Below are 55,536 nucleotides of genomic sequence, written 5' to 3'. Positions count from 1 at the left end.
GGGCGGTCTCCCGCCCGTCGAAGGCGGTCACCGCGCCCGCCCCGCCATCCCAGTGCAGCAGCAGCGCGCCGCCGCCGATCCCGCTGGACTGCGGTTCCACGAGTGTGAGCACCGCCTGGACCGCCACCGCCGCATCCACCGCGCCACCGCCGCGCCGCAGTACCTCCAGCCCCGCCTCCGCGGCCAGCGGGTGCGCCGCGGCCACCATCTGCCGCTTCGGAAGGGTCTGGGCGGCCGCGGGGAGGACGAGAAGGACGAGGAGGACGGCGATGAGGGGGCGCATGGCCGACTCCAGGGCTGGGCGGGCTATATCCGCCGGGATGGACCCGCAAGCCAAGCAGGAGGCCCGCCGCGCCGCCGAGCGTCGGGGCCTGGACGCCGAATCCCGCGCCGCCTCCGCCCTCGTCGAGCGCGGCTGGACGGTGCTGGCCCGCCGCGCGCGCACGTCGGCGGGAGAACTGGACTTGATTGTTGAGCGCGAGGGCCTTCTCGCCTTCGTGGAGGTGAAGGCGCGGCCCAGCCTGGCCGAGGCCGCCGCCGCCGTCTCACCCCGACAAAGGGCGAGGATCGTCGCTGCGGCCGAGGCGTGGCTGGCGACCAACCCAGGCCATGGCGCGGCGGGGATGCGTTTCGACGTGCTGCTCGTCGCGCCCGAGGGCGTGCGCCGCGTCGCGGACGCTTTCCGCCCCGGCGACTAGGCTCAGCGCGCCCCGAGGAGGCCGGCGCAGGAGGCCGGCAGCCGTGGCGGCGGACCGGGCGGACCAACCCGCGCCGGGCTGCGCGCGTCCGGCGTCAGCCACCAGTCCAGCCCCGCGTCGCACCCGTCCCCGGCTGGCACGGGGGGCTGGTCCCGGCATTCCGGGCTGCCGGGCGGGCAGCGCAGGCGGATGTGCATGTGGCTGTCATGCCCCCGCCAGGGCCGCACCAGCCGCAGCCAAGGCTCGCCCGCATGGGCGGCGCAGAGGCTGCGCTTGATGCCGTGGTTCACGAAGATCCGGTCCACCCCGGGTAGCTCCGCCGCCATGCGGATCAGCCGTGCATGGGCGGGGGTGAAGAGATGCGGGTCGGCCATCGACTGGTCGGCCAGGACGAGGGAGCGCTCCGGGATGTTCTCCCGCGCACGGGCCGGCACCAGCGGCTTCGGGGAGAGGTCCAGCCAGATGTCGGCATCCAGCCCGATCTGGTGGCTGGCATGTCCGAAGGGCATCGGCCCGCCCCGCGGCTGTCCGAGGTCGCCGATCCAGAGGTCGGGCAGACCCGCCGCCCGGGCCCGCCCCGCGAGCTGGCGCAGCGCCGCGATCAGCGAGGGATGCCCCCAGTTCCGGTTGCGGGAGAGCCGGACCACCTGCCAGCCCGGCCCCTCCGGCGGCAGCGCCTCCGCCCCCGCGATGCAGCCGAGGGAGGTGCCGCCGATGCTGCGGGCCGGGCCGGGCACGGGCCCATCCGCCGCCGCCCAGCGCGAGGCGGGCTGCGCGGCGGCCGTGCCGGACAGGAGGGCGAGAAGGCAGAGGAGGAGCGGGCGCGGCGGCATTCGCCATCCTGCGACGGCCGGGAACCCTAAGCCAGCCCCGCCGTCGGACCTCAGCCCTGGAAGCGGAAGGCTTCCGGCTGCGCCTCGGGGGTCGGCACGCTGGAGGAGGGCGCGGCGGGGGCCTGCTGCGGCGCGGCGGCCTCGCGGGCCTTGGCCTCCACCTCCCGCAGCAGCCGGGTCATGGCGCCGACGACCGCGGGCAGCTGGGTCAGCGGCACGACGAGCATCCCGGTGTTGGCGGGCTGCCCCTTGCCGTCCTGCACGGCCATGGTGAGGCGGGCCACGCCGTGGCGCACCGTCGCCTCGGTCACGCCGTCGGCGAAGAGGGTGGGGAGTTCGGGCATCTCGGTCCTACTGCTCGCGGAAGGCGCGGTGGAAGCTGTCGAGGAGGGGCTGGATCATGTAGCGCAGGAAGGAGCGCTCGCCGACCTGGATCTGCGCCTCCACCGGCATGCCGGCGCGCAGCTCCACGTTCTCCAGCCGGGCCAGCTGGTCCTCGTCGATGGTGACGCGGGCGCGGTAGTACTCCTGGCCGGTCCGCTCCTCGATCGTCACGTCGCCCGCCACCATGGTGACGGAGCCGTTCAGGAAGGGCACCAGCCGCTGCTTGAAGGCGGGCAGGCGGATCTCGGTGGTCAGGCCGGGATGGACCACGTCGATGTCGGTGGGCGCCACCCGCACCTCGGCGATCAGCCGGTCCCGGGCGGGAACCAGGTCCATCACCGGCTCGCCCGGGCGCACCACGGCGCCAGGGTTGAAGAAGCGGGCGTTCAGGACCGTGCCGTCCTCCGGCGCCAGGATCTCGCGCCGGGCTGAGACGTCCTGGGCCGCGCGGAGCTTCTCCTCCACCTCGTTCAGCTTGCCGCGCACGTCGCGCGCCTCGGTCGTGGTCTCCTGCATGCGCTGGTTCAGCGCCTGCCGGATCTGTGCCTGGGCCTCGGAGACCTGGGCCGCGGCCCGGTCCATCTGGGCGCGCAGATCGGCGATGGTGCCGTCGGCGGCGGCGAGCTGGCGTTGCAGGGCGAGCAGGCGCGGGAAGCGCTCCAGCCCCTGGCGCACCAGGCCCTGCACGTCGTTCTCCTCGCGCTGCAGCAGTTCCCGCTGGCGGCGCTGGCTGGCGATCTGCGCCTCGGCGGAGGCGCTGGCGGACTGGAACTGCAGGATCCGCTGCTCCAGCACCTGCAGCTGGCTGCGCAGGCTGGCCTGGCGGGAGGCGAAGAGGATGCGCTGGCCCGCCATGGCCTCCCGCGCCCGGGGCTCGTCGGAGCCGAGCAGCTCCGCCGGGAAGGCCACGTCGGTCGCGCCGGCGATCTCGGCGGCGACGCGGCTGTCCTGCGCCTGCAGCGCCCAGCGCTGGGCCTGGAGCGAGTCCTGCCCCGCCGTGGCCTGCACGTCGTCCAGCCGCAGCAGGGCCTGCCCCGCCCGGACGGTCTGGCCGTCATGGACGAGGATCTCGCGCACGATCCCGCCCTCCAGGTGGGCGATGGTGCGGCGGTTGCCCTCGGCCTTGATCAGCCCGGGCGCGATCGCGGCCTCGCTGAGCGGCACGAGAACGGAGAAGGCGGCGAAGCCGCCGACGAAAAGTGAGAGCGCCGCGAAGCCGAGCAGCAGCGGCCCCGCGGTGCGCGGCCTCGGCATGTCCAGCACGAGGGTGTGGCGGGAGGAGGTGGCGGCCGGCATGGATGCCGGCTCCCGGCCGGCGGGCAGGCCCGCGGGCGCGGTGGTCGCGATGCTCATGCGGCGACTCCGGGGGTTCCAGGGTTTTGGCCGGGCGGGCCGTCAGGCGCGGGAACGGCCGGCGCCGTCGGACCAGCGGGCAGGCGCTCGGGGGCGGGCGCCTTGGGCGCGGCGACGGCGCGGGCGGAGAGGCGGTTCAGCACCTCGGCGCGCGGCCCGAAGAGCTCGGCCGCGCCGTCCCGCATTACCAGCACCTTGTCCACGCCGCGGATGAGGGAGGGGCGGTGGCTGACGAGCACAACGGTGGCGCCGATCGCCTTCAGCCCTGCCAGCCCCTCCAGCAGCCGCGCCTCCGCGTCGCCGTCCAGGCTGGAATCCGGCTCGTCCAGGATGACCAGCCGGGGGTCGCCGTAGAGGGCGCGGGCAAGGCCGACCATCTGCCGCTGCCCGCCGGAGAGCGTGCCCTCGGCCACCTCGGTCTCGTACCCGCTCGGCAGGCGCAGGATCGCCTCGTGGCAGCCCGCCAGCCCGGCGGCGCGGTACACGGCGTCCGGCTCCGCGTCCGGCAGGAGGCGGGCGATGTTGCGGAACACCGTGCCCTCGAACAGCTCCACGTCCTGCGGCAGGTAGCCGATGTGCCGCCCCAGATCCTCGCGCGGCCAAGTCGAGAGGTCGGCGCCGTCCAGCCGAGCCGCGCCGCTCACCGGCGCCAGCGTTCCCACCAGCAGCCGCAGCAGCGTGGTCTTGCCCGAGCCCGAGGGGCCGATGATGCCGAGGCTCTCGCCCGGCTCGAGCGCGAAGGTCACGCCCTTGATCACCGCCGTGTTCTGGCCGGGCGGGGCCCAGGTCAGGCGCTCGGCGGTCAGCTGGCCCCGGGGGGCGGGCAGGGGCTCCGCCTCCGGCCGCAGCCGCGGCATGGCGAGGAAGGCGCGCAGCCGGCGATAGGCCTGGCGCGCCTGCACCAGCCCCTTCCAGCCGCCAATCAGCTGCTCCACCGGCGCCAGGGCGCGCCCCATGATGATGGAGCCGGCGATGGCCGCGCCCGAGGTCAGCTGCTGGTTCAGGGTGAGATAGGCGCCCACCCCCAGCACGGCGATCTGGACGGCGAGGCGCACGAACTTCGTCACGCCGGAGAGGAAGGCGGAGCGGTCCGTCGCCTTCTGCTGCAGGGGCAGCGCCTCCGACACCCCGCCCTGCCACAGGCGGAGCAGGGCCGGCAGCATGCCCATCGCGTCCGCCGCCTCCGCGTTGCGGGAGATGGCGTCGGCCCGCTTCTGGGAGGCCATGGCGGCCGTGTTGGCCTTGCGCAGCGGGGCGGCGGTGGAGAGCTCCGTCGCCAGCGCTAGGCCGAAGAGGATCACCGCGCCGATCGTGGCGATGAGGCAGAGCACGGGGTGGAGGAGGTAGATGACGAAGAGGTAAATCGGCACCCAGGGCACGTCGTAGACGGCCAGTGCCCCCGGCCCGGAGAGCCAAGCGCGGCAGGTGCCGAGGTCGCGCAGCACCTCCATCCGGTAGGGGCGGTTCCGCAGCGTCGCCTCCAGGGCGCGGGCGAAGCCCTCCGGCGCCGTGCGCGCCTCCAGCCAGAGCGCCAGGCGCTGCATGGTCATGGACCGCACGCCCTCCAGCAGGGCCATGAGGCCGATCGCGGCCACCGCGACCACCGTGAGCCAGAGCAGCGTATCCAGGCTGCGGGTGGCCAGGACCCGGTCGAAGACCTGCATCATGTAGAGGGAGACGGTGAGTTGCAGCAGGTTCACGACGAGGCTGAACACCCCTACCGCCCCGAACTGGGACCGGCAGGCGGACAGGGCCCGGGTCAGCGCATCAGGCCTCGGCGGCTGCAGCATGCAATTCTCCTCCCGGCAGCAGGTCGGACCACGATGGGGCCGGGCACCCATTTCGCGGAGCGGGTTAGCACGTGATCTCCGAACTTAAATCACAATTCCGTTTCAACTTTATGGTGCAAAGATTTCAACTTTGCGCGCGTCCTGTGAAGGTGCCCGCAGGGCGAGATAGGCCACCCGCTTCGCCTCGATCCGCCCGCGCGTCACCGTGTCCAGGATGAGGCCGCAGGCGCCAGAGAGGAAGGACAGCATCATGAGCATCGATGCTGCCACGAAGGTCGGCAGCCGGGGGACCAGCCCGGTCTCCAGATACGTCCTGGCCACCGGGGCAAACAGCCCGGCCGAGGCCAGGGCGAGGACCAGCGCCATGATCCCGAAGAACAGGAGGGGCCTCTCCCGCTGCACCAGGGCGAGGATGGTCCGTAGGATCCGGAACCCGTCCCGGTAGGTCCTCAGCTTGGATTCCGAGCCGGCTGGCCGCTCGCTGTAGGCAGTTCGGACCTCGCCCACGGGCAGGCGGAGCTCGAGCGCGTGGACGGTGAACTCGGTCTCCGTCTCAAAGCCGTGCGCCAGGGCAGGAAAAGACTTCACGAACCGTCGGGAGAAGCAGCGATAGCCGGAGAGCATGTCTGTCACGCCCCCGCCGAAGACCTGCCGCACCACCCCCGTCAGCACGCGGTTTCCCAGGCGGTGGCCGGGCCGGTAGGCGGCGCGGGCATCCGTGACGCGCACCCCCGTCACCATGTCCAGCCGGTCCTCGAACAGGGCGCGGACCATGGCCGGGGCGTCCGCGGGGTCGTAGGTGCCGTCCCCGTCCACCAGCAGGTAGGCCTCCGCCTCCAGGTCCGCGAACATGCGCCGGACCACGTGGCCCTTGCCCTGCCGGGTCTCGGTCCGGACCACGGCGCCGGTTGCCGCCGCCGCCTCACGCGTGCCGTCCGACGAGTTGTTGTCGTAGACGTAGATGGTCGCGTGCGGCAGCGCGGCGCGGAAGCCGGCCACCACGGCGCCGATCGCCACTGCCTCGTTGTGGCAGGGGATCAGCACGGCCACCGTTCCCGGCGCGGCTTCGCTCATTGGCTCTGTCCTCGAAACACGAAGCGGCGGGAAAGGAGGAAATTTCCCCCCATGCCCGCGAGGGAGCCCGCCGCCACGGCCAGAACCGGATGGGCCGCCGCCACGGGTAGGTTGGCGACGAGCAGGGCGTAGGTGCCGTAATTCACCGCGAACCCCACAAGGTTCACCGCCAGGAACAGCGCCCATTGCCGGCCGAGCGCGGCCCGCCCTGTCACCCGGCCTGCCTCCCGGAATGTCCAGGCCCGGTTCAGCGCCCAGTTTCCGCTCGCGGCCGCCACGTAGGAGAGGGCGCGCCCAGCATAGAGGCCAAGACCGGCCCCCAGCGCCGCGTAGAGCACGGCCGTGTCCACCAGGAAGCCGATCGTGCCGACGACGCCGAAACGGAGGAACTGCGCGGCCAGGTCGCGGCGCGGCGGCGGTAGGAACCGGTCCCAGGGAAGGGCAGGGGGCATCGGCGCCCCTTAGCCGCTGCCCGCCCCCGCGTGAAGGCCGACCGGAGCGCCAGGGCTTGCGCGCGCCGCCGGGCTGCGCTTGCCTGCGCCCGACCCCTCGCGCCAAGGACAGAGAGCCGAATGCCCACGGATCGTCGACGCTTCCTCGCCGGCGGCGCCGGCCTCGCCCTCTCGGGCGGCGGCACCGCCGGGCTGGTCACCGGCGGCCTCGCCCGCCCGGCCCTGGCCCAACCGGCGGGCAGCCGGGTGCTGAAGTTCATCCCGCAGTCGGACGTGGCGGTGACGGACCCCATCATCACCACCGCCTATGTCAGCCGCCACCACGGCTACATGCTGTGGGACACGCTCTACGGCTTCGACGAGGACTTCGCCCCGCAGCCCCAGATGGCCGCCGGCCACAAGGTGGAGGAGGACGGGAAGCGCGTCACCATCACCCTGCGCCCGGGCATGAAGTGGCACGACGGCGGCGCCGTGACGGCGAAGGACTGCGTGGCCTCGATCCGCCGCTGGGCCGCGCGGGATTCACTGGGCCAGGTGCTGATGGCGCGCACGGACGCGCTGGAGGCGCCGGACGACCTGAACATCGTCTTCCGGCTGAAGCAGCCCTTCCCGATGCTCTTCTCCGCGCTGGGGAAGCCGAGCACCCCGGTCTGCTTCATGATGCCGGAGCGGATCGCGCGGACCGACCCCGCGACCCCGATCCGGGAGCTGATCGGCAGCGGCCCCTTCCGCTGGAAGGCCGATGAGCGGGTTCCCGGCTCGCGCATCGTGTACGAGCGCTTCGCCGACTACGTGCCGCGCGCGGACGGCAACGTGAGCTGGACCGCGGGGCCGAAGCGCGTGAACCTGGACCGGGTGGAGTGGCACGTCATCCCCGACGCCTCCACCGCCTCCAACGCCTTGATCAACGGCGAGATGGACTGGTGGGAGCAGCCCACCGCCGACCTGCAGCCGGTGCTGCGCCGCAACCGGAACGTGGTGATGGAGATTCCCGACCCGACGGGGCTCTGCGCCGTCGCCCGGTTCAACTTCCTCCACCCGCCGTTCAACAACCCGGCCATCCGCCGCGCCCTCCTCGGCGGCGTGGTGCAGGGCGACTTCATGACGGCGGTGATCGGCACCGACCGCTCGCTCTGGAAGGACGGGAACGGCTACTTCCCGCCGGGCACCCCGCTGGCGAACGAGGTGGGGATGGAGGCGCTGACCAGCCCGCGCGACTACGAGAAGGTGAAGCGCGACCTCGCCGCCGCCGGCTACAAGGGCGAGAAGGTGGTGCTGCTGGCCGCCTCCGACTTTCCGTCCCTCAACGCGCTGGCGCAGGTCGGCAACGACATGCTGACGAAGTGCGGGATGAACGTGGAGTTCGTCTCGACCGACTGGGGCAGCGTGGTGCAGCGCCGCGCGAGCAAGGAGGCCGCGGACAAGGGCGGCTGGAGCATGTTCTTCACCTTCTGGGCGGGGCTGGACATGATCAACCCCGGCGTCAGCCAGTCGCTCCGCGGCAATGGCCAGTCCGCCTGGTTCGGCTGGCCGACCATGCCGCGACTGGAGGAGCTGCGAACCTCCTGGTTCGACGCGCCGGACCTGGACGGCCAGAAGAAGGTGGCCGAGGAGATCCAGAAGGTCGCCTTCGAGGAGGTGCCCTACCTCCCGCTCGGCCAGTATTTCCAGGCCACGGCCTATCGCCGCAACGTCTCGGCGGTGCCGAAGGGGTTCCCGATGTTCTGGAGCGTGCAGAAGACGGCCTGAACCGTCGCCGCCGGGCTTGCCCCGGCGGCCCCCATCCTGCTCACATGTCCGTAAGGACATGGAGCGGGATGGGATGATCGGGCGTCGTCACCTTCTGGGGGCTGCCGGTGCGGCCGCCAGCTTCGCGGGCAGCCGGCCCGCTCTCGCTCAGCCAGCCGGCCGGCGCGTGCTGAAGATGGTTCCCCAGGCCAACCTGACGAGCCTGGACCCGATCTGGACCACCGCAAACATCACCCGCAACCACGGGTACATGGTCTACGACAACCTCTACGGCATGGATTCGAGCTTCCGGCCGCAGCCGCAGCTCGCCGAAGGCCATGTGTTGGAGGATGACGGCAAGCGGGTCACCATCACCCTGCGCCAGGGGCCGCGCTTCCACGACGGCGAGCCGGTGCGCGCCGCGGATTGCGTGGCGAGCCTGAACCGCTGGATGAAGCGCTCCCCGGTCGCGCAGAAGCTGGCGGAGTTCGTGGACGAGCTCTCGGCGCCCGACGACCGGCGGATCGTGCTCCGCCTCAACAGGCCCTTTCCCTTCCTCTTCTCCGCGCTCGCCCAGGTCAGCAACAGCCCGGCTTTCATCATGCCGGAGCGGGTGGCGCGCACCGACCCCTTCCAGCAGATCCGCGAGACGATCGGCAGCGGCCCCTTCCGCTTCAAGCGGGACGAGTTCAACTCGGGCAGCCTCGTCGTCTATGAGCGGAACCCCGACTACAGCCCAACCCCGGCCGGCGCGCCGAGCCTGACCGCCGGCCCCAAGACGGTGCACTTCGACCGGGTGGAGTGGCAGATCATCACCGACGCCTCCACCGCCGCCGCCGCGCTGCAGGCCGGGGAGATCGACTGGTTCGAGCAGCCGCCGCCCGAGATCCAGCAGCTCCTGCGGCGCAACCGCGCCATCTCGATCGAGCCGGTGGACCCGCTGCCGTTGCTGGGCATCCTCCGGTTCAACCACCTCTTCGAGCCGTTCAGGGACAAGAGGATGCGGCAGTCCATCCTGCCGGCGGTGGACCAGGCCGACTTCATGCAGGCGATCGTCGGCACCGATCCCGGGCTATGGGAGCGCAGCGGCGTCTTCACCCCGGGCACGCCGCTGGCGAGCGACCTGGGCATGGAGCCGCTCTACGGGGCCCGAAGCGTGGACCGGGCCAAGGCGCTGATGAAGGAGGCGGGCTACACCAACCAGCCGATCCGGCTCGTCGGCCCGACCGACATCCTCGCCCCCTCCGCCATGACGCAGGTGGGCGCCGACCTCCTGCGCCGTCTCGGCTACAACGCCGATATCGTGCTGACGGATTGGGGCACGACCGTGCAGCGCCGCACGAGCAAGGAGCCGCTCGACCGGGGAGGGTGGAGCATGACCTTCACCTCCTTCTCCTCCTTCGACTTCGTCGACCCCTCCGCCCACTTCCCGCTCCGCGGCAACGGCGCGAACGCCTGGCCGGGCTGGCCGGACATCCCCGAGCTGGAGCGGCTGCGGAACGAGTGGTTCGTGGAGCCGAATCCGGAGGAGGCGAAGCGCATCGCCGGGCAGATGCAGCGCGTGGCGATGGATGAGGTGCCCTACGTTCCCGTGGGCGCCTACAAGTCGCTCACCAGCATCCGCCGCGACCTGCGGGACCGCGTGCCGGGCTTCGCGATCTTCTGGAACCTGAAGCGCGGCTGAGGGAACGGCTGGCACGGGGCGTGCAAGACCGCCCTTTGAAACCCGGCCGCGATGGCCGGGTCCTAGTGGCGGGGCCGCCTCTTTTCCGGCAGGCTCCTCAACGGGGATGCAACAGGCACGGCGAAGGCCGGCCGTTTGGGGGCTTTTCGATGGACCGTCGTTCGTTGCTGAAGTCCGGAGGCGGCGTCGCCGCCGGCCTCGCTTCCCTGGCGCTCCCGGCCGGGCTCTCTGCCCCCGCCCTGTCCCAGGGGGCCGCCGCGCGCACGCTGCGCTTCGTGCCCCAGGCCAACCTGGCGAATTTCGACCCGATCTGGGGCACGCAGTACGTCGTCCGCAACGCCGCCGCGATGGTCTGGGACACGCTCTACGGCCTGGACGACAAGCTGCAGCCGCAGCGCCAGATGGTGGAGAGCGAGGAGGTCTCCGCCGATGGCCTGACCTGGACCTTCAAGCTCCGTTCCGGCCTGAAGTTCCACGACGGCACGCCAGTCCTCTCGAAGGACGTGGTCGCCAGCCTCGCGCGCTGGTCCGCGCGCGACCCGATGGGCCAGATGATCAAGGCCCTGCAGAACGAGTTGGCGGCAGTGGACGACGCGACCTTCCGCTGGTCTCTGCGGGCGCCCTACCCAAAGATGCTCTACGCGCTGGGCAAGGTGAACAGCCCCTGCTCCTTCATCATGCCCGAGCGGATCGCCAGAACCGATCCCTTCACCCAGATCACGGAGTTCGTCGGCTCCGGCCCCTACCGCTTCGTCCGCAACGAGTGGGTGCCGGGCGCCAAGGCGGTGTTCGAGCGCTTCGCGGACTACCAGCCCCGCCCCGAGCCCGCCTCCTGGACCGCCGGCGGCAAGCGCGTGATGGTGGACCGTGTGGAGTGGGTCGTGATGCCCGACGCCGCGACGGCCGCGGCGGCCCTGCAGAACGGCGAGGTGGACTGGTGGGAGCAGCCCATCAGCGACCTGATGCCGCTGCTGAAGCGCAACCGGAACATCCAGTCCGACATCGGCGACCCCTTCGGCAACATCGGCACCCTGCGGATGAACCACCTGCTGCCGCCCTTCAACGACGTGCGCGCCCGCCGCGCCGTGCTGATGGCGGTGGACCAGGCCGACGTGATGCGCGCCGTGGCCGGCGACGACGAGGCGCTGTGGAAGCGCCTGCCGAGCTTCTTCACGCCCGGCACGCCGATCTACCCGGAGGAGGGCGGCGACATCATGAAGGGCCCGCGGCAGATCGACGCCGCGAAGCGCCTCCTGGCCGAGAGCGGCTACAGGGGCGAGCCGGTGGTGATGCTCGTCGCGCAGGACCAGCCCATCACCAAGGGGCAGGGCGACGTGACGAGCGAGCAGCTCCGCAAGATCGGCTTCAACATCGACTACGTCGCGACGGACTGGGGCACGGTGGGCAGCCGCCGCGCCGTGAAGAGCCCGACGAACCAGGGCGGCTGGAACATCTTCTTCTCCTGGCACGCGGGCGTGGATTGCATCAACCCGGCCGCCTACACGGCCATCCGCACCAATGGCGAGGGCGCCTGGTTCGGCTGGCCGAAGAGCGACGCGGTGGAGGCCCGGCGCGACGCCTGGTTCGCCGCCACCTCCGTGGAGCAGGAGAGGGCCGCCATGGCGGAGCTGAACAAGGCCGCCTTCAACGACGTGGTCTTCTGCCCGACCGGCTTCTTCTCCTCCTACACGGCCTGGCGTCGCAACGTCTCGGGCGTGGTGAAGGGTCCGCTCCCCTTCTTCTGGGGCGTGAGCAAGAGCTAAGGGGTAGCAATGTTCGCTTATGTGCTCCGCCGGGTCGTCGCCACCATCCCCGTGATGACGATCGTGGCGCTGTTCGTCTTCAGCCTCCTCTACATCTCGCCCGGCGACCCGGCGGCGGTGATCGCCGGCGACCAGGCCACGCCCGCGGACGTGGAGCGCATCCGGGCCAGCCTTGGCCTGGACCGCCCCTACCTCGTCCGCTTCGGCGAATGGGCCTGGAACATCATCCGGGGCGACCTCGGAACCTCGATCTTCACCAACCTGCCGGTCAGCACCATGATCGCGCAGCGGATCGAGCCCACCCTCTCGCTCATGATCATCACCCTCATCCTCGCGGTCGGGATCGCCGTGCCGATGGGCGTGGTGGCGGCGTGGAAGCAGGGCACGCTGATCGACCGCGCGGTGATGGGCTTCGCGGTGCTCGGCTTCTCCGTGCCCGTCTTCGTGGTGGGCTACCTTCTCGCCTACATCTTCGCGCTGGAGCTGGATTGGCTGCCGGTGCAGGGCTACACGCCGTTTGCCCGGGGGGTCTGGCCCTGGCTCCAGAACCTCATCCTGCCGGCCATCGCCCTCGGCGGCGTCTACATCGCCCTCATCGCCCGCATCACCCGCGCGACGATGCTGGAGGTGCTGCAGCAGGACTACATCCGCACCGCCCGCGCCAAGGGGGTGGGCCAGAGAGGGATCCTCTTCCTCCACGCCCTCAAGAACGCGGCCGTGCCCATCGTCACCGTGGTCGGCATCGGCGTCGCGCTGCTGATCGGCGGCGCGGTGGTGACGGAGAGCGTCTTCGCCATCCCCGGCCTGGGTCGCCTCACGGTGGATGCCATCCTCCGGCGCGACTACCCGGTGATCCAGGGCGTGATCCTGCTCTTCTCCTTCACCTACGTCCTGGTGAACCTGCTGATCGACCTCCTGTACACCCTCTTCGACCCGAGGATCCGGTATTGAGCACGACCACGCTTCAACCGGCGGACGTCGCGGTCGCGGCGCCCCTGCCGGACATCATGCCGCCCGTGCGCGCGCGGCGCGGCTTTCTCGGCTTCCTGCGCCGCAACCCCACCATCGCCTTCGGCGGCGGGCTGCTGCTGCTGATCGTGGCCATGGCGATCCTCGCGCCGCTGCTCTGGACGGTGGACCCGACCGCCCTGGCACCGGCCCGCCGCACGCGCGAGCCCTCGGCCATGTACTGGTTCGGCACGGACATGCTAGGGCGGGACGTCTACTCCCGCGTGGTCTATGGCGCGCGCGTCTCCCTCATCGTCGGCTTCTCGGTCGCCATCTGCGCCTCGGTCATCGGGCTGGCGATCGGCCTCTTCTCCGGCTTCATCCGCTGGGCGGACGCCATCATCATGCGGATCATGGACGGGCTGATGTCCATCCCCGCCATCCTGCTCGCCATCGCACTGATGGCGCTCACCCGCGGCAGCGTTGGGAACGTCATCCTGGCCATCACCGTCGCCGAGGTGCCGCGCGTGTCCCGCCTCGTCCGCGGCGTCGTGCTCTCCCTGCGTGAGCAGCCCTATGTCGATGCGGCGGTCGCCTCCGGCACCAGCACCTTCCGCATCGTCCTCCGCCACATCCTCCCCAACACCCTGGCCCCGATCATCGTGCAGGCCACCTACATCTGCGCCTCCGCCATGATCGCGGAGAGCATCCTCTCCTTCATCGGCGCGGGCACGCCGCCGATCATCCCCTCCTGGGGGAACATCATGGCGGAGGGGCGGGCGCTCTGGCAGGTGAAGCCCTACATCGTCTTCTTCCCCGCCATCTTCCTCTCCCTCACCGTGCTCGCCGTGAACCTGCTCGGCGACGGGCTGCGCGACTGGCTCGACCCGCGCATGGCGAAGAAGGTCTGACCCGGATGCCCGAAGCGCCCCTGCTCGAGGTCCGCGACCTCCAGACCCACTTCCGCACGCCGGACGGCATCAACCGCGCCGTCGACGGCCTCTCCTTCCACGTTAACGCCGGGGAGACGGTGGCGATCGTCGGGGAGTCCGGCTGCGGCAAGTCCGTCACCTCCATGTCCATCCTCCGCCTCCTGCCGGAGCCCCCTGGCAAGATCGCGGGCGAGGTCCGGTTCCAGGGCCGCGACCTGCTGAAGCTCTCGGACAAGGAGATGCGCGGCATCCGCGGCAACGACATCTCCATGATCTTCCAGGAGCCGATGACCTCGCTGAACCCCGTGCTGACGGTGGGCCGGCAGATCGGCGAGACGCTCCGCCTGCACCAGGGCCTGAACAAGGCCCAGGCCGAGGCGAAGGCGGTGGAGATGCTGAAGCTCGTCGGCATCCCCGCGCCGGAGCGGCGGGTGAGGGAGTACCCGCACCAGCTCTCGGGCGGCATGCGCCAGCGCGTGATGATCGCCATGGCCCTGGCCTGCAACCCGAAGCTCCTGATCGCGGACGAGCCGACCACGGCGCTGGACGTGACGATCCAGGCGCAGATCCTCGACCTGATGCGGGACCTGAAGCACCGCGTCGGCGCCGCGATCGTCCTCATCACCCACGACCTCGGCGTGGTGGCGGAGGTCGCGGAGCGCGTCATCGTCATGTATGCCGGCCGCAAGGTGGAGGAGGCGCCGGTCGCGGACCTCTTCGCCGCCCCCAAGCACCCCTACACCCAGGGCCTGCTCGGCGCCGTGCCGAAGCTCGGCTCCTCCCTGACGGGAGAGGAGACGAGGCTGGCAGAGATTCCCGGCCTCGTGCCCAGCCTGAAGCAGCGGATCGACTACTGCGTCTTCGCGAGCCGCTGCCCCAAGGCGACGGATCTCTGCCGCAGCGTCGCGCCCGCGCTGGAACCCAAGGCGCCCAACCACACCGCCGCCTGCCACTATGCCGAGAAGGAGCTGATGGTCGCATGAGCGCCACGCTCTCCACCACACCCACCACCGACAGCGCCGTCTCCCACGGCTCCGCACCCATGACCTCGGGCGGGGGACGGCCCCTTCTGCAGGTAGACGACCTGAAGAAGCACTTTCCCCTGCGCGGCGGGCTGCTCGGCGGCGTCACCGGCCATGTCTACGCCGTGGACGGCGTCTCCTTCGAGATCGCCAAGGGGGAGACCCTGTCGCTCGTCGGCGAGTCCGGCTGCGGCAAGTCCACCGTCGGCAAGGCCGTGCTGCGCCTTTTCGACGTCACCTCCGGCCAGGTGGTGCTGGACGGCACGCGGATCGACACCCTGCCGAACTCCTCCCTCAAGCCCATGCGCCGCCGCATGCAGGTGGTGTTCCAGGATCCCTTCTCCAGCCTCAACCCGCGAATGCGCGTGCGGGACATCCTGGCCGAGCCCATTCGGAACTTCGGGCTGGCCAGGGACAAGGCGGACCTCGACCGCCGGCTGAACGAGGTGATGGACACCGTCCGCCTCCCGCGCGATGCCATCACCCGCTGGCCGCATGAATTCTCCGGCGGGCAGCGCCAGCGCATCGGCATCGCGCGGGCGCTTGCCGCCGAGCCGGACCTGATCATCTGTGACGAGGCCGTCTCCGCGCTCGACGTCTCGGTCAAGGCGCAGATCGTAAACCTGCTGCAGGACCTGCAGCGCAAGCTCGGCCTCGCCCTGCTCTTCATCAGCCACGACCTGGCGATCGTGGAGCACATGACGCACCGCGTGGCCGTCATGTACCTCGGCAAGATTGTAGAGGTGGCGCCGCGCCGCTCCCTCTTCGCGGCGCCCCGCCACCCCTACACCCAGGCGCTGCTCTCCGCCGTGCCGGTGCCGCAGCCCGGCGCTGCCCGCAAGCGCATCGTGTTGCAGGGCGACGTGCCCAGCCCCATCAACCCGCCCAGCGGCTGCCGCTTCCACACCCGCTGCCCCTACGTCTTCGACCGCTGCCGGGTGGAGGAGCCCCTCCTCAAACCCACCGAGCCCGGCCACACCGCCGCCTGCCACCTCAACGACCTTCCGGCGGAGCGGAACCCGCTGCTACGGGACGCCGCGCCCCTGCACTGAGCCGGGCGCGTCCTGGCCAGGTCGCCTTACACCTGGGGCAGATCGCCTTGACGGACCCTGGGCGGCGCGCGACGTTCTGACCAGCGGTCGGCCGGTTCATGGCCGGCCCCAACGTCGCGGGGAGCCGAGCATGCCCAGTGTCAACCTGACGGTGAACGGCACCCCCCACACGCTGGACGTGGAGGGGCGGACTCTCCTGGTGGAGGTGCTGCGCGAGAGGCTGCGCCTGACCGGCACGCATGTCGGCTGCGACACCAGCCAGTGCGGTGCCTGCGTGGTGCACGTGGGCGGTGAGAGCGTGAAGTCCTGCACGGTCCTCGCCATGCAGGCGGATGGCGGTTCCGTGACGACGATCGAGGGCCTCGCCGCCGCCGACGGCGCGCTACATCCGATGCAGGAGGCCTTCCGCGAGTACCACGCCCTGCAATGCGGCTTCTGCACGCCGGGCATGGTGATGTCCGCGATCGACCTCGTGCAGAAGCACCCCGCGGGGCTGAGCGAGCACGAGATCCGGGAAGGGCTGGAGGGTAATCTCTGCCGCTGCACGGGCTACCACAACATCGTCCGCGCCATCGCCGCCGCGCAGGAGGTGATGCACGGCCGCGCCGCCTCCCTGGCGCCGGCGGAGGCCTGATCGCCATGTACGACTTCGCCTACCACAAGCCCGCCACCCTGGCCGAGGCCGTCGGCCTCCTCGCCGACCCCGAGGCGCGGCCCATCTCCGGCGGCCAGACCATCCTGCCCGCGCTGAAGCACCGGCTGGACCGGCCCGCCGCCCTCGTGGATCTCTCCGGCATCGCGGAGCTGCGCGGCATCCGGCGCGAGGGCGACCGGCTGGTGATCGGCGCCATGACGCGCCATCACGAAATCCAGACCAGCCCCGTCGTTCAGGCAGCGATCCCCGCCCTGGCCCGCATGGCCGGGATGCTCGGCGACACCCAGGTGCGGAACCGCGGCACCATGGGCGGCTCCCTCGCGAACAACGACCCGGCCGCCGACTACCCCGCCGCCGCGCTCGGGCTCGGCGCCACCCTCGTCACCAGCGGCTGCCGCCGGATCGGGGCGGACGAGTACTTCCTGGGCATGTTCACGACGGCGCTGGAGCCGGGCGAGCTGCTCGTCTCGATCGAGTTCCCGGTGCCGGAGAAGGCGGGCTACGCCAAGATGCGGAACCCGGCCTCGCGCTACGTCATGACGGGCGTGTTCCTCTCCCGCGGCCCTGCCGGCGTCCGGGTGGCGGTGAACGGCGCCGGGCCCGGCGTCTTCCGCCAGCCGGAGATGGAGGCGGCCCTCGCCGCGAACTGGTCGCCCGAAGCCCTGGCCGGCATCCGGCAGGACCCGGACGGGCTGAACGGCGACATCCACGGCAGCGCCGAGTACCGCGCCCACCTCGTCACCGTCATGGCCCGGCGCGCCGTTCTGGATGCCGGCTGAACCAGGCCCGGCCCCGGCGGAAGCCGGAGGCGGGGAGGGCAGGCACCTCGTCGTCATCGGCGCCGGCATCGTCGGCGCCTGCACGGCCCTGCACGCGCTGGACCGGGGCTTCGGGGTCACTCTCCTTGACCCGGGCGAGCCGGGCGGGGAGCAGGCGGCCTCTTACGGCAATGGTTGCTGGCTCTCCGTCATGTCCGTGCTGCCCCCGGCCGGGCCGGGGCTCTGGAAGAAGGTGCCGGGCTTCCTGGCGGACCCGCTCGGGCCGCTGGCCATCCGCTGGCGTTATCTTCCCCGCGTGCTGCCCTGGTTGCTGGCCTATCTCCGTTCCGGCTGGACCGAGGCGCGGGTGCTGGAGACGGCGCGGGCCCTCCGTATCCTGCTGGACGACGCCCCGGCCCTGCACGGGGCGCTGGCCGAGCGCGCCGGGGTGCGCGGCCTGATCCGGCGCGACGGGCTGATGTACGTCTATCCATCCCGCGCGGAGTACGAGGCCGAGGCGATGGGCTTCCGCATCCGCCGGCAGCTCGGCCTCAACTGGCAGGAGATCGGACCGGAGAGGATGCGGCAGCTTCAGCCCGACCTCGCGCCGCGCTACGGCTTCGGCGCCCTGTTCGAGGAGGGCGGCCACTGCACCGATCCCGGCGCCTACGTTGCCGCCCTGGTGCGGCAGGCCGTGGCGGAGGGCGCCACGATCCGCCGTGCCGGCGCCACCGGCCTTCGGATCGAAGGCGGGAAGTTGAAGGCCGTGACGACAGGAGGGGGCGAGATCCCCGCCGACCGCGCCGTGATCTGCGCCGGCGCCCGGTCCCGCCCGCTCGCCGCCGCGGCCGGCTCCCGCGTGCCGCTGGAGACGGAGCGGGGCTACCACGCCGTGGTGCTGGGCGCGGAGGCGGGGCCGCGCATCCCCGTCATGCCCTCGGACGGCAAGATGGGCATCACCATGACCGCGGCCGGGCTGCGCGCCTCCGGCCAGGTGGAGATCGCGGGCCTCGGGGCCGCGCCGGACTGGCGGCGGGCGGAGATCCTGCGCGACCACCTTCTGCGCACCTTCCCCGGCCTGCCGCGGGAGTTGCCGCCGGACCGCCTGCGCTTCTGGATGGGCCACCGCCCCTCCATGCCGGACGGGCTTCCCTGCCTCGGTCCGTCGGCCGCCACGCCGGACGTGGTGCTGGCCTTCGGGCACGGCCATGTCGGGCTGGTGGCCGGGGCGCGGAGCGGGGAGATGGCCGCTGCCCTGGCCGCCGGGAAGGCCCCGTCGATCGCGCCCGAACCTTTCGATCCCCGACGATTCGGCTAGCATTCCTGGTCGGCCCATGCCAGCATGACGATACCGGTCCTGCATCCCGTCGGGCCGATCTATGCGGATAGTGAGATACAGTGTTCCCCGAGAATGAATCCCAGGGTGGCACCGGGCCCGTTGAGGCTGAGGTGAAGTGGTACAACGGCCGCAAGGGTTTCGGCTTCGTGCTCGGGCCCGACGGACAGGACGTTTTCTTCCACGCATCGGCAATGGCTGAGGCCGGCATCCAGTCGGCCGACACGGGCGACAAGCTCGTCTGCGAGATCGGCACGGACCGTCAGGGGCGCCGCCTGGTGACCCGCATCGTGGAGCTGAAGCCCGGCCCGGGCGGCGGCGCCGGCGGTGGCGGTGGCTTCGGGGATCGTCCGCCGCGTCGTGATTTCGGTGGTGGCGGCGGTGGCTTCGGGGATCGCCCGCCGCGCCGTGACTTCGGCGGTGGCGGCTTCGGGGACCGTCCGCCGCGTCGTGACTTCGGTGGTGGCGGCGGCGGCTTCGGGGATCGTCCGCCGCGCCGCGAGTTCGGCGGTGGTGGCGGCTTCGGCGGTGGTGGCGGCGGCTTCGGCGCCCCGCGCCGCGAGTTCGGCGGTGGCGGCGGCGACCGCCCGCCGCGCCGCGACTTCGGCCGTGACGAGGGCGGCCCGACCTACGCCGTGAACGGCACCGTGAAGTGGTTCGACCAGGTCCGCGGCTTCGGCTTCGTGACCCCCGACGATGGCGGCCAGGACGTGTTCCTGCACTCCTCCGTCCTCCAGCGCGCCGGCGTGCAGGACGTGCAGCAGGGCCAGAAGGTGGCGCTGGACGTGCGGGACGGCCAGCGCGGCCGCCAGGCCGTGCAGTACAAGGGCGAGTGATCGGGGCACACCCGTCAATCGTCCGTTAAGGTGATGGAAGGCCCCGGCCCAGTGCCGGGGCCTTCTGATTCCGGGGCTCCCCTGTTCCGAGCCGCCAGGACGGGCCGGCCGCGGAATGAAGGGCCCGGGCCGTTAGCCCTTCCTTCACGCCTCCGAGTCACTCTTCTCCTGAGGGCGGATGACCCGCCAACGCGAAGGGAAGACCCCGATGGCGATGAACTCGGTCAACACGAACCTCGGCGCGCAGGTCGCGCTGCAGTCGATGAACCGCACCAACGACATGCTGAACGCGACGCAAAAGCGCATCTCAACGGGCTACCGCGTCTCCGACGCGAAGGATGACGGCGCGGCCTTCGCCGTGGCCCAGAGCGTGCGGGCGGACATCGCCGGCCTCACCTCCGCCAATGAGCAGATGGGCAGCGTCCAGGGCATCCTGGACACGACGCTGGCCGGCCTGAACAAGGTCTCGGAATCCATGACGGAGCTCCGCGGCGTGCTGGTGAAGCTCGCCGACGGTACCCTCTCGGACAGCCAGCGCTCCCAGTACCAGTCGCAGTACGAGTCCATCCGCACCCAGGTGCAGAACTTCGTCACGGACGCCACCTATAACGGCCGGACCCTGCTCACCACCTCCACGGCCGCGGGCGGGGGTGACATCGCCACGACCCGCAACGAGCGGGCGACGCTCTACACCCTGACGGCGGTCGAGGGCGCGAGCACCCTGGTGGTCGCCGCGGCGCCGACGGACGCGGCCGGCGCCGCCTCGGCCCTCGCGGCCACTGGAGATTTCACGACCACCATGTCGGCTGTGAACACGGCCCTGAACACCTTCGGCAACGCCTCGAACTATCTCGAGAACCAGATGAGCTACAACAAGGAGAAGCTCGACTCCCTGAACACCGGCCTCGGCTCCCTCATCGATGCCGACTTGGCGAAGGAGAGTGCGGCGCTCCAGGCCCTGCAGATCAAGCAGCAGCTCGGCACCCAGGCCCTGGGCATCGCCAACCAGTCGCCCCAGGGCCTGCTCAGCCTCTTCCGGGGCTGACCCCGATGGAAGCGGCCAGGCCGAATGCCTATCCTCTCTCCTGAAAAGGGAGGATGGGCAGGATGGCCGGGCTGGAACAGAACGGGGCGTGCATCGTCGGTTGGGCGCACACGCCCTTCGGCCGGCTGGAGGACTCGCCGGACGCGGAGGCGCTGATCGGGCGCGTCGCCCGTGCCGCGATCGAGGATGCCGGGATTTCGTCAACCGAGGTGGACGCGATCTACATTGGCCACTTCAACGGCGGGTTCCAGAAGCAGGACTTCCCCTCCTCCCTGGTGCTGCAATCCTTGCCGGAGCTGCGCTTCAGGCCCGCGACCCGGCTCGAGAACGCCTGCGCCACCGGTTCCGCCGCGATCCACGGCGCGAAGGACTTCCTGGCCGCCGGCCGGGGCCGCTTCGCCCTGGTGATCGGGGTTGAGAAGATGACGGCCATCCCCGGCGCCGCGGTCGGGGACGTGCTGCTGGGCTGCGCCTACCGCAAGGAGGAGGGCGAGATCCCCGCGGGCTTCGCCGGCGTCTTCGCCCGGATCGCGGAAGCCTATTTCCAGCGCCACGGCGACCAATCCGATGCCCTGGCGGCGATCGCGGCCAAGAACCATCGCAACGGGGTGGACAATCCCTACGCCCAGATGCGGAAGGACCTCGGCTACGAGTTCTGCCGCCAGGAGAGCGAGCGCAACCCGATCGTCGCCGGCCCGCTGAAGCGCACGGATTGCAGCCTCGTCTCGGACGGCGCGGCGGCCCTGGTGCTGACGGACGCGGAAACGGCCGCGACGCTGGGCAAGGCGATCCGCTTCCGCGCGGCGGTGCAGGTGAACGACCTGATGCCGATCTCCGCCCGCGACGTGATCCGCTTCGAGGGCGCGCGAGAGGCTTGGAGCCGCGCCTACGAGGCCGCCGGGATCGGCGTCTCCGACCTCTCCTTCGCCGAGGTGCACGACTGCTTCACCATCGCCGAGCTCATCGACTACGAGGCGATGGGGCTGGTGCCGGAAGGGCAGGGGGCCCGCGCCGTGCTGGAGGGCATGGTGGCGAAAGACGGAAAGCTGCCCGTGAACGCCTCCGGCGGCCTGAAGTCGAAGGGCCACCCGATCGGGGCCACGGGCGTCTCCATGCACGTGCTCTCCGCCATGCAGCTGGCGGGGGAGGCGGGGGCGATGCAGGTGCCCGGGGCCACGATCGGCGGCGTCTTCAACATGGGCGGCGCCGCCGTGGCGAACTACGTCTCCATCCTGGAGAGGCTTCGCTGAGAGCTTCAGCCCTCGGTGTGCTCGCGCCCCTCGCCACCCCGGAACAGCGCCTCGATCTCCTCCAGCGTCAGCTGGGACATGACCTTGTCGTCGTCGATGGAGGAAATGTCGGCCAGCGGGATGTAGTGATGGGGCCCGTCGGCGCTGCCGGCGCGGGTCAGCTTGATCCGGCCGGCATCCAGGTCGTCCACGGTGCCCACGTGGCGGCCGCCGCAGTCCACCACCGGCATGTGCTCCCGGATCAGCGTCGTATCGACCATGGGGGCGTCCTCTTCCTTCCCGTGCCGGCGGATAACGGCGGCACCTGGCCGGGGATGCGCCGGTGAGCGGCGGGCGGCAGCCTCTCCTCATCGGGTCGGAGATTTATCGCGGGTCCACCTATGGCCCGAAACACCCGCTGGCCATCCAGCGCGTGCCCGCCACGCTGGACCTGATCCGCGCCCTCGGCTGGCTGGACCCGCAACGCTACCTGGACAGCCCTCGCGCCACCCCGGCCCAGTTGGAGCGTTTCCACACGGCGGAGTACGTCGCGGCCCTTCAGCGGGCTGAGGTGGAGGGCTCGGTACCGGCGGAGGTGCGGGAGCGTCATCACCTCGGCGCGCACGGCAATCCGATCTACCGCGAGGTCTTCCGCCGCCCCGCCACGGGCGCCGGGGGCGCCATCCTGGCCGCGCGGCTCACCTTCAACGGCGGTGTCGTCCACGTTCCCGGCGCCGGCACGCACCACGCCATGCCGGACCGGGCCTCGGGCTTCTGCTACATCAACGATCCCGTGCTCGGCCTGCTCGAGTGGCTGGATCTCGGCCTGGCGAACATCCTCTACGTCGACATCGACGCCCATCACGGCGACGGGGTGGAACACGCCTTCCGCGACGATCCCCGGGTGTTCACCCTGTCCGTCCACGAGGCTGGGCGCTGGCCCTTCACCGGGCGGCTGGAGGACCGGGCGGGCGGCCACGCCCGCAACATCCCGGTGCCGCAGGGCTTCAACGACACGGAGATGGCGCATGTGCTGCGCCACGCCATCCTCCCGGTTTTTCGCCGTCTCCGGCCGCAGGCGGTGATGCTCCAGTGTGGCGCGGACGCGCTGGAGGAGGACCCTCTGGCCCGGCTCTCCCTCTCCAACAACAGCCACCTTGCCGTGGTCCGCGCCGTAATGGCGGAGGCGCCGCGCCTGATCGTGACCGGCGGGGGCGGCTACAACCCCTGGACCGTGGCGCGGTGCTGGGCGGCCGTCTGGGGCGCGCTCAACGGTTATCCCATGCCGGACCGGCTGCCCCCTGCGGCGGAAGCGGTCCTGAGGGCACTGAGATGGGACCGCGCCGCCGGGCGAAATCCCCCGGAGCACTGGTTCACCACCATCGCCGACGCCCCGCGCCCCGGCCCGCTCCGCGACGAGGTGGTGCGCGCCTGCGCGGCGGTGCTGGAGGATCTGCCACTAACCGAGACTGCCGGGTGAGACCCCGACGAACACGCGCGACTCACCTCCGATCGTCTCAGCCATCGCCGCCGAGGTGCGGCGGGCCGCCTGCGTCAATATCCTGCCCGGCCACGAGCGCACCACCGATGGGCGGGCCGGATCGAGGAGGCAGGGGAGGGCGCCCTCATCTCGGAGGCCACCCACCTCCGCTTGAAGGCGTTGCGGGCGCGCAGCCGCGCCTGTCACGCCGATTGAACGCCCTGCATTGTCGCCCTCCCGGTCGCGGAGGGCGATGCCGACGACCTCGCCCGGCCAAGGTCTAGGACGGGATCAGGATGCTGACGGCCGCCTGCGCCGCGATCCCCTCCTCCCGCCCGGGGAAGCCCAGCCGTTCCGTCGTGGTCGCCTTCACCGAGATCCGGTCCTCCGGCACGCCCAGCAGCTCCGCAACCCTGGCGATCATCGCCGGCGCGTGAGGCGTGATCTTCGGCCGCTCGCAGATCAGGGTCACGTCCGCGTTCGCCAGCACCCCGCCCCGCGCCGCGATCCGCCCGGCGGCGTGGATCAGGAACCTCGTGCTATCCGCGTCCTTCCACTGCATCTGGCTCGGCGGGAAGTGCCGGCCGATATCGCCCTCGGCCAACGCGCCGTAGATCGCGTCGCAGAGCGCGTGCAGCCCCACATCGGCATCCGAGTGCCCGTCCAGCCCCATGGTGTGCGGCACCTCGACCCCGCAGAGGAAGAGCCTGCGCCCCTCCACGAGCCGGTGGACGTCGAAGCCGGTGCCCACGCGCGGCAGGAAGCGCGGCAGCATCGCCGCCTCCACTCGCTCGACGTCGCCGGGATAGGTGATCTTCACATTGTCCTCCGATCCGGGAACGAGGCGCACGGCGCGGCCCGCCGCTTCCAGCAGGGATGCGTCGTCGGTGGCCCCCTCCGCCGCCGCGCGGTGCAGGTCAAGAAGAAGGGGGAAGCGGAAGCCCTGCGGCGTCTGCGCCCGGTGCAGCCCCTCGCGCGGCACGGTGCGGGAAATAACGCCGCCCTCGCCCAGCTTCAGCGTATCGGCCACGGGCTGGGCGGGGATGGCGCCCTCCGCGTCCGCCAGCGCCGCCACGATCGCGGCGACGGTTCCCGCCGGCACCACCGGCCGGGCGGCGTCGTGCACCAGCACCAGTTCCGGCGGCTCGGCCGCCAGCGCCTCCAGCCCCGCCCGCACGCTCGCCTGCCGCGTGGCGCCGCCCGCCACGGCGGGGCGGGCGGGCAGCCCCGCCAGGATCCGGTCCACGCGCCCGCGCTCGGCCTCGGCGCAGACGGGCTGGAGCATGTCCACCAGGCCGTCCCGCAGCAGCGCCTCCGCTGCGTGGCGCAGCACGGGCCTGCCGAGCAGCGGCAGGAACTGCTTGGAATCCGGCGTTCCCAGCCGCTCACCCCGACCGGCCGCCATCAGCAACGCCGCCACCCGCATCCCGCAAACCCCTGCCATAGGCGGCGGAACCTAATGCGGCGCGGCCCGGGGGGAAATCGCCCGCAGCCTGAATCCTGCATCGCAGCATGGACACCACGCGATGGTGCTTGACCGGCCACCTGCCCGGTTGATAGGCAGATGCCCATGCCGACAACATCACGCATCGGAGAGGTTGCCCAACCGAGCGGCAGCCCGCGGCTGCGGCCGATCGTCCTTGGGGACATCCGGATCGAGCGCCCCGTGATCCTCGCCCCCATGTCGGGCGTGACCGACCTGCCGTTCCGCCAGCTCTCCCGCCGCCACGGCACGCCGATGGTGGTGAGCGAGATGATCGCCAGCCAGGCCATGGTGCGGGAGAACCGCCAGACCCTGAAGATGGCGGAGGTGGACGGCTTCGGCGGTCCCGCCAGCGTCCAGCTTGCCGGCTGCGAGCCGGAGGTGATGGCCGAGGCCGCGCGCCTCGCCGTGGACCACGGTGCCGCGCTGGTGGACATCAACTTCGGCTGCCCCGTGAAGAAGGTGGCGATCGGCCAGCAGGCCGGCAGCGCCCTGATGCGGGACGAGATCAAGGCGGCCCGCATCCTGGAGGCGACGGTGAAGGCCGTCTCCGTTCCCGTCACGCTGAAGATGCGGATGGGCTGGGACCATAGCAGCCTCAACGCCCCCAACCTCGCCCGCATCGCGCAGGAGTGCGGTATCCGGATGGTCACGGTCCACGGCCGCACCCGCCAGATGCTCTACACCGGCACGGCGGACTGGGCTTTCGTCGCCAAGGTGAAGGCCGCCGTCGCGATCCCCGTGATCGTCAACGGCGACATCCTCGGCCCGCAGGACGCCGAGGAGGCACTGCGACAGTCCGGCGCGGACGGCGTGATGATCGGCCGCGGCGCCTATGGCCGCCCCTGGCTGGCGGGCATGGTGGCGGAGTACCTCGCCACCGGCATGGCGCCCGAGGCCCCCTCGCTGGAGGCCCAGTACGCCATGCTGATGGAGCACTACGCCGCCATGCTCCATCACCACGGCACCGATCCCGGCCTGCGCCTCGCCCGCAAGCACATCGCCTGGTACTCGCGCGGCCTGCCCGGCAGCGCCGAGTTCCGTGTGCGCATCAACGGCGCCGACACCGTGGAGGCCGCGCTTGCGGCCATCGAATCCTTCTACCGCCCGCTGATCGAGGCCGGGGTCGAGGGCGTGCGGGAAGGGTTCCGCGACGCCGGCCGGGAGGCCGGAGACGACGCCGCGCTGGCGGCCTGAGGAGGCGCGGAGTGCCGGATAGCCTGAACCCGATCGCCGCACTCGACCTGCCCGGCACCGCGCAGCTCCTGTCCGCCCTGCCGGTTCCGGTGGTGCTGCTGGACGAGCGGGAGCGCTTTCGTTTCGCCAACCCGGCCGCCGAGACCTTCCTGGGCCTCTCCTCTGCAAGCCTCGCCCAGATGCACCTGACGGACCTGCTGCCGGAGGATTCACGCCTGCCGGCCCTGGTTCGACAGGTCCGCGCCGCCGATGCCCCGATCTCCGACCACGACCTCGTCCTCCACTCCCCCCGCATCCACCGGGAAGGGGTAGCCGCCCATGGCGCGCCGCTGCCGGAGATGCCCGGCGCGGTCGTTCTGACCCTGCAGGACGGCTCCACCGCCCAAAAGCTGGACCGCCAGATGAATTTCCGCGGCGCCGCCCGGGGCGCCAGCGCCATGGCCGCCATGCTGGCGCATGAGGTGAAGAACCCGCTCTCCGGCATCCGCGGCGCCGCCCAGCTGCTGGAACAGGCGGCCTCCGAGGAGGACCGGGAGCTCTGCGTCCTCATCCAGGACGAGGCGGACCGCATCCGCGACCTGGTGGAGCGGATGGACATGTTCTCCGAGCGCCCGCTGGAGCGGGAGGCGGTGAACATCCACGAGGTGCTGGACCATGTCCGCCGGATCGCCGGCACCGGCTTCGCCGCCCATCTCCGCATCCAGCAGGAGTACGATCCCTCCCTGCCGCCCGTCTGGGGCAACCGGGATCAGCTCGTGCAGGTGCTGCTGAACCTCGTGAAGAACGCGGCCGAGGCGGTGGACCCGCGGGAAGGCGAGATCGTCCTGACCACCGCCTACCGCCACGGCGTCCGCCTCGCCATCCCCGGCTCGCGGGAGCGGGTGCACCTGCCGTTGGAGGTGACGGTACGGGACAACGGGCCGGGCATCGACGACGAGGTCCGCGCCAGTCTCTTCGACGCCTTCATCACCACCAAGCGCGGCGGGCAGGGGCTCGGCCTCGCCCTGGTCGCAAAGCTGGTGGCGGACCATGGCGGGCTGATCGAGTGCGAGAGCCGCCCCGGCCGCACCGTCTTCCGCCTCTCCCTCGCCAAGCCGCCCGCCAACGCCCCCCAGGGCCAGAAGCCGTCGCAAGGCCGCGCGCGGGTCCGCCAGACCGCCTGAACCTCCTCTTCCCAGAAGAAGAATGACCGAACGCACCATCCTCATCGCGGACGATGACCGCGCCATCCGCACCGTCCTCGCCCAGGCCCTCGGCCGGGCGGGCTACAACGTGCGCGCGACCTCCTCTGCCGCCACGCTGTGGCGCTGGGTGGAGGACGGGGAGGGCGACCTCGTCATTACCGACGTGGTGATGCCGGACGAGAACGGGCTGGACCTGGTGCCGCGCATCCGCCGCGTGCGCCCGGAGCTGCGCGTGGTGGTCATGAGCGCGCAATCCACCTTCGCCACCGCGCTGAAGGCCGCCCAGCGCGGCGCCTTCGACTACCTGCCCAAGCCCTTCGACCTGAAGGACCTGATCTCCCTCGTCCAGCGCGCCCTGGCCGCCCCGGCCGCCGTGCCGGAGGGCGAGGAGGAGGGGACGGAGGAGGAGCGCCTTCCCCTCGTCGGCCGCTCCGCCGCGATGCAGGAAATCTACCGCACCGTCGCCCGGCTCACGACGACCGACCTGACGGTGATGATCACCGGTGAGAGCGGCACGGGGAAGGAGCTCGTCGCCCGCGCCCTGCACGACTACTCCCGCCGCCGCTCCGGGAGCTTCGTGGCCGTGAACATGGCCGCCATCCCGCGCGACCTGATCGAGGCGGAGCTGTTCGGGCATGAGCGCGGCGCCTTCACCGGCGCCATGGCGCGCGGCGTCGGCCGCTTCGAGCAGGCCGCCGGCGGCACCCTGTTCCTCGACGAGATCGGCGACATGCCGCCCGAGGCCCAGACCCGCCTGCTGCGCGTGCTGCAGGAGGGCGAGTTCACCACCGTCGGCGGCCGCTCCCCCATCAAGGCGAACGTGCGGATCGTCGCCGCCACCCACCGGGACCTTCGGCAGGCCATCCGCGCCGGCGTATTCCGCGAGGACCTGTTCTACCGCCTGAACGTGGTGCCCATTCGGCTGCCACCCCTCCGCGAGCGCGCCGAGGACATCCCGCTGCTCGCCCGCCACTTCCTCGACCGCGCCAAGGCCGCCGGCCTGCCCGCCAAGTCGCTGGACAACGACGCGGTGGAGCGACTGAAGGCGCATCCCTGGCCCGGCAACGCGCGGGAGCTGGAGAACCTGATGCGGCGCCTCGCCGCCCTCTACCCGCAGGAGGTGATCGGCGAGGACGCGGTGGCGGCCGAGCTCTCCGAGGCCGAGCCCGCCCCCGGTACCCCCGCCGCGACGGCCGCGCCCGAGACGCTGGAGCAGGCGGTGGAGCGCCACCTCGCCACCTTCATGAGCGCCCACCGCGACGGCATGCCCGTGCGCGACCTGTATGAGCGCGTTCTGGCGGAGGTGGAGCGCCCGCTGCTCCGCCTGGCACTCGCCAATACCCGCGGTAACCAGATCAAGGCCGCCGCCATGCTCGGCCTGAACCGCAACACGCTGCGCAAGAAGATCCGGGAGCTGGAGCTGCCGGTGGTGCGCGGCCTCTCGTGACGCCGCGCGCGTGAGGGGGGATCCGCGCCGGCCCAGGGGCGTCACCCGCCGCTTGGCGGACCGGCTGCTGGGCCGGGTGATGACGCTCGCCCTTGCCCTCGGGGCGCTCGCGGTCGGCATCGCTTCCTTCGCAGTCCTGGCCGGCGGCAGCCCCTTCGGCGAGGTGACGCCGGGGCAGACTGCCGGCCTCGTCCTGGTCAACGCCGCCTTCGTGCTGCTGCTCGCGGCCAGCCTTGCCGGCCGCCTCGTCCGCGTCTGGGCGGAGCGCAGGCGCGGCAGCGCGGGATCGCGCCTGCACGTCCGCCTCGTCCTCCTCCTCGGCGGGGTCGCTGTCGTGCCGGCCATGCTGGTGGCCGTCTTCGCCACGGTGTTCTTCCAGCTCGGCATCCAGGCCTGGTTCTCCGACAAGGTCCGGGACACGCTGGAGGCCAGCCTCGTCGCCTCCCGCGCCTACCTGGACGAGAACCGCAACACGATCCGCGCCGACGCGCTGTCGATGGCGGCGGACCTGAACCGCGCCGCGCCGATGCTGCCGGACAACACGCTGGGATTCAGCCAGGTGTTGGCCACCCACACCGCGCTGCGCGGCCTTACCGAGGCCTCAGTCTTCGAGCCGGTGCTGGGGCGCGTCATCGCCAATGCCGGGCTCGGCACCACCCTGGTGGTGGAGCCGCCGCCGGCCTGGGCCATGGAGATCGCCCGCCAGGGCGACGTCGCCGTCCTCCAAGCGGAGGGGGAGGAGGGGCGCGTGCGCGGCCTCATCGCGCTCGATATCGAGCCGGGGCTGATGCTCATCATCGGCCGCCCGCTCGACCCCTCCATCATCGAGCACATGCAGCGCACCGAGCTGGCCTTCCAGGAGTACAACCAGCTCGACCAGAACCGGTCCGGCCTGCAGATCACCTTCGTGATGATCTTCGCCATCGCGACGCTGCTGGTGCTGTTGGCCGCGGTGCTGATCGGCCTCGTCATGGCGAACCAGATTGCCCGGCCCATCTCCCGCCTCATCAACGCCGCCGAGCGGGTGAGGGGGGGCGACCTCTCCGTGCGGGTGGAGGAGGGGCGTCCGGACGACGAGGTCGGCTCGCTCTCCCGCGCCTTCAACCGCATGACGAACCAGCTCGCGGCCCAGCGGAGCGAGCTGCTGGAGGCCTATCGCCAGCTGGACGACCGCCGCCGCTTCACGGAGAGCGTGCTGGCCGGCGTCTCGGCCGGCGTGATCGGGCTGGACGCCGCCGGCCGCATCAACCTGCCGAACCGCCCGGCGAGCGAGCTGCTGGGCCAGGACCTCGAGGCCGCGATCGGCCAGCCGCTCTCGGAGGTGGCACCGGACTTCCGCGGCATCCTCGCCGCCGCCGCCGCGATGCCGGAGAAGCCGCGGACGGAGGAGATCCCGATCATGGGCCCCTCCGGCCGCCGTACCCTTCTGGCGCGGATCGGGGCGGAGTTCGACGCGGGCGGACTCTCCGGCTACGTGCTGACCTTCGACGACATCACCGCCCTCCTCTCGGCCCAGCGCATGGCGGCCTGGGCCGACGTGGCGCGGCGCATCGCCCACGAGATCAAGAACCCGCTCACCCCCATCCAGCTCTCGGCGGAGCGGCTGAAGCGCCGCTACCTGAAGCAGATCACCGACGACCCCGACACCTTCCGCGCGTGCACGGACACCATCGTGCGGCAGGTCGGCGACATCGGCCGCATGGTGGACGAGTTCTCCGCCTTCGCCCGCATGCCGCAGCCCGTTATTCGCCCGGAGAACCCCGCCCAGCTGGTGCGGGAGGCGCTGGTGCTGCAGCGGGACGCCCATCCCGGCATCGCGTACGAGTTCCGCGCAGCGGAAGGGCCCGTCTCGGTCCGCTGCGACCGCCGCCTGATCAACCAGGCGCTGACCAACCTTCTCCAGAACGCCGCGGACGCGATCGCCATGCGACCGGAGGGGGAGGCGGGCGGCCGGGTGACGGTGGAGATGGTCCCGGTCCCCGGCTGGCTTCACGTCTCCGTGGAGGACAACGGCATCGGGCTGCCGGGGGACGGGGAGCGGGACCGGCTCACGGAACCGTATGTGACCCACAAGGCCAAGGGCACCGGCCTTGGGCTTGCCATCGTGAAGAAGATCATGGAGGACCATGGCGGCGGGCTGGCGCTCGCGGACGGGACGGATGGGGGAGCCCGGGCCACCCTGACCCTGCCCCTGGACGAGGCGCCCCCGAAGGACACCGCGGAGCCGGACGGATTGCCCCAGGGTATGCAGGAACAGGGAACGGAGATGCTGCGCCATGGCGCATGACATCCTGATCGTGGACGACGAGCCGGACATCCGTGCCCTGATCGACGGCGTTCTGGCCGACGAGGGCTACGAGGTGCGGCAGGCGGCCAACAGCGATCAGGCGCTGACCGCCTTCCGGCAGAAGCGCCCGAGCATGGTCATCCTCGACATCTGGTTGCAGAATTCCCGGCTGGACGGCCTCGGCATCCTCGAGGCGCTGCACCGCGAGGAGCCGCGCGTGCCGGTGGTGATGATCTCCGGCCACGGCACCATCGAGACGGCGGTCCAGGCCATCCAGCAGGGCGCCTACGACTTCATCGAGAAGCCCTTCAAGTCGGACCGGCTGCTGCTCATCGTCGCCCGCGCGCTGGAGGCGGCGCGCCTCAAGCGCGAGAACAGCGAGCTGAAGCTCCGCAGCGGCTCGGAGACCGAGCTGGTCGGCACCTCCTCCCTCGTCACGGGCATCCGGGGCGCGATCGAGAAGGTGGCGCCCACTGGCTCGCGGGTGCTCATCACCGGTCCTGCCGGCTCCGGCAAGGAAGTGGCGGCGCGGATGATCCACGCCCGCTCCCGCCGCGCCGACGAGCCTTTCGTCGCGCTGAACTGCGCCACCCTGAACCCCGCCCGCTTCGAGGAGGAGCTGTTCGGGGTAGAGGGCGGTGCCGACCCGACCACCCAGCCCCGCCGCCAGGGCGTGCTGGAGCGCGCCCATGGCGGCACGCTGCTGCTGGACGAGGTGGCGGACATGCCCCTGGAGACCCAGGGCAAGATCGTCCGCGCCCTGCAGGAGCAAGGGTTCGAGCGGATCGGCGGCGCGACGCGGGTGAAGGTGGACGTGCGGGTGACCGCCACGACCAACCGCGACCTCTCGGCGGAGATCGCGGCGGGCAAGTTCCGCGAGGACCTCTACTACCGCCTCGCCGTCGTCCCCATCCGCATGCCCTCCCTTCGGGAGCGGCGGGAGGACGTGCCGGCCCTGGCGCGCCACTTCATGGCGAAGTCGGCTGACAACTCCGGCGTGCCCCCGCGCGAGATCAGCGAGGACGCGATGGCGGCGATGCAGGCCTATGACTGGCCGGGCAACGTGCGCCAGCTGCGGAATCTCGTGGACTGGCTCCTCATCATGGCCCCGGGCGGCCCCGCCGACCCGATCCGGCCGGAGATGCTGCCCCCCGAGGTCGGTTCCTCCGCCCCCGCCATGCTGAAGCTGGACCGTTCCAGCGAGATCATGACCCTGCCGCTCCGGGACGCGCGCGAGCTCTTCGAGCGGCAGTACCTGGAGGCCCAGCTCCTCCGCTTCGGCGGGAACATCAGCCGCACGGCCAACTTCGTGGGCATGGAGCGCTCGGCCCTGCACCGGAAGCTGAAGTTTCTGGGCGTGCAGGCGGAGGACCGGGCGAACGCCTGATCCCCGCCCCGCGGCTCTGGCCAGGGCTCCGCGCCGGGAGTAGGGCTGGGGGCTCTTCTCTCCGGCTCGAAGGGTTGTCCGTGTCCCGCATCGCCTACGTGAACGGGCGCTACGTCGCCCAGCGCGACGCCTGCGTGAACATCGAGGACCGCGGCTACCAGCTCGGCGACGGCATCTACGAGGTGGTGCAGATCCACGCCGGCCGCTTCCTCGACGAGGAGCTGCACCTGGCCCGGCTCGAGCGCTCCCTCCGCGAAATCCGCATCGACATGCCCATGCCGCTGGCGACGCTGAGGCTGGTGCTGCGCGAGGTGGTCCGGCGCAACCGCATCACAGCGGACGGGCTCGTCTATATGCAGGTCGGCCGGGGAGTCGCCCGGCGCGATCACGCCTTCCCGAAGGTTGCGCCCCCCGTCAGCCTCGTCGTCACGGCCCGCCGCGCCCCCGCCTATCCCGAGACCATCGAGGGCTGGAACACCGCCGCCATCACCCACCCCGACCACCGCTGGGCCCGGCGCGACATCAAGAGCATCAACCTCCTGGCCAACGTCCTCGCGCGCCAGGCCGCGAGGGAGGCCGGGGCAGGGGAGGCGATCCTCTTCGACCCCGCCACGCGCGTGGTGACCGAGGGCGCCGCGACGAGCTTCTGGGCCGTGGACGAGGCGGGGGTGCTCCGCATCCCGCCACTCGGCCACGCCATCCTCCCGGGCTGCACCCGCGCGGCCCTGCTGGCGGAGATGGCGGAGCACGGGCTGCGGGCCGAGGAGCGCCCCGTCTCTCTGGAGGAGCTGTCGCGGGCGCAGGAGGCCTTCATCACCTCCGCCGGCTCCTTCGTGAAGCCCGTCCTTTCCATCGACGGCAGGCCCGTCGGTGACGGCACCCCCGGCCCGGTCACCCGCCGCCTCTTCGACATCTTCGCCCGCCACGCGAAGGGCGCGCCGCGCAACGCCGCATGACCCGTCCCTCCGCGATCATCTGGGACTGGGACAACACCCTGGCCGATGGCTGGCCCGCCATCCGCGCCGGCCTCAACGCCGCCTTCCGCGACGCCGGCCTGCCGGAATGGACCCTTGAGGAGGTGAAGGAGCGCGTCCGGAAATCCCTGCGCGACAGCTTTCCCGGCATCTTCGGCGACCGCTGGGAGCACGCGCGGGACATCTTCTACGCCGCCGTCCGGGCCACCCACCTGGAGGTGCTGCGCCCCATGCCTGGCGCCGAGGCAGCGCTGCGCGGGGCCGCGCGGATCGCGCCCATGGCGGTCCTCTCCAACAAGGGCGGCTCCCTGCTTCGGGCGGAGGCGGACCATCTCGGCTGGACGCCGCTGTTCTGTGCCCTCGTCGGCGCGGGCGACTGCGCGGCGGACAAGCCTGACCCGATCCCCATGCGCGTCGCCTGCGCCGCCTGCGGCGTCACGCCCGGCGCCTCGGTCTGGTACGTCGGCGACAACGCCCTGGACATGGACGCCGCCCGCCGCGCCGGCCTCCTTCCCGTGCTGCTCGGCGACGCGGCGCATGATGGCGGCCCCGCCGCGGCGGCCCCCGCGTTGCACTTCCTCACCGCCGCGCAGATGACGGATGCGCTATCCGCGCTGGACAAGGCGGCCGCCGCCGGGTGAGTCTGCCTGTCCCGACAGGGGCGAGGATGCGCGCCCCAGCGGGGCGGGGCGGCCACGGGCCGGCCCGCGAAGAAAAGCCGCATCCGTGCCGCCACGGCCCCTCGATGGAGGGGGCCAGGCGACCTTAAAGAAGAAGGACATCAGCCAATGGCTGCCGAGAAGTCCCAGAACGTGCAGGACGTGTTCCTGAACCATGTTCGCAAGAGCAAGACCCCCGTCACCGTCTTCCTGGTGAACGGCGTGAAGCTGCAGGGCATCATCACCTGGTTCGACAACTTCTCGGTGCTGCTGCGCCGTGACGGGCACACCCAGCTCGTCTACAAGCACGCGATCAGCACCGTGATGCCGGGCGCCCCGATCATGCTGTTCGACGCGGCCTCTGCCGGCGCGGGCGCCGGTCCCGCTGCCCCGCAGCCCACCCAGGGCGGTGCCCCGGTCCGGGAGACCACCATGACCCTCACGCCGCGCGAGCCGAGCCCTGTCGGAAGCCACGACTAACCGGGCGGCGGGGCCGACCCCCGCCGCCGTCATTCTTCCCTGGGAGCGCCCCCCGAGCCTTGTGGAGCGGGGGATCACCGATGGCCGCGGCGCCACCCGCGCCGCCGATGCGCGGCTCGGGGAGGCGGTCGGGCTGGCCGCCTCCATCGGCGTCGCCATCGTCCACACCGCGATCTTCCCGCTCCGCGCCCGCCGCCCCAGCACCCTGCTGGGCGAGGGCCAGGTGGAGACCGCCCGCGCCGCCATGGCGGAGCAGGGGGTGCAGGTCGCCGTGGTGGACGCAGCCCTCAGCCCTGTCCAGCAGCGCAACCTGGAGCGCGCCTGGGGCTGCAAGGTCATCGACCGCACCGGCCTGATCCTGGAGATCTTCGGGGAGCGCGCGCGCACGAAGGAGGGCTCGCTGCAGGTCGAGCTCGCCCACCTCTCCTACCAGCGCACCCGCCTCGTCCGCTCCTGGACCCACCTGGAGCGCCAGCGCGGCGGCTTCGGCTTCCTTGGCGGCCCCGGTGAGTCGCAGATCGAGATCGACCGCCGCCTCATCGACGAGCGCCTGGTGAAGCTGAAGAAGGAGCTGGAACAGGTGCGCCGCACCCGCGGCCTGCACCGCAAGGCCCGCACCAAGGTGCCGTTCCCCGTCGTGGCGCTGGTCGGTTACACCAATGCCGGCAAGTCCACCCTGTTCAATGCCCTGACCGGCGCCGGCGTCTACGCCCAGGACCAGCTCTTTGCCACGCTGGACCCGACCATGCGGGCCATCCGCCTGACCTCCGGCCGCACCGTCATCCTCTCCGACACGGTGGGCTTTATCTCGGAACTGCCGACCCAGCTGGTGGAGGCCTTCCGCGCCACGCTGGAGGAGGTGGCGGCCGCCGACATCATCCTCCACGTCCGCGACGTGGCCCACCCCGACAGCGCCGCGCAGCGCGCCGATGTCCTGGAGGTCCTGAACGACCTCGCCTCCGGCCCCGATGCCGCGCTGGACGAGGCCTGGGAAGGCCGGGTGATCGAGGTCCTGAACAAGACCGACCTGCTGGAGGAGCCGCCCCCGCCGCTGCCCGGAGCCGTCGCGGTCTCCGCCCTGACCGGCGAGGGGCTGGAGACGCTCCGCCTGGGGCTGGACGAGTGCCTGGCGGCCGGCATGGTGATGGAGCACCTCACCCTCGCGCCGGAGGACGGCGCGGGCCTCGCCTGGCTCTACCAGCACGGTGAGGTGGTGGAGCGGAACGACGCCGAGGACGGCATCCACCTCTCCGTCCGCCTCTCCCCGGCGAACCGCGCCCGCTTCGCGGGAATGGAAGGGCACGGCGTGGAATGACCCGCTTCGACGCCGCCGCCCTGGCAGAGGTGGACGCGGTCCTGCGCGCCGCCTCCCGGGCCGAGATCCTGCCCCGCTACCGGCGTCTCGCCGCCTCCGACATCCGCACCAAGTCCGGCCCGCTGGACATGGTGACGGACGCGGATGAGGGCGCGGAACGCGTGATCACGGCCGCGCTGGAGAAGCGCTTCCCCGGCTGCCTCGTGGTAGGGGAGGAAGCCTGCGCTGCCGATCCCGCCCTGTCGTCCCGCCTGGCCGACGCGCCGCTCGCCTTCGTGGTGGACCCGGTGGACGGCACCGCGAACTTCGCCGCCGGCATGGCGATCTTCGGCTGCATGGCCGCTGCCTTCGTTGAGGGCCGCGTGGTCGCCGCCTGGATCCACGATCCCGTCGGCGCGGACACGCTGATCGCGGCGGAAGGCGAGGGGGCCTGGATCACCGGCGAGGACGGACGCCGCGGCCCCGCGCTGCGCGTGGCGCCCCCGGTGCCGGTAGGTCTCATGACCGGCTGCATTTCCTACGGCTATCTGCAGGAGCCGCAGAAGAGCCACGTCGCCTCCCGCCTGCCCCGACTCGCCAAGACCTGGCAGCTCGGCTGCGCCGCCCACGAGTACCGGCTGCTGGCGAGCGCCCACATCCATGTCTCGCTCTACAACCGGCTCATGCCCTGGGACCACGCGCCGGGCTGGCTCATCCACCGGGAGACAGGGGGCTACGCCGCCCATTTCGACGGCACGCCCTATCTTCCCGCCACGGACCGCGCCGGCGGCCTGATCTGTGCGCCGGACCGCGCGAGCTGGGAGGAGGCGAGGGCGGCCCTGCTGGGAGACTAGCAGCTGGCCGACTAGCCGCCCCGCTCCGCCCGCTTCGCCGCGGCCCAGAGCGCCTCCATCTCCTCCAGGGAAGCGTCGGCCGGTCCGCGCCCCTCCTTCGCCAACCCGGCCTCCACTGCCCCGAAGCGCCGCTCAAATTTCGCGTTCGCGCCGCGCAGGCAGGTCTCGGGGTCCAGGTCCAGCTTCCGCGCCAGATTGGCCAGGACGAAGAGGAGGTCGCCCACCTCATCCGCCAGCCGGGCCGGATCGGCGCCCGGCAGCTCCGCCCGGAGCTCGCCGGCCTCTTCCTCCAGCTTGTCCAGCACCGCCCCGGGCTCGGGCCAGTCAAATCCGACCCGGGCCGCGCGGCGAGTCAGCTTCAGCGCGCGGGTGAGGGAAGGGAGGTTCACCGCCACCCCGGCCAGCGTCCCCGTCTCCGCCCGCGCCGCCCGCTCGGCCGCCTTCTGCACCTCCCAGGCCTCGGTCTGCGCGGCCGCGTCCCGCGCCGCCGCTTCGCCGAACACATGAGGATGGCGCCGTATCATCTTGTCGCTGATCGATTTTGCCACGTCGGCGAAGGCAAAGCGGCCTTCCTCTTCGGCCATCTGCGCATGGTAGACAACCTGGAACAAGAGATCGCCCAACTCGTCTTTCAGCGCCGCCCGGTCACCGCGCCCGATCGCCTCCGCGACCTCGTAGCCTTCCTCCACCGTGTAGGGAGCAATGGACTGGAAGTCCTGCTCTCGGTCCCAGGCGCAGCCATCGGGCGCCCGCAGTCGCGCCATGATGGCGAGAAGGCGGTCGAGTTCCGCCGCCGCACTCACGCCGCCGAACCCGACAGGTGCGTAATGTAGATTATGTAAAAATTAGGAGCCATGTCACGTCACCTCCAGCATCATCCCGTCGTAGCCCGCCTCGACCCCGGCCGGCAGGTTTTGCCGCATCCAGGCCCAGTCCAGGTCCGGCCCCATGTGGGTCAGCACCGTCCGCTCCGCCCCGATCCGGCGCGACCAGGCTACAGCCTTCGCCAGGTCCGCGTGCACGGGATGCGGTGCGCGCTGGAAGCAGCCGATGATCCAGTCCCGCACGCCGGCCAGCGCCTCGAAGCCGGGCTCAGGCATCTCCACCACGTCGGTCGAATAGCCGAACCGGCCGATCCGTAGCCCCAGCGTGTCCATCACCCGGTGGTCCTGCCGGAACAGCCGCACCGGGAAGCCGGCTATCTCGACCGTCCCGCCGGGCCGCACCGGAAACGGCTCCAACGCCGGTCGAAAGAAGCCGGGCGTCACCCCGCGGAAGGCGTAGTCGAACCGCCGCGTCACCTCCCCCAGCGTCTCTTCTGTGGCGTAGAGCGGCAAGGCCCGGCCCATGATCCGGTTTATCATCCGCAGCTCGTCCAGCCCCGTCACGTGGTCCGCGTGCGCATGGGTCAGCAGCACGGCATCCACGCGCCCGACCCCCGCCGCCAGGAGCTGCGCCCTGAGGTCCGGCCCGGCGTCGACGAGAAGTGTCGTACCGTCAGGCGCCTGCACGACGATGCTGGACCGCGTTCTCCGGTTCCGCGGCTCACCCGGGTCGCAGGCCCCCCAGGCCCCGCGATGATCGGCCCCGCCGAGCAGCGGCACGCCGCTGGATCCGCCGCAGCCGAGGATGACAATTTTTAGCAAGAACAGCGCTCTACCGGCACCGGGTGAAGAGGCGTTCGAAGTTCCGCGTCGTGATCTCCACCGCCCGTGCCACCTCCCAGCCCCGCACGGCCGCCAGCACGGCGGCCGTGTGCGTCACCCAGGCAGGCTCGTTCCGCTTCCCGCGCTTGGGAACCGGCGCCAGGTAAGGGCTGTCCGTCTCCACCAGCAGCCGGTCCTCCGGCAGGTCCGCCACGATGGCGCGCAACTCCTCGCTCTTCGGGAAGGTCAGGATGCCGGAGAGCGAGACGTAGCCGCCGTCCGCCACCACCCGCTCTGCGAGCGCCCGGGTGGAAGAGAAGCAGTGCAGCAGCGCCGGGAAGTCCCCGCCGGCCTCCCGCTCCTCGGCCAGGATCGTTGCGATATCGTCATCCGCGTCCCGGGCGTGGATCGCCAGCGGCAGACCCGTCCGCTGGCAGGCCCGGATGTGCCGTCGGAAGCTCTCCCGCTGCACCTCGTGGGGCGAGGTGTCGTAGAAGTAGTCCAGCCCCGACTCCCCGATCCCGATGATCCGGGGATGGTCCGCCAGGGTGACGATCTCGTCCACCGTCGGGATCGGCGCCTCGCCCGCGCTCAGCGGGTGCACCCCGACCGTTCCCCAGACCTGCGGGAAGCGCTCCGTCAGCGCCTTCACCGCCGCCGCCTGCTGCACCTTCGTCCCGATCGTCACCAGCCGCCCCACCCCGGCCTCCACGGCCCGGGCAACGATGCCCTCGATCTCCTCCTCGCCGAAGTAGTCGAGGTGACAGTGACTATCGACAAGCATTCACGCCGTCTCTTCGATCTTGCGGAAGAGCGGCACCGGCGCCGGCAGCTCCGTGCCGTCGGCCAGGGGAGTCGAGAGGTCGGAGAGGGCGCGCGCCCCCTGCCCTACCCCCAGCTGGTCCAGCATCGCGGCCATGGTGCCGGGCATGAAGGGCTGCAGCACCGTGGCCAGGGTACGCAGCGCCGTGTGCAGGCTCCGCAGCACCGCCGCCATCCGCTCCGGGTCGGTCTTGCGCAGGGCCCAGGGCTTCTGCCCGTCGATCCAGGAATTGCCCAGCCGCACGACCGTCCAGATCCGCTCCAGCGCCTCCCCGAAGGCCTGGCGGGAGATCGCCTCGTCCACCACCCCCGGCAGCGCCTCCACGGGGCCGAGCAGGACCCGGTCCGCCTCGGTCGGCTCCGTCAGCGCGGGCAACCGCCCCTCGCAGTTCTTCCCGATCAGCGACAGCACGCGGTTCGCAAGGTTCCCCAGGTCGTTCGCCAGCTCGCTGTTCAGCCGCCCGATCACCGCCCGGCGGGAGAAATCGCCGTCATTCCCGAACGGCACCTCCCGCAGCAGGTAGTAACGCAGCGGGTCCAGACCGAACTCCTCGGCTAGCAGCAGCGGGTCCAGGCCGTTCCCGAGGGACTTGGACATCTTCTGCCCCTCGATCGTCAGCCAGCCATTGGCATAGACGCGCTTCGGCGGCTCCAGCCCGGCGGCCATCAGGAAGGCCGGCCAGTACACGCAGTGGAAGCGCGTGATCTCCTTGCCGACGATGTGGACATCCGCCGGCCAGAAACCCCAGTTCGGGGAGGCGGTATCGGGATACCCCAGGGCGGTGATGTAGTTCGTCAGCGCGTCGAGCCAGACGTACATGACGTGGGCATCATCCCCGGGCACCGGCACGCCCCAGGTAAAGGAGGTGCGGGAGACCGAGAGGTCCTGCAGCCCCGCCTTCACGAAGGAGGTCACCTCCCGCTTCGTGCCCGCCGGCGCCAGGAAGTCGGGGTTGGCCTCGTAGAAGGCCAGCAGCCGTTCCGTCCACTCGGAGAGGCGGAAGAAGTAGGAGGGCTCCCGCGTCCACTCCACGGGCGCGCCGGAGGCGATGGCCACCTTCCTGCCGTCGCGCTCCTCGATCTCGTCCTCGCCGTAGAAGGCCTCGTCGCGCACCGCGTACCAGCCCTCGTAATGGCCGAGGTAGATCTGCCCGGCATCCGCCAGCCTCTTCCACAGCGCCTGGCAGGACCGCCTGTGCCGCTCCTCCGTCGTGCGCATGAAGTCATCGAACGAGATGCCGATCTTCTCCGCCATGCCGCGGAAATCCGCGGCCAGGCTGTCCGTGAACTCCTGCGGGGAGACGCCGGCGACCGCCGCGGCCTGGGCCACCTTCTGCCCGTGCTCGTCCGTGCCGGTCAGGAAGAACACCTCGTGCCCTGCCAGCCGCTTCCACCGCGCCAGCACGTCGGCCGCGATGGAGGTGTAGGCGTGGCCGATATGCGGCTGGCCGTTCAGGTAGTAGATCGGCGTCGTCAGGAAGTACCGCTTCCCGCCACCAGCCCAAGCCTCGCTCATCGTCGGATCCCGCGCCTCGATATCGGCCGGCGCGATCCGGCCCCCGCTAGGCGGAGAGCCGCGAGAGACCGGTCAGCACCGCCTGCCTGCGGTCCAGGTTGAGCGTCTCGGTCTCGTCGGCCAGCCGGCCGAGCATGTCCCACAGCCCCGCCCACTCGGCAAGGCCGCGCCCGGCCAGCCAGGGCGCCGCCCCCTCCCCCCGCGCCGCCCGGCGCAGCGCGCCCGCGATCGCGTCCCGAAGGAGGTTGAAGAAGGTGGTGAAGGCCCCCCCGTCCCGCTTCGAGGTCAGCCGGTCCGCCAGGGCGTGCAGCTCCCGCGCCTCCGGCCTCGGTAGCCGGGCCAGGAACCCCTCCACCTCCCGCGCCATGGCCAGCCCTTCCCCCTCGGCAAGGGACAGCGCCCGGCCCGGGCTCCCGGCCGCCAGCCGCGCCAGGGCAGCGCGGTCATCACCGGACATGTCAGGCAGCCAGCGGGAGAGGACGGTGTCCATCGCCGCATCCGCCAGCGGGAAGAGATCCAGCCGGCGCACCCGGCTTCGTATCGTCGGGAGAAGCCGATCGGGCGCGGAGGCCGTCAGCACCAGCACGGCGCGCGGCGGTGGCTCCTCCAGCGTCTTGAGCAGGGCGTTCTGCGCCTGCTCGTTCATCGCCTCCATGTCCTCCACCACGACCACGCGCCAGCCGCCCTCGGCCGGCGTCATGGCGAGGAAGCGCGTCAGCTCCCGCACCTCCTCCACCCGGATCAGCACCTTCTTCCCCTTCTCCCCCGTGTTCGGGGAGAGGGAGCGCAGGTCGGCATGCGCCCCCGCCGCGACGCGGGCGAAAAGCGGGTCGGCGGGCGGCACGAACAGCGGCCCCCCGGCCGCCTCCGGCATCCCCGCCAGCATCCAGCGGGCGTAGCGCCAGGCAAGGGTCGCCTTCCCCACCCCCTGCGGCCCCGTCAGCATCCAGCCGTGGTGCATCCGGCCGGAGAGGGCGGAATCCCGCAGCGCCAGGGCAGCATGGTCGTGTCCGAAGAGAGCCGGATTCGACCGGGGTTCCGGCGGAAGGCTCATGCCAACCCGCCCAGCCGCGCGCGCACGGTCTCCAGCGCCGCCGCGAGCACCGCTTCCGGCCGCGCGGCCGCGTCCAGCACGGCGCAGCGGCCCGATTCCGCCTCGGCAATCGCCAGGAACCCCGCCCGCACCCGCGCGTGGAACTCCGGGCCCTGCATCTCGTAGCGGTTGGCGTCGCCGCGGCTCAGGGCGCGCCCCATCCCCCGGTCCGGCGGCAGGTCCAGCACGAGGGTCAGCTCCGGCCGCAGCGGCCCAAGCGCGAGGTCGCAGAGCCCCTCCCACACCGCGCGGGAGAGCCCCTGCCCCGCCCCCTGATAGGCCAGCGTGCTGTCGGCGAAGCGATCGCAGACCACCCAGATTCCCGCTTCCAGCGCCGGCGCGATCGTCCGGGCCACGTGCTCCCGCCGCGCCGCGAAGTGCAGCATGGCCTCCGCCACGGGATCCCAGGGCCCCTGCCCGAGGATCAGGCCCCGCACCGCCTCCGCGCCCGGCGCGCCGCCGGGCTCGCGGGTCCGCAGCACGGGCAGCCCGGCCCCGGCCAGCGCGGCGGCGAGGGCGCGGGAGAGCGTGGTCTTCCCCGCCCCTTCCCCGCCCTCCAGCGTGATGAACCGGCCCGGTCCAGCAGGCGCCTCAGGCGTCGAAGATCCGGGCGCCTCAGGCGCCACTGATCATCCGCCCGAGCACCGCCGGGATGCGGGGGATCAGTCCCAGCTTCGCCACGTCCGCCCCGGCCAGCAGCGGCACCGTCATCGGCGGCACGCCCGCGCCGGAGACCTCGAGCCTGCCCAGCTCCTGCCCCTTCGCCACGGGCGCGGGCACGGGGCTGTCGTAGCGCACCTTCACCTGCAGGTTGCGCCGCCACTGGCGCGGCAGGGTCAGCAGCACGTCGCGCCCGCCCACCAACGGCACCTTCAGCTGCTCCCCGAGATAGACCGGCGCCTCCTCGATCGTGTCGGAGGCGCGGAAGAGGGAGACGTTCTCGAACTCGCGGAATCCCCACTCCATCAGCCGCTCCGACTCCTCGCGGCGGGCGGACATGCTGGGCAGCCCGTTGATGACGAGGATCAGCCGCCGGTCGCCCCGCTTCACGGTGCCCACCAGCCCGTAGCCCGCCTCCTCCGTGTGCCCGGTCTTCATGCCGTCCGCCCCGGCCACGCGACCGAGGAGCGGGTTCCGGTTCTCCTGGTTGATCTCGTTCCACTTGAAGGAGCGCTGGCTGTAGATCGGGAAGTACTCCGGAAAGTCCTTCACGATGTGCGCCGTCAGCGAGGCCAGGTCGCGGCAGGTCATCTTGTGCTCGGCGTCCGGCCAGCCCGTGGAATTCCGGAAGTTGCTGCCGTTCAGCCCCAGCCGCTTCCCGTAGTCGTTCATCAGCTCCGCGAACTGCGTCTCGCTGCCGGAAATCCCCTCCGCCAGCACCACGCAGGCGTCGTTGCCGGACTGCACGATCACCCCGTGGAGGAGGTCATCCACCTTCACCGAGGAGTTGATCTGCACGAACATCTTGCTGCCGCCCATGCGCCAGGCGCGCTCGGACACCGGCAGCTCCTGGTCCATCCGCAGCCGCCCCTGCTTCAGCAGGTCGAAGACGACATAGGCCGTCATCAGCTTCGACATGGAGGAGGGCGTCATCCGCTCCTCCGCGGCCTTCTCCAGCAGCGTCGCGCCGGTGTCGGCGTCGATGATCAGCACCTGCCGCCCCAGCGTGTCCACCGGCCCCAGCGGGGTGGTGGCGGGCGTCCCGGCCGGCGCCGCCGGCGCGCGGGATCCCCGGGCGGGCGCGTTGCGCGCCTGCGCTAGCGCCTCGTTCCCCACAAGACCGAGCAGCGCCGCCGCCCCGATCACGTTCCGACGCTTCGGCATCCCCATGCCCCCCGTTCCCCGCGCCGCGCCCGAACCGGCGCGCCGCCCCCTGCTAGACCGCGATTTCCTAAAGGAAAAGCGGCCGGTCCTCATCCATTTTGTGAAGGACGCCCGAAAGACGCCCTGAACGGCCCCCCGAACCCGCTCAGTCCACCACGATCCGCGCCTCGGTCACGCCGCCCCGCAGCGCGTTTTGCAGGGCACGGTCGGCCTCGGCGGGGGTGGAGAACGGGCCCAGACGCACCCGCCACTCCTGCTGCCGCGCGGTGCCGAAAGCCTCCACCCGCGCGCCGCCCATCCGCGCCGCCTGACGCCCCGCGGCGGCCTGGCTCGTGAAGCTGCTGCCCTGCACGAAGAGAAGGCCCGGCGAGGCCGGCCCCTGCGCCACGCGCCCGTCCAGCACCACCGGGCCCGCCGCGCGCTCCGCACCGACGGCGGCCTGTACCAGTGGCCCGCGCCCTTCCCGCACCCGGTCTGCCTGGCGCGCGCCCGCGATCGGGGCCAGGGCCTCACGCTCCACTGCCGCGGTCGGCGCCGCCGCGATGGCCGGGCGGCTCCCCTCCGGCGCCGGCAGGCCGGAGGACAGCGCGCGGGACAGGTTCCCGTCCACCGCCAGCCGCACCTGCGCCGGCCGGCCGGGGGCGATCCCCAGCAGTTCCGCCGCGCGACGGGAGAGTTCCACCACACGGCCCGGATCGGCGGGACCCCGGTCGTTCACCCGCACGGCGAGGCTGCGTCCGTTCTCCAGGTTCGTCACGGTGACGATCGCGGGCAGCTGCAGGGTCCGGTGGGCGGCGCTCAGCGCCGCCGGGTCGTACACCTCGCCATCCGCCGTTCGCCGACCGGCCCGCGCATCCCCGGCGACGCTTGCCAGGCCAGTCTCGACGAGCCCGAAATCCTCGCGCGGGTAGAACCACAGGTCTCCGAGCCGGTAGGGCTCGCCCACGGTGTAGCGCGCCTCCGGCACCGGGGGCGGCGGCTCCTCCGCCTTCCAGCACCCGGTGAGAAGGAGCGGGGCGAGGAGAAGCGGCGCGAGGAGGAGGCCGGGGCGGGTCACGCCACCCGGTCGGAAAGCATGCCCACCGCCGTGGCGTAGTAGACGCTGTTGTTGTAGCGCCGGATCACGCTCCAGTTCCGGTACACGAGGAAGGCCTGCTGGCTGCCGTTGTTGGCGCCCGGCACCACCACGGCACCCGACATGTCGCTCGGCGGGATGGGGGAGCCGTCGGCGTAGGTCAGCCCCTGCCTCGCCCAGTCGCGCAGCGGCAGGGAGCGGTCCGCGGAGGCGGAGTAGGGATCGAAGCCGCCGGGCAGCGTCACCTCCCGCCCCCAGCGCTCCTCCGGCCGCCAGCCGTGGCGGGCGAGGTAGTTGCCGATGGAGCCGAGCGCATCCGCCCGGCTGTTCCAGATGTCCCGCCGCCCGTCGCCGTCCGCGTCCACCGCGTACTGCTCGTAGCTCTGCGGCATGAACTGGGGGTGCCCCATGGCGCCGGACCAGGAGCCGCGCATCCCCTCCGGCGCGATATTCCCGGCATCGACGATGCGCAGCGCCGCCATCAGCTGCGGCCGCATGGTCCGCTCCCGCCGCCCCTCCCAGACAAGGGTGGCGAGGGCGTTCACCACGTTGAAGCTGCCCATGTTGGAGCCGTAGCTCGTCTCCATCCCCCAGATGGCGACCATCACCCGCGCGGGCACGCGGAACCGGTCCTCGAGGGACTGGAGCAGGGCGCGGTTCTCCGCGAAGGCGCGGCGCCCGTTGTCGATCCGCGTCTGGGAGACGATCAGCTCCCGGTAGCGGTCCCAGGTCATCGTGCCCTCGGGCTGGCGCCGGTCCAGCTCAATTACCCGGTCCAGCGGACGGATGTTGCCGAGGGCGCGCTGGATCGTGCCGCCGGAGATCCCGGCCCGCCGCGCATCGGCGCGCAACCCGTCGAGGAAGACATCCCACTCCATCTGCTGCGCCCGGGCCGGTGCGGCGAGGGCGAGAAGGGGAAGGGCGAGGACGGACCGGCGGCCGGGGCGGATCATGGCGGGACAGGTGCCACTTCCGGCGCCCCGGGGCAACGTGCGGCGCCGCCCCTGGCGCCCTTCCGCCGTTCAAGCCTTGTTCAGCCGGCCGCAATGCCGGTCGGATGACTCAGGACGGGCGGCTCAGAACCGGACCGAGGCGCTGACGGAGCCGAAGCTCTGCACGCCGCGCTGGCCGTAGAACTCCTCGCTGCGCACCACCTGTGTGTAGGCGAGGCGCACCCCGCGCCACATCACCGCGACCCCGGCCTGGATATCGCCGACGAAGGCGCGCCGGTCCACGCTGGGGCTGTCGCGCCAGGTGTTGCCGTCCAGGAAGATGTCGCGGGCGACCGCGCGCCCCTCAAGCCCCACGAAGGCGTACCAGCCGAACTCCTGGCGCGGCTGGTAGGCGCCCGAGCCCGCCAGCGCCGGGCGGATGCGCACCGGGCCCCAATCCGCGTCCAGCCCATCCCCGATCCGGAACAGCGCCCCCGCGGCGGCGTAGGTGGCGACGTTCCCGGCGGCGGCCGTGACAGCCGGGATGGCCTCCGCCTCGATCCCGCCGATCTGCCCCAGCGGCACCCGCCAGCGCCGCTCCAGCAGCAGCGTGGCCGCGAACTCGTCCTTCAGCTGGTACTCCCAGCCCTCCGCCCGGGCGACGCCGATCAGGTCGTGGTAGTTGTTCTGCACGAAGCGCCCGAGCGCCGAGGGGCCGACCACGCCGAGCTGCAGCTCGGCCAGGGTCTGGGTCCTCGCGGCGGTGTGCGCCACCGTGGCGGCGCCGTAGAGATAGCCCGCATAGGGCCTGTCCCGCGGGTCCGGGACGCGCCGCTGCGTCTCCTCCGGCGTGTAGATGTTCTGGCCGAGCGAGAGGCCCCAGCGCACCTGCCCCGGCCCGAGCAGCCGGTCCAGCTCCTGGTCCATCGAGGAGAACGGCCCGGGAAGCCCCACCGAGGGCGAGCGCCAGGAGAGCAGGAAGCCGTTCGTGTAGTAGCGGTCCGATCCACCGCCGAAGAAGTCGTTCTCGAAGGTGAGGCTCAGCGTCCCGGCAGGATCCGGCGGCGGCGGTGCGGGCTGGGCCGCGGCGGGCGCGATCGTGAGCGCGGTGAGAAGAAGGCAGGCGAGGTGACGCATCAAGGTTTCCATCGGGGCGCGGGCGGTGTAACCCGGCCGGACCCCGGCCCCTCATCACGTCTCCTCAAGGCCGGTCCTTGAGGCCGACCCAGCCGGACAGGTGGCAGAGCGGTCGATTGCTCCGGTCTTGAAAACCGGCGTGGGGGCAACCCCACCGTGGGTTCGAATCCCACCCTGTCCGCCATCCCTGCCCCGTCTCCCCGGCAGCCGCGCGCGGCGCGGCGCGTTTCTCGGGGATGCCGCACGCCGTTCCCCAGGCCAAATCCGCCCCTGTCCCCCACGCGCACCGCCCGGACAAGGCGCCCTTCGACTTCGACGAGGCCTTCCGCCGCCTGCGGACGATGCTCGCGGACCACCCGAAGGCCGCGATGTTCGACCTGCGGGACCGCGGCCACGGTTCTCCGTTCGAACAGCTCGTCTCCAGCCTCATCTCCGCCCGCACCCGGGACGAGACGACGATGCAGGTCTGCCTCCGCCTCTTCGAGGTGGCCCGCACGCCCGCGGAAATGGTCGCGCTGGACGAGGAGACCCTCATCCGCCTTCTCCACGGCGCCACCTTCCCCGAGCCCAAGGCGCGCGACATCCTCGCCCTGTCCCGCCGCATCCTGGAGGAGCACGGCGGCACCGTGCCGGACACGATGGAGGGCCTGACCGCCTTCCGGGGCGTCGGCCCCAAGATCGCCGCCCTCACCCTCGGCGTCGCCTTCGACCACCCGGTGATCGCGGTGGACATCCACGTCCACCGGATCGCCAACCGCTGGGGCATCATCGCCACCACCACGCCGGAGCGCAGCATGGCGGCGCTGGAGAAGGTCCTTCCCCGCCCCTACTGGATCGAGATCAACGAGCGGCTGGTCCCCTTCGGCAAGTTCGTCTGCACGGGGGAGCGCCCGCACTGCTCCACCTGCCTCCTGCTGGAGATGTGCCGCCAGGTCGGCGTCACGACCGCTCGATGAACGGCCCGATGATCCGCCCGATGATCCGCCCGATGGTCTGGCCGATGGTCTGGCCGATGATCTGCGCCGGCGCTGGCCGGGAACCTTGCCCCCGCGCTAGGATCGGGTCGTGAACGCGCTCACCCCGCCCCGCGCCCGGCTGGCGATCGAGGTCGTCTTCGACCTCGTCTGCCCCTGGTGCTTCCTCGGCACCCGCCGCCTGCGCCGCGCCCTGCGCGCCCGGCCGGAACTGGCGGTGGAGCTGGTGTGGCGCCCCTTCCTCCTCAACCCGGAGCAGCCCGCCGGACGAGACCCCTTCGCCCGGCGCCCCGGCGGCGCGGACCGCACGCGCCGCCTGCACGCGACCCTGACGGAGATGGGCCGGGCGGAGGGGGTGCCGTTCCGCTTCGACCTGATCCACCGCACCCCGCCCTCCCTGGACGCGCACCGGCTGGTGCGGCTGGCGGCACGGCGCGGCGCGGCGGAGGAGGTGGTGGACCGCCTCTTCCTCGCCCACTTCGCCGAGGAGGCCGACATCGCGGATCACGCGACGCTGGCCGGGATCGCGGCCCTGGCCGGGCTGGATCGCGCGGGCACCCGCCGCTTCCTCTCCGGGGACGCCGAGGTGGAGGCCGTGGGGGCCGAGAACCTGCGGGCCCACCGGCTGGGGATCAACGGCGTTCCCTGCTTCGTCATCGCCGGCCGCCACGCCATCGCCGGCGCGCAGGAGCCGGAGGTGCTGCAGCGGCTGCTGGACGTCGCCCTGGTGGAGGCGGCGTGAGGCGCCGCGACGCCCTGCTGCTCCCGCCCGCCCTCGCCGCCGCGGCAGCCTCGGCCCAGGACGGCGCGGCCGGCGGTGCGGTGGACCTCCTCCTCGTCCTGGCCGTCGACGCGTCCGGCAGCATCGACGCGGACGAGTTCCGGCTCCAGCGGGAGGGCTGCGCCGAGGCCCTCACCCACCCCGCCGTGCTCTCCGCGATCGGTTCCGGCCCCCGCGCGGCCATTGGCGTGGCGATGGTGGAATGGGGTGCCCCGGGCGGGGCCGCTACCGTCGTGGGCTGGCACAGGGTGGCGGGAAGCGGCGACGCGGGCGTCCTCGCCCGGGCAGTGGTCGATGCGCCCCGCTCGCGCCAGTCCTGGAACGCCATCGGCGACGCGCTGGACCACGCCGCGGCTCTCATCGCCGCCGCGCCCTGGGCGGCGCGGGAGAGGGTGATCGACCTCTCCGGCGATGCCCCGGACATGAGGAGCATCAACCCCGTGGAGATCGCCCGGGGGGCGGCCGCCGCGCAGGGCATCATCGTGAACGCCCTGGCGATCGAGGGCGGCCGGCCCGGGCTGACGCGGACCTATGAGGAGACGGTGATCGCGGGCGACGGCGCCTTCGTCATGACGGCCGACAGCCGCGCCGATTTCGCCCGCGCCCTGCGCGCGAAGCTGATCCGCGAGATCGCCTGAGGCCGGGCGGCCCCGGGATTAGGCCGCCCTCGCCTCCCCCGCCACGCGCAGCAGCGCCTGCAGGATCTCCCGCGCCACCTTCACGCGCTGGGGCAGCGCCATCTCGCGCACCACGGCCAGCTTGTGGTCGGGACGCAGCTTCACCGCGCCCTTCTGCGACACCACCCAGTTCGCGAGCCCGCCCGGGTTCACGAACTGGTTGCGCCGGAAGGAGAGGACGATCCCCTTCGGCCCGGCATCCAGCTTCTCCACCCCGGACTCGCGGCACATGCGCTTGATGGAGACGACCTGGAGCAGGTTCTCCACCTCCTCCGGCACGGGGCCGAAGCGGTCGGCCATCTCGGCGGCCATCGCCTCGATCTCCGCCTCGTTCGCCAGCCCGCTGATGCGGCGGTACAGGCCCAGCCGAACCGGCAGGTCGCGCACGTAGTCCTCCGGGATGAGCACGGGCAGGCCGAGGTTGATGTTCGGCGTCCACTCCCGGTCCGGCGCCTCGCCCTTCGCCCCTTTGCCGCGCTGGCGGTTGCGGATGTCCTGCACCGCGTCCTCCAGCATCTGCTGGTAGAGCTCGATGCCGACCTCCCGCACATGGCCGGACTGCTCGTCGCCCAACAGGTTGCCGGCGCCGCGGATATCCAGGTCGTGGGAGGCGAGGGTGAAGCCGGCGCCGAGGTTGTCGAGAGTCTGCATCACCTCCAGCCGCTTCTGCGCGGCTGCCGAGAGGCGGTGCGACTGCGGCCAGGTGAAATAGGCGTAGCCGCGCAGCTTCCCGCGCCCGACGCGCCCGCGCAGCTGGTACAGCCCGGCAAGTCCGAACATGTCGGCGCGGTGGATCAGCAGCGTGTTCACCGCCGGCATGTCCAGCCCGCTCTCCACGATATTGGTGGAGAGGAGGATGTCGTACTTGCCGTCGCCGAACTCGGTCATGACCTTCTCGAGCTCGGTCGCGGACAGGCGGCCATGCGCCTGGGCCACCCGGATATCCGGCACGATCTCGGCGAGTCGGGTGGCGACCTTCGGCAAGTCCTCCAGGCGGGGAACCACGCAGAAAACCTGCCCGCCGCGGAACCGCTCGCGCTGGATCGCCTCCCGGATCACCACGGAATCCCAGGGCATGATGAAGGTCCGCACCGCCAGCCGGTCGACCGGCGGCGTCGCGATCACGCTCATCTCCCGCACGCCGGAAAGGGCGAGCTGGAGCGTGCGCGGGATGGGGGTGGCCGTCAGCGTCAGCACGTGCACGTCGGCCTTCAGCGACTTTAGCCGCTCCTTGTGGGCCACGCCGAAGTGCTGCTCCTCGTCCACGATCACCAAGCCGAGGTCGGCGAACTCCACGCCCTTGGCCAGGATCGCATGGGTGCCGACGACGATGTTGATCGTGCCGTCCTTCAGCCCCGCCTTCACCGCCGCCTGCTCTTTCGACGGCACCATGCGGGAGAGCTGGGCCACCTTCACCGGCAGCCCCTCGAAGCGGCGGGAGAAGTTGCGGAAGTGCTGGCGGGAGAGGAGGGTGGTGGGCACCACCACCGCCACCTGCGCGCCGGTCATCGCCACCACGAAGGCCGCGCGCAGCGCCACCTCGGTCTTGCCGAAGCCGACGTCGCCGCAGATCAGCCGGTCCATCGGCTTGCCGGCCGAAAGGTCCTCCAGCACATCGGAGATGGCGCGCAGCTGGTCGTCCGTCTCGGCGAAGGGGAAGCGGGCGCAGAACTCGTCCCAGGCACCCTCCGGCGGGGTGGCCATCACGCCCTCTCGCGTCTGGCGCTCGGCGGCCGTGCGGATCAGCTGCGCGGCCATGTCCTGGATGCGCGACTTCGCCTTGGCCTTCCGGTTCTGCCAGGAGACGCCGCCGAGCTTGTCCAGCGCGACCCCCGCGGCATCGCTGCCGAAGCGGGTCAGGACCTCGATGTTCTCGACGGGCAGGAAGAGCTTGTCCCCGCCGTCGTAGATCAGCCGCAGGCAGTCATGCGGCGCGCCGCCGGCGTCCAGTGTCTGCAGCCCGTCGTAGCGGCCGATGCCGTGGTCGATGTGGACGACGAGGTCGCCCTCCTCGATCTCCGTCGCGTCCGCGATGAACTGATCCGCGCGCTTGCGGCGGCGCGGCGGGCGGGCGATGCGGTCGCCCAGCAGGTCCTGCTCGCCCGTAACGGAGATGCCCGGCTCGCCATCTGCCCCCGGGGCGCCGATGAAGCCTCGCTCCAGCCCCCATACCGCCAGCCCGGTGACGCCGGGCGGCAGCTTCTGCACCTCCGGCCAGTGCTCCACGAGCTGGCTGGGGATCTTGTGCTCGCGCAGCAGGTTGCCCAGCCGCTCGCGCGATCCGCGGGTCCAGCCTGCCAGCACGACGCGGCGCCCCTGCCCGGCCATGGCACGGGCGTGCTCCTGGAAGGCCTCGAAGACGTTGCCGCCGGCCTGCCGCACCTCCGTGAACAGGCGGCCCTGGCGTCCCCCGGCCTCCACCCCCTCCCCGCCCTCCGGCTTTCCGAAGGGGTTGAAGCGCAACACCGGACCGCCGGAGAGCATCCGGTCCCAGCCCTTGCGGTCCAGGTAGAGGCGGCGTGGCGGTGCGGGGCGGTACGGAGCCTCGCCCTCGCGCGGCGGCTGGCGGCGGGCCTCGTAGTGGTCCTCGATCGTCTCCAGCCGCGCGTCCAGCGCATCCTCGGCCTGGTGGTCCAGGCTGGTGGAGGCCGGGCCGAGATAGTCGATCAGCGTCTCCATGCTCTCATGGAACAGCCCGGCCCAGTGCTCCATGCCGGGGTGCCGCTGGCCGGCCGAGACGCTGACGTAGAGCGGGTCATCCCCCGCCGCCGGGCCGAAGAGGTCCCGGTACTCCGTGCGGAACCGCGTGATCGAGTCCGGGTCGAGGAAGACCTCGCCCATCGGCCGGAGCCACAGCTCCCCGATCGCCTCGCCGGACCGCTGCGTGCCCGGGTCGAAGCGGCGCAGGCTCTCCACCTCGTCGCCGAACAGGTCCAGCCGCACCGGGTCCGGCTCCCCGGCCGGGTAGAGGTCGACGATGCCGCCGCGCACCGCGTACTCGCCCGGCTCCATCACGGTGCCGGCGCGCCCGTACCCGTTCGCCTCGAGGAAGGCGGTCAGCTTCTCCGGGTCGCAGCGCCCGCCCTTGGCGATCCGCATCGTCGCGCCCTGGAACACGGCGCGCGGCGGCACCTTCTGCACGAGGGCGTTCACCGTGGTCAGCAGAATGCGCGGCCGGGTCGGGGCCTCCATCAACCGGGTCAGGGTCGCCACCCGCTCCGCCGTGATCTCCGGATTGGGGGAGACGCGGTCATAGGGAAGGCTGTCCCAGGCCGGGAAGGTCAGGACCTCGACATCCGGGGCCAGGAAGGCCAGGGCCTCCGCCATGCGCTGCATCCGGGCATCGTCCCGGCACACGTGCAGGACCCCCCCTGGCTCCTCAGCCCGGCGCCGGGCGACGAGAAGCCCGTCATAGCCCTCCGGGGCGCCGTAAACCTCCAGACCCGCCATTCAGAGATCCTGTGCTCCCTGGCCGCGCATGCCCTCGGGAAGCCCTGCCCCGGGGGCGGCGCTGGCCTCCATCAGCCGGCGCATCATCGGCGACTGCATCTCGGCCGGGACGGGCCGGCGGCCGGTGAGCCAGTCCGTGAGGTCCGCATCCTGCAATTCCAGCAGCTCCTCCACCTCGTCCAGCTCCTGATCGGAGAAGGACTCGATCCGGTCGCCGACGAAGCCGCCGATCAGCAGGTCGGTCTCCTTCGTCCCGCGGTGGCGGGCCCGGAAGAGCAAACGCCGGCGGCGCGGGGAGAGTTCGTCCTGTGCGTCATCCATGTCAGGGCCCCGTTCGGCATTCGTTCGTGGCGTGCCATATAGCCGCCAGCGCAGATCATGCCAGCCCAAGACCCCCTCGCCCCCCTTCTCGCTCCGATCGAGACCCTGCCCGAGGCCGCTGGGCGGGCGGGCCGGCTGGCCGACGCCGCCGGCCCGCGCGTGCTGGACCTGCTGCTGCACCTGCCCGAGCGCTACATGGACCGCAGCCGGATCACCCGCCTGGCCGATGCGGCGGATGGCGACATCGCCACCGTCCCGCTGCTGGTGGAGGAGGTGGTCGCCCCCCGGAACCCCTCCCAGCCCTGGGTGGTGAAGGCGAGCAGCGAGCGGGCGCTGCTGGACCTCGTCTACTTTCTTCGCGCCAAGTGGGTCGGCCCCTGGCTACACCGCGCTTTCCCGGAAGGCGCCGCCCGTACCGTCTCCGGCCGCGTCCGCCGCTACGGGGCCAAGTGGCAGATGGACGCCCCCGAATTCGTCTCTCCGCCGGACACCATTCCCGCCGTCCAGCCCGTCTGGCCTCTGGTGAAGGGACTCGGCCCGCGCGACGTGGCGAAGGCCATGGGCGGCGCCCTGGCCCGCCTGCCCGACATGCCGGAATGGCAGGACCCCGCGCATCTTCGCCGCCGCCGCTGGCCCGGCTTCGCCGAGGCCCTGCGCCTCCTCCAGGCCCCGGTTGCCGTCCCCCCGCCGGAGATTGTGGACCGGCTGGCCTATGACGAGCTCCTGGCGGGGCAGATCGCCATCGGCCTCGTCCGCCGGGCCGTGCTGGAGCGTCCCGGCCGATCCCTGCTGGGGGACGGCACCCTGCGGGAGCGCGCCCTGGCCGCCTTCGGCCACGAGCCCACCGACGCGCAGGCCCATGCCCTGGCCGAGATCGACGCGGACCTCGCCGCGCCCCGCCGGATGCTCCGCCTGCTGCAAGGCGACGTGGGCAGCGGCAAGACGCTGGTGGCGCTGCTGGCCATGCTCCGCGCCGTCGAGGCGGGTGCCCAGGCCGCGATCATGGCGCCGACCGAGATCCTGGCCCGCCAGCACCTCCGCACCTTCCAGCGGCTGGCCGGGGCGGCCGGGGTGGAGTGCGCTCTCCTGGCCGGCAGCGTAAAGGGGAAGGAGCGCAGCAAGGTGCTGCGGCGCCTCGCCGACGGATCCCTGCCCCTTGTGGTCGGCACCCACGCCCTGTTCCAGGAAGGGGTGCAGTTCCGGGATCTCGCCCTGGTGGTGGTGGACGAGCAGCACCGCTTCGGCGTCGCCCAGCGACTCATGCTGACTGAGAAGGGGACGGAGACGGACGTGCTGGTGATGACCGCCACCCCTATCCCCCGCACCCTCCTGCTCACCCAATGGGGCGAGATGGCCGTCTCCCGCCTGGAGGGGCGCCCGGCCGGGCGGAAGCCCATCGTGACCCGCATCGTCTCCCGCGACCGGCGGGACGAGGTGCTGGCCGCCCTGCGCCGCGCTTTCGACAAGGGCGACCGCGCCTACTGGGTGGTCCGCGCCATCGAGGAGGGCGAGGCGCACGACAACGTCGCGGCCGAGACCACCTTCGCCGGGCTGAAGGAGGTGTTCGGGGAGAAGGTCCGCCTCGCCCACGGCGCGCAGAGCCTGGAGGTGAGGGAGGCGGCGCTGGGCGACTTCGCCGCCGGCCGCGCGCAGCTCCTCGTCGCCACCACGGTCGTCGAGGTGGGCGTGGACGTGCCGGAGGCCACGATCATGATCATCGAGCAGGCCGAGCGCTTCGGCCTCTCCGCCCTGCACCAACTCCGCGGCCGGGTGGGGCGGGGCAGCGCGCAGTCCTATTGCCTCCTCCTCCCCTCCGCCGATCTGCTGGAGGGCGAGAAGCGTCGCCTGGCCGTGATCCGGGACACGGAGGACGGCTTCGTCATTGCCGATGCCGACCTGGACCAGCGCGGCGGCGGCGACGCGCTGGGCACCCGCCAGGCCGGGCAGATCGGCCGCCGCATCGCGGACCCGCAGCGCCATGGCGGGCTGGTGCGGGTGGCGCACCAGGAGGCGGAGCTGCTGCTGGGGAAGGATCCCGGCCTGTCCGGCACGGAGCGGGGGCGGGCGGCACGGCTGCTGCTGGGCATCTTCGGCCACGACCTCAGCCTGAAGCCGCTCGCGGCCGGGTAACTGAACCCGGCCGTCCCAGGATCAGCCGCGGATCGCGACGGCGAGGCTCGGCCGGTTGAGGGCGTCGTCGATCGCCTGCGTCATGGCCCGCAAGGCTGTCTGGCGAAGGTCCTCGATGTCCGCGAAGACGCCCGTGATCGCGAGGAGGCTCCCGTCCACCACGTGGGAGCGCCCCGTCTCCGACCACACCTGCGCGCCCGTCGCACGGTTGTACAAGGTGAGCTGGAACTCGGCCGTCGCCTCGCGCCGGACGTACTGGCTCGCGTCGAACTGCACGATCCTGACACGTAGTTCGTAGGCGCCGGTCGCGGGCGCTGCCAGGCCGCGGGCGGCCAGGGCCTCTCGAAATGCCTGTGCCACCGCATCCCGGACGGGAACCGGCGTCTCCAGCCGCTTCAACGGGTTCCCGTAGCCGCCGCGGATCGTGCCCACCCAGTTCGCGTCCTCCCGGCCATCCTTGCGGGCATCCACAACCTCGCCGACCGAGATGATTGGGCGCGCGCCGGCGACCACGGCGGGCGGCGAGGCGGGGCTGTATGGGATGCCGGCCTGTGTCGCGCAGGCGCCGAGCAGCAGCAGGGCAGCGAGCCCAACGAAGCGAATCATGATGATCTCCACCGGCGGCGGGACGTTACCCGGGCCGCGGGCGCCCGCAAGATGCAGGCCGTGTACGTGCACCCCACCGCATATGCCTGGTCCCGGCACCTGCCGGTGCTTCGCCTCCGGGGTCTTGCGCCCCTCCCCTGCCCGCCGTAACCCAAGCGCCGGCGGGGCCTCCCGGTGCCCCCGTCTTCAGGGGGACCTCACCGTGGACGTGCCGCACATCGAGATCGACCGCCTGACGAAGCGCTTCGGCGCCT

General features: G+C 71.9%; 52 protein-coding genes and 1 tRNA gene (2 of these 53 only partly in view). 31 read left to right on the top strand and 22 right to left on the bottom strand.

Annotated elements, in window-relative coordinates:
• On the bottom strand, positions 1 to 283 hold the 5' portion of the coding sequence (ggt, locus tag VQH23_RS21750; RefSeq protein ID WP_338662759.1) for a gamma-glutamyltransferase. The gene continues 1,400 nt to the left of window position 1, outside the view; only the first 283 of its 1,683 coding nucleotides appear in the window; it begins with the start codon at positions 281 to 283; the stop codon falls past the left edge of the window.
• A 37-nt stretch (positions 284 to 320) separates the two neighbouring features.
• On the opposite strand from ggt, the gene VQH23_RS21745 reads away from it, so the two are divergent.
• Positions 321 to 698 (top strand): YraN family protein, encoded by a 378-nt coding sequence (locus VQH23_RS21745; RefSeq protein ID WP_338662758.1) that lies wholly within the window; start codon positions 321 to 323, stop codon positions 696 to 698.
• Positions 699 to 700: 2 nt separating this feature from the next.
• Here VQH23_RS21745 and mepA read toward each other — a convergent pair whose 3' ends face one another.
• From mepA to VQH23_RS21715, 6 genes are all read right to left on the bottom strand, one after another.
• Positions 701 to 1,531, bottom strand: coding sequence for a penicillin-insensitive murein endopeptidase (gene mepA / locus VQH23_RS21740; protein WP_338662757.1), 831 nt, complete (start codon positions 1,529 to 1,531; stop codon positions 701 to 703).
• A gap of 50 nt (positions 1,532 to 1,581) precedes the next feature.
• Entirely contained in the window at positions 1,582 to 1,875 is a 294-nt protein-coding gene (locus VQH23_RS21735) for a hypothetical protein (RefSeq protein ID WP_338662756.1), read from the bottom strand.
• A 7-nt stretch (positions 1,876 to 1,882) separates the two neighbouring features.
• Positions 1,883 to 3,268 (bottom strand): HlyD family type I secretion periplasmic adaptor subunit, encoded by a 1,386-nt coding sequence (locus tag VQH23_RS21730; RefSeq protein WP_338662755.1) that lies wholly within the window; start codon positions 3,266 to 3,268, stop codon positions 1,883 to 1,885.
• Positions 3,265 to 5,058 (bottom strand): type I secretion system permease/ATPase, encoded by a 1,794-nt coding sequence (locus VQH23_RS21725; RefSeq protein WP_338662754.1) that lies wholly within the window; start codon positions 5,056 to 5,058, stop codon positions 3,265 to 3,267. Before VQH23_RS21725 ends, VQH23_RS21730 begins: the two co-directional genes overlap by 4 nt.
• Before the next feature lie 108 nt (positions 5,059 to 5,166).
• Complete coding sequence (locus VQH23_RS21720; protein ID WP_338662753.1) at positions 5,167 to 6,132, bottom strand: glycosyltransferase; 966 nt, start codon at positions 6,130 to 6,132, stop codon at positions 5,167 to 5,169.
• Positions 6,129 to 6,584, bottom strand: coding sequence for a GtrA family protein (locus VQH23_RS21715; RefSeq protein WP_338662752.1), 456 nt, complete (start codon positions 6,582 to 6,584; stop codon positions 6,129 to 6,131). The genes VQH23_RS21720 and VQH23_RS21715 overlap by 4 nt, the downstream gene beginning before the upstream one ends.
• A gap of 120 nt (positions 6,585 to 6,704) precedes the next feature.
• On the opposite strand from VQH23_RS21715, the gene VQH23_RS21710 reads away from it, so the two are divergent.
• The 13 genes from VQH23_RS21710 (at position 6,705) to VQH23_RS21650 (ending at position 21,593) form a co-directional block, all read left to right on the top strand.
• Positions 6,705 to 8,333: an ABC transporter substrate-binding protein gene (locus VQH23_RS21710; RefSeq protein ID WP_338662751.1), complete on the top strand. Its 1,629-nt coding sequence runs from the start codon at positions 6,705 to 6,707 to the stop codon at positions 8,331 to 8,333.
• Positions 8,334 to 8,406: 73 nt separating this feature from the next.
• Entirely contained in the window at positions 8,407 to 9,996 is a 1,590-nt protein-coding gene (locus tag VQH23_RS21705) for an ABC transporter substrate-binding protein (RefSeq protein ID WP_338662750.1), read from the top strand.
• Positions 9,997 to 10,145: 149 nt separating this feature from the next.
• The gene (locus VQH23_RS21700; protein ID WP_338662749.1) at positions 10,146 to 11,759 is read left to right on the top strand and encodes an ABC transporter substrate-binding protein; all 1,614 of its coding nucleotides are present in this window, start codon (positions 10,146 to 10,148) and stop codon (positions 11,757 to 11,759) included.
• A 9-nt stretch (positions 11,760 to 11,768) separates the two neighbouring features.
• Positions 11,769 to 12,710, top strand: coding sequence for an ABC transporter permease (locus VQH23_RS21695; protein WP_338662748.1), 942 nt, complete (start codon positions 11,769 to 11,771; stop codon positions 12,708 to 12,710).
• 56 nt (positions 12,711 to 12,766) lie between these two features.
• Entirely contained in the window at positions 12,767 to 13,618 is an 852-nt protein-coding gene (locus tag VQH23_RS21690) for an ABC transporter permease (RefSeq protein WP_338666141.1), read from the top strand.
• Positions 13,619 to 13,623: 5 nt separating this feature from the next.
• The gene (locus VQH23_RS21685) at positions 13,624 to 14,622 is read left to right on the top strand and encodes an ABC transporter ATP-binding protein (RefSeq protein ID WP_338662747.1); all 999 of its coding nucleotides are present in this window, start codon (positions 13,624 to 13,626) and stop codon (positions 14,620 to 14,622) included.
• Positions 14,619 to 15,713 (top strand): oligopeptide/dipeptide ABC transporter ATP-binding protein, encoded by a 1,095-nt coding sequence (locus VQH23_RS21680; protein ID WP_338662746.1) that lies wholly within the window; start codon positions 14,619 to 14,621, stop codon positions 15,711 to 15,713. Before VQH23_RS21685 ends, VQH23_RS21680 begins: the two co-directional genes overlap by 4 nt.
• Positions 15,714 to 15,843: 130 nt before the next feature.
• Complete coding sequence (locus VQH23_RS21675) at positions 15,844 to 16,347, top strand: (2Fe-2S)-binding protein (protein ID WP_338662745.1); 504 nt, start codon at positions 15,844 to 15,846, stop codon at positions 16,345 to 16,347.
• A 5-nt stretch (positions 16,348 to 16,352) separates the two neighbouring features.
• Positions 16,353 to 17,147, top strand: coding sequence for a xanthine dehydrogenase family protein subunit M (locus tag VQH23_RS21670; protein ID WP_338662744.1), 795 nt, complete (start codon positions 16,353 to 16,355; stop codon positions 17,145 to 17,147).
• Positions 17,137 to 18,444, top strand: coding sequence for an FAD-binding oxidoreductase (locus VQH23_RS21665; RefSeq protein ID WP_338662743.1), 1,308 nt, complete (start codon positions 17,137 to 17,139; stop codon positions 18,442 to 18,444). The genes VQH23_RS21670 and VQH23_RS21665 overlap by 11 nt, the downstream gene beginning before the upstream one ends.
• 80 nt (positions 18,445 to 18,524) lie before the next feature.
• Positions 18,525 to 19,298, top strand: a complete 774-nt coding sequence (locus VQH23_RS21660; protein ID WP_338662742.1) for a cold shock domain-containing protein — start codon at positions 18,525 to 18,527, stop codon at positions 19,296 to 19,298.
• A gap of 208 nt (positions 19,299 to 19,506) precedes the next feature.
• Positions 19,507 to 20,343: a flagellin gene (locus VQH23_RS21655; RefSeq protein ID WP_338662741.1), complete on the top strand. Its 837-nt coding sequence runs from the start codon at positions 19,507 to 19,509 to the stop codon at positions 20,341 to 20,343.
• A gap of 62 nt (positions 20,344 to 20,405) precedes the next feature.
• Entirely contained in the window at positions 20,406 to 21,593 is a 1,188-nt protein-coding gene (locus VQH23_RS21650) for an acetyl-CoA acetyltransferase (protein ID WP_338662740.1), read from the top strand.
• Positions 21,594 to 21,598: 5 nt separating this feature from the next.
• Here VQH23_RS21650 and VQH23_RS21645 read toward each other — a convergent pair whose 3' ends face one another.
• Entirely contained in the window at positions 21,599 to 21,853 is a 255-nt protein-coding gene (locus VQH23_RS21645; protein WP_338662739.1) for a DUF2171 domain-containing protein, read from the bottom strand.
• Positions 21,854 to 21,915: 62 nt separating this feature from the next.
• Between VQH23_RS21645 and VQH23_RS21640 the strand changes: the two genes are divergently transcribed.
• The gene (locus VQH23_RS21640; protein WP_338662738.1) at positions 21,916 to 23,052 is read left to right on the top strand and encodes an acetoin utilization protein AcuC; all 1,137 of its coding nucleotides are present in this window, start codon (positions 21,916 to 21,918) and stop codon (positions 23,050 to 23,052) included.
• A gap of 280 nt (positions 23,053 to 23,332) precedes the next feature.
• Here the strand turns inward: VQH23_RS21640 and ispD are convergent, their stop codons facing one another.
• A complete protein-coding gene (gene ispD / locus VQH23_RS21635) occupies positions 23,333 to 24,478 on the bottom strand; it encodes a 2-C-methyl-D-erythritol 4-phosphate cytidylyltransferase (protein ID WP_338666140.1) in 1,146 nt (381 codons plus the stop codon).
• A 144-nt stretch (positions 24,479 to 24,622) separates the two neighbouring features.
• On the opposite strand from ispD, the gene dusB reads away from it, so the two are divergent.
• The 10 genes from dusB (at position 24,623) to VQH23_RS21585 (ending at position 36,298) form a co-directional block, all read left to right on the top strand.
• The gene (dusB, locus tag VQH23_RS21630; RefSeq protein WP_338662737.1) at positions 24,623 to 25,732 is read left to right on the top strand and encodes a tRNA dihydrouridine synthase DusB; all 1,110 of its coding nucleotides are present in this window, start codon (positions 24,623 to 24,625) and stop codon (positions 25,730 to 25,732) included.
• Positions 25,733 to 25,743: 11 nt separating this feature from the next.
• Entirely contained in the window at positions 25,744 to 26,895 is a 1,152-nt protein-coding gene (locus VQH23_RS21625; RefSeq protein WP_338662736.1) for an ATP-binding protein, read from the top strand.
• A 22-nt stretch (positions 26,896 to 26,917) separates the two neighbouring features.
• A complete protein-coding gene (gene ntrC, locus VQH23_RS21620; protein WP_338662735.1) occupies positions 26,918 to 28,363 on the top strand; it encodes a nitrogen regulation protein NR(I) in 1,446 nt (481 codons plus the stop codon).
• 79 nt (positions 28,364 to 28,442) lie between these two features.
• Positions 28,443 to 30,650, top strand: coding sequence for a PAS domain-containing sensor histidine kinase (locus VQH23_RS21615; protein WP_338666139.1), 2,208 nt, complete (start codon positions 28,443 to 28,445; stop codon positions 30,648 to 30,650).
• Positions 30,640 to 32,037, top strand: coding sequence for a sigma-54 dependent transcriptional regulator (locus tag VQH23_RS21610; protein ID WP_338662734.1), 1,398 nt, complete (start codon positions 30,640 to 30,642; stop codon positions 32,035 to 32,037). The genes VQH23_RS21615 and VQH23_RS21610 overlap by 11 nt, the downstream gene beginning before the upstream one ends.
• A gap of 80 nt (positions 32,038 to 32,117) precedes the next feature.
• The gene (locus tag VQH23_RS21605) at positions 32,118 to 32,993 is read left to right on the top strand and encodes a D-amino-acid transaminase (protein WP_338662733.1); all 876 of its coding nucleotides are present in this window, start codon (positions 32,118 to 32,120) and stop codon (positions 32,991 to 32,993) included.
• Positions 32,990 to 33,652, top strand: coding sequence for an HAD family hydrolase (locus tag VQH23_RS21600; protein WP_338662732.1), 663 nt, complete (start codon positions 32,990 to 32,992; stop codon positions 33,650 to 33,652). Before VQH23_RS21605 ends, VQH23_RS21600 begins: the two co-directional genes overlap by 4 nt.
• A 147-nt stretch (positions 33,653 to 33,799) precedes the next feature.
• Positions 33,800 to 34,150, top strand: coding sequence for an RNA chaperone Hfq (gene hfq, locus VQH23_RS21595; protein ID WP_338662731.1), 351 nt, complete (start codon positions 33,800 to 33,802; stop codon positions 34,148 to 34,150).
• Positions 34,131 to 35,465, top strand: a complete 1,335-nt coding sequence (gene hflX, locus VQH23_RS21590) for a GTPase HflX (protein ID WP_408904352.1) — start codon at positions 34,131 to 34,133, stop codon at positions 35,463 to 35,465. The genes hfq and hflX overlap by 20 nt, the downstream gene beginning before the upstream one ends.
• Complete coding sequence (locus VQH23_RS21585) at positions 35,462 to 36,298, top strand: inositol monophosphatase family protein (protein ID WP_338662729.1); 837 nt, start codon at positions 35,462 to 35,464, stop codon at positions 36,296 to 36,298. Before hflX ends, VQH23_RS21585 begins: the two co-directional genes overlap by 4 nt.
• Before the next feature lie 11 nt (positions 36,299 to 36,309).
• Here VQH23_RS21585 and mazG read toward each other — a convergent pair whose 3' ends face one another.
• The 10 genes from mazG to VQH23_RS21535 form a co-directional block, all read right to left on the bottom strand.
• Positions 36,310 to 37,101, bottom strand: a complete 792-nt coding sequence (gene mazG, locus VQH23_RS21580) for a nucleoside triphosphate pyrophosphohydrolase (RefSeq protein ID WP_338662728.1) — start codon at positions 37,099 to 37,101, stop codon at positions 36,310 to 36,312.
• 54 nt (positions 37,102 to 37,155) lie between these two features.
• A complete protein-coding gene (locus VQH23_RS21575; protein ID WP_338662727.1) occupies positions 37,156 to 37,944 on the bottom strand; it encodes an MBL fold metallo-hydrolase in 789 nt (262 codons plus the stop codon).
• Positions 37,945 to 37,954: 10 nt separating this feature from the next.
• Positions 37,955 to 38,728, bottom strand: coding sequence for a TatD family hydrolase (locus VQH23_RS21570; protein ID WP_338662726.1), 774 nt, complete (start codon positions 38,726 to 38,728; stop codon positions 37,955 to 37,957).
• Positions 38,729 to 40,282 (bottom strand): methionine--tRNA ligase, encoded by a 1,554-nt coding sequence (gene metG / locus VQH23_RS21565; protein ID WP_338662725.1) that lies wholly within the window; start codon positions 40,280 to 40,282, stop codon positions 38,729 to 38,731.
• Between the two features lie 46 nt (positions 40,283 to 40,328).
• Positions 40,329 to 41,336 (bottom strand): DNA polymerase III subunit delta', encoded by a 1,008-nt coding sequence (locus VQH23_RS21560; protein WP_338662724.1) that lies wholly within the window; start codon positions 41,334 to 41,336, stop codon positions 40,329 to 40,331.
• On the bottom strand, positions 41,333 to 42,001 hold the full coding sequence (gene tmk / locus VQH23_RS21555; protein ID WP_338662723.1) for a dTMP kinase: 669 nt from the start codon (positions 41,999 to 42,001) through the stop codon (positions 41,333 to 41,335). The genes VQH23_RS21560 and tmk overlap by 4 nt, the downstream gene beginning before the upstream one ends.
• On the bottom strand, positions 41,991 to 43,199 hold the full coding sequence (locus VQH23_RS21550; protein ID WP_338662722.1) for a D-alanyl-D-alanine carboxypeptidase family protein: 1,209 nt from the start codon (positions 43,197 to 43,199) through the stop codon (positions 41,991 to 41,993). Before VQH23_RS21550 ends, tmk begins: the two co-directional genes overlap by 11 nt.
• 145 nt (positions 43,200 to 43,344) lie before the next feature.
• Positions 43,345 to 44,256 (bottom strand): septal ring lytic transglycosylase RlpA family protein, encoded by a 912-nt coding sequence (locus VQH23_RS21545; RefSeq protein WP_338662721.1) that lies wholly within the window; start codon positions 44,254 to 44,256, stop codon positions 43,345 to 43,347.
• Positions 44,253 to 45,227, bottom strand: a complete 975-nt coding sequence (locus tag VQH23_RS21540; RefSeq protein ID WP_338662720.1) for a lytic murein transglycosylase — start codon at positions 45,225 to 45,227, stop codon at positions 44,253 to 44,255. Before VQH23_RS21540 ends, VQH23_RS21545 begins: the two co-directional genes overlap by 4 nt.
• A 123-nt stretch (positions 45,228 to 45,350) precedes the next feature.
• Entirely contained in the window at positions 45,351 to 46,343 is a 993-nt protein-coding gene (locus VQH23_RS21535) for a lipid A deacylase LpxR family protein (protein ID WP_338662719.1), read from the bottom strand.
• Positions 46,344 to 46,437: 94 nt separating this feature from the next.
• Here VQH23_RS21535 and VQH23_RS21530 point away from each other — a divergent pair.
• The 4 genes from VQH23_RS21530 to VQH23_RS21515 all read left to right on the top strand — a co-directional run bounded on the left by VQH23_RS21530 (position 46,438) and on the right by VQH23_RS21515 (position 48,736).
• A tRNA-Ser gene (locus VQH23_RS21530) sits at positions 46,438 to 46,527 on the top strand.
• Between the two features lie 52 nt (positions 46,528 to 46,579).
• Positions 46,580 to 47,299, top strand: a complete 720-nt coding sequence (gene nth, locus VQH23_RS21525; RefSeq protein WP_338662718.1) for an endonuclease III — start codon at positions 46,580 to 46,582, stop codon at positions 47,297 to 47,299.
• A 109-nt stretch (positions 47,300 to 47,408) separates the two neighbouring features.
• Entirely contained in the window at positions 47,409 to 48,059 is a 651-nt protein-coding gene (locus tag VQH23_RS21520) for a DsbA family oxidoreductase (protein WP_338662717.1), read from the top strand.
• Positions 48,056 to 48,736, top strand: coding sequence for a DUF1194 domain-containing protein (locus VQH23_RS21515; protein ID WP_338662716.1), 681 nt, complete (start codon positions 48,056 to 48,058; stop codon positions 48,734 to 48,736). The genes VQH23_RS21520 and VQH23_RS21515 overlap by 4 nt, the downstream gene beginning before the upstream one ends.
• A gap of 18 nt (positions 48,737 to 48,754) precedes the next feature.
• Here the strand turns inward: VQH23_RS21515 and mfd are convergent, their stop codons facing one another.
• Together mfd and VQH23_RS21505 are read right to left on the bottom strand one after the other, a co-directional pair.
• On the bottom strand, positions 48,755 to 52,225 hold the full coding sequence (gene mfd / locus VQH23_RS21510; RefSeq protein ID WP_338662715.1) for a transcription-repair coupling factor: 3,471 nt from the start codon (positions 52,223 to 52,225) through the stop codon (positions 48,755 to 48,757).
• Positions 52,226 to 52,546, bottom strand: coding sequence for a succinate dehydrogenase assembly factor 2 (locus tag VQH23_RS21505; protein ID WP_338662714.1), 321 nt, complete (start codon positions 52,544 to 52,546; stop codon positions 52,226 to 52,228).
• A 57-nt stretch (positions 52,547 to 52,603) separates the two neighbouring features.
• Between VQH23_RS21505 and recG the strand changes: the two genes are divergently transcribed.
• On the top strand, positions 52,604 to 54,676 hold the full coding sequence (recG, locus tag VQH23_RS21500) for an ATP-dependent DNA helicase RecG (RefSeq protein ID WP_338662713.1): 2,073 nt from the start codon (positions 52,604 to 52,606) through the stop codon (positions 54,674 to 54,676).
• 21 nt (positions 54,677 to 54,697) lie between these two features.
• Here recG and VQH23_RS21495 read toward each other — a convergent pair whose 3' ends face one another.
• Complete coding sequence (locus VQH23_RS21495) at positions 54,698 to 55,282, bottom strand: hypothetical protein (protein WP_338662712.1); 585 nt, start codon at positions 55,280 to 55,282, stop codon at positions 54,698 to 54,700.
• A gap of 202 nt (positions 55,283 to 55,484) precedes the next feature.
• Between VQH23_RS21495 and VQH23_RS21490 the strand changes: the two genes are divergently transcribed.
• On the top strand, positions 55,485 to 55,536 hold the beginning of the coding sequence (locus VQH23_RS21490) for an ABC transporter ATP-binding protein (protein ID WP_338662711.1). 674 nt of this gene lie beyond the right edge of the window; 52 of the gene's 726 nt are visible here — the first part of the coding sequence; it begins with the start codon at positions 55,485 to 55,487; its stop codon lies off the right edge, out of view.

This window comes from Pararoseomonas sp. SCSIO 73927 (assembly GCF_037040815.1).
In the GTDB taxonomy this organism is placed as follows: Bacteria; Pseudomonadota; Alphaproteobacteria; order Acetobacterales; family Acetobacteraceae; genus Roseomonas.
Note: the sequence above shows the minus strand (reverse complement) of the source record. Positions and strands in the feature narration are given on the sequence as shown.

What these genes read in the sequence shown, in the direction of transcription:
- VQH23_RS21650 (WP_338662740.1), top strand. Translation starts at nt 20,406, where the DNA reads ATGGCCGGGCTGGAACAGAACGGGGCGTGCATCGTCGGTTGGGCGCAC.
- VQH23_RS21690 (WP_338666141.1), top strand. Translation starts at nt 12,767, where the DNA reads ATGCCGCCCGTGCGCGCGCGGCGCGGCTTTCTCGGCTTCCTGCGCCGC.
- VQH23_RS21645 (WP_338662739.1), bottom strand. Translation starts at nt 21,853, where the DNA reads ATGGTCGATACGACGCTGATCCGGGAGCACATGCCGGTGGTGGACTGC.
- VQH23_RS21505 (WP_338662714.1), bottom strand. Translation starts at nt 52,546, where the DNA reads ATGGATGACGCACAGGACGAACTCTCCCCGCGCCGCCGGCGTTTGCTC.
- VQH23_RS21735 (WP_338662756.1), bottom strand. Translation starts at nt 1,875, where the DNA reads ATGCCCGAACTCCCCACCCTCTTCGCCGACGGCGTGACCGAGGCGACG.
- VQH23_RS21725 (WP_338662754.1), bottom strand. Translation starts at nt 5,058, where the DNA reads ATGCTGCAGCCGCCGAGGCCTGATGCGCTGACCCGGGCCCTGTCCGCC.
- VQH23_RS21675 (WP_338662745.1), top strand. Translation starts at nt 15,844, where the DNA reads ATGCCCAGTGTCAACCTGACGGTGAACGGCACCCCCCACACGCTGGAC.
- VQH23_RS21665 (WP_338662743.1), top strand. Translation starts at nt 17,137, where the DNA reads ATGCCGGCTGAACCAGGCCCGGCCCCGGCGGAAGCCGGAGGCGGGGAG.
- VQH23_RS21550 (WP_338662722.1), bottom strand. Translation starts at nt 43,199, where the DNA reads ATGCCGAAGCGTCGGAACGTGATCGGGGCGGCGGCGCTGCTCGGTCTT.
- VQH23_RS21560 (WP_338662724.1), bottom strand. Translation starts at nt 41,336, where the DNA reads ATGAGCCTTCCGCCGGAACCCCGGTCGAATCCGGCTCTCTTCGGACAC.
- VQH23_RS21710 (WP_338662751.1), top strand. Translation starts at nt 6,705, where the DNA reads ATGCCCACGGATCGTCGACGCTTCCTCGCCGGCGGCGCCGGCCTCGCC.
- VQH23_RS21700 (WP_338662749.1), top strand. Translation starts at nt 10,146, where the DNA reads ATGGACCGTCGTTCGTTGCTGAAGTCCGGAGGCGGCGTCGCCGCCGGC.
- ispD (WP_338666140.1), bottom strand. Translation starts at nt 24,478, where the DNA reads ATGCGGGTGGCGGCGTTGCTGATGGCGGCCGGTCGGGGTGAGCGGCTG.
- VQH23_RS21730 (WP_338662755.1), bottom strand. Translation starts at nt 3,268, where the DNA reads ATGAGCATCGCGACCACCGCGCCCGCGGGCCTGCCCGCCGGCCGGGAG.
- VQH23_RS21695 (WP_338662748.1), top strand. Translation starts at nt 11,769, where the DNA reads ATGTTCGCTTATGTGCTCCGCCGGGTCGTCGCCACCATCCCCGTGATG.
- metG (WP_338662725.1), bottom strand. Translation starts at nt 40,282, where the DNA reads ATGAGCGAGGCTTGGGCTGGTGGCGGGAAGCGGTACTTCCTGACGACG.
- VQH23_RS21745 (WP_338662758.1), top strand. Translation starts at nt 321, where the DNA reads ATGGACCCGCAAGCCAAGCAGGAGGCCCGCCGCGCCGCCGAGCGTCGG.
- VQH23_RS21680 (WP_338662746.1), top strand. Translation starts at nt 14,619, where the DNA reads ATGAGCGCCACGCTCTCCACCACACCCACCACCGACAGCGCCGTCTCC.
- mfd (WP_338662715.1), bottom strand. Translation starts at nt 52,225, where the DNA reads ATGGCGGGTCTGGAGGTTTACGGCGCCCCGGAGGGCTATGACGGGCTT.
- VQH23_RS21655 (WP_338662741.1), top strand. Translation starts at nt 19,507, where the DNA reads ATGGCGATGAACTCGGTCAACACGAACCTCGGCGCGCAGGTCGCGCTG.
- hfq (WP_338662731.1), top strand. Translation starts at nt 33,800, where the DNA reads ATGGCTGCCGAGAAGTCCCAGAACGTGCAGGACGTGTTCCTGAACCAT.
- VQH23_RS21585 (WP_338662729.1), top strand. Translation starts at nt 35,462, where the DNA reads ATGACCCGCTTCGACGCCGCCGCCCTGGCAGAGGTGGACGCGGTCCTG.
- VQH23_RS21720 (WP_338662753.1), bottom strand. Translation starts at nt 6,132, where the DNA reads ATGAGCGAAGCCGCGCCGGGAACGGTGGCCGTGCTGATCCCCTGCCAC.
- VQH23_RS21600 (WP_338662732.1), top strand. Translation starts at nt 32,990, where the DNA reads ATGACCCGTCCCTCCGCGATCATCTGGGACTGGGACAACACCCTGGCC.
- VQH23_RS21670 (WP_338662744.1), top strand. Translation starts at nt 16,353, where the DNA reads ATGTACGACTTCGCCTACCACAAGCCCGCCACCCTGGCCGAGGCCGTC.
- recG (WP_338662713.1), top strand. Translation starts at nt 52,604, where the DNA reads ATGCCAGCCCAAGACCCCCTCGCCCCCCTTCTCGCTCCGATCGAGACC.
- dusB (WP_338662737.1), top strand. Translation starts at nt 24,623, where the DNA reads ATGCCGACAACATCACGCATCGGAGAGGTTGCCCAACCGAGCGGCAGC.
- VQH23_RS21540 (WP_338662720.1), bottom strand. Translation starts at nt 45,227, where the DNA reads ATGATCCGCCCCGGCCGCCGGTCCGTCCTCGCCCTTCCCCTTCTCGCC.
- VQH23_RS21610 (WP_338662734.1), top strand. Translation starts at nt 30,640, where the DNA reads ATGGCGCATGACATCCTGATCGTGGACGACGAGCCGGACATCCGTGCC.
- ntrC (WP_338662735.1), top strand. Translation starts at nt 26,918, where the DNA reads ATGACCGAACGCACCATCCTCATCGCGGACGATGACCGCGCCATCCGC.
- nth (WP_338662718.1), top strand. Translation starts at nt 46,580, where the DNA reads ATGCCGCACGCCGTTCCCCAGGCCAAATCCGCCCCTGTCCCCCACGCG.
- VQH23_RS21615 (WP_338666139.1), top strand. Translation starts at nt 28,443, where the DNA reads ATGACGCTCGCCCTTGCCCTCGGGGCGCTCGCGGTCGGCATCGCTTCC.
- VQH23_RS21705 (WP_338662750.1), top strand. Translation starts at nt 8,407, where the DNA reads ATGATCGGGCGTCGTCACCTTCTGGGGGCTGCCGGTGCGGCCGCCAGC.
- VQH23_RS21570 (WP_338662726.1), bottom strand. Translation starts at nt 38,728, where the DNA reads ATGCTTGTCGATAGTCACTGTCACCTCGACTACTTCGGCGAGGAGGAG.
- VQH23_RS21535 (WP_338662719.1), bottom strand. Translation starts at nt 46,343, where the DNA reads ATGCGTCACCTCGCCTGCCTTCTTCTCACCGCGCTCACGATCGCGCCC.
- VQH23_RS21715 (WP_338662752.1), bottom strand. Translation starts at nt 6,584, where the DNA reads ATGCCCCCTGCCCTTCCCTGGGACCGGTTCCTACCGCCGCCGCGCCGC.
- mepA (WP_338662757.1), bottom strand. Translation starts at nt 1,531, where the DNA reads ATGCCGCCGCGCCCGCTCCTCCTCTGCCTTCTCGCCCTCCTGTCCGGC.
- VQH23_RS21685 (WP_338662747.1), top strand. Translation starts at nt 13,624, where the DNA reads ATGCCCGAAGCGCCCCTGCTCGAGGTCCGCGACCTCCAGACCCACTTC.
- VQH23_RS21495 (WP_338662712.1), bottom strand. Translation starts at nt 55,282, where the DNA reads ATGATTCGCTTCGTTGGGCTCGCTGCCCTGCTGCTGCTCGGCGCCTGC.